This window comes from Paenibacillus sp. 203, assembly GCF_037027525.1.
In the GTDB taxonomy this organism is placed as follows: Bacteria; Bacillota; Bacilli; order Paenibacillales; family Paenibacillaceae; genus Paenibacillus; species Paenibacillus polymyxa_B.
In genome coordinates, this window is record NZ_JAXCHD010000003.1 from 1 (window position 1) to 57671 (window position 57671).

Annotated in this window: 53 protein-coding genes and 1 pseudogene (1 of these 54 running past the window's edge); 42 read left to right on the forward strand and 12 right to left on the reverse strand. The window is 45.6% G+C overall.

The annotated features are described in order from the left end of the window. The 18 genes from WA407_RS06330 to spoVM all read left to right on the forward strand — a co-directional run. On the forward strand, window positions 1–191 hold a 191-nt coding region (locus tag WA407_RS06330), incomplete at its 5' end, for a transposase (RefSeq protein ID WP_336076997.1). A 233-nt stretch (window positions 192–424) separates the two neighbouring features. Next, window positions 425–1447, forward strand: coding sequence for a hypothetical protein (locus WA407_RS06335; RefSeq protein ID WP_235309504.1), 1023 nt, complete (start codon window positions 425–427; stop codon window positions 1445–1447). Window positions 1448–1594: 147 nt separating this feature from the next. Then, entirely contained in the window at window positions 1595–3481 is a 1887-nt protein-coding gene (locus WA407_RS06340) for a bifunctional homocysteine S-methyltransferase/methylenetetrahydrofolate reductase (RefSeq protein WP_235309505.1), read from the forward strand. Window positions 3482–3516: 35 nt separating this feature from the next. Continuing rightward, entirely contained in the window at window positions 3517–4404 is an 888-nt protein-coding gene (locus WA407_RS06345; protein WP_336076998.1) for a YicC/YloC family endoribonuclease, read from the forward strand. A 56-nt stretch (window positions 4405–4460) separates the two neighbouring features. After that, window positions 4461–4721 carry an extracellular matrix/biofilm regulator RemA gene (gene remA, locus WA407_RS06350; protein WP_005548256.1) on the forward strand — a complete coding sequence of 87 codons (261 nt, stop codon included), beginning with the start codon at window positions 4461–4463 and terminating at the stop codon, window positions 4719–4721. 14 nt (window positions 4722–4735) lie between these two features. Beyond that, entirely contained in the window at window positions 4736–5308 is a 573-nt protein-coding gene (gene gmk / locus WA407_RS06355; RefSeq protein ID WP_013310894.1) for a guanylate kinase, read from the forward strand. Window positions 5309–5430: 122 nt separating this feature from the next. Beyond that, window positions 5431–5634, forward strand: a complete 204-nt coding sequence (rpoZ, locus tag WA407_RS06360; protein ID WP_013310893.1) for a DNA-directed RNA polymerase subunit omega — start codon at window positions 5431–5433, stop codon at window positions 5632–5634. A 90-nt stretch (window positions 5635–5724) separates the two neighbouring features. After that, complete coding sequence (gene coaBC, locus WA407_RS06365; protein ID WP_235309506.1) at window positions 5725–7029, forward strand: bifunctional phosphopantothenoylcysteine decarboxylase/phosphopantothenate--cysteine ligase CoaBC; 1305 nt, start codon at window positions 5725–5727, stop codon at window positions 7027–7029. Further along, the gene (gene priA / locus WA407_RS06370) at window positions 7029–9605 is read left to right on the forward strand and encodes a primosomal protein N' (protein ID WP_028540561.1); all 2577 of its coding nucleotides are present in this window, start codon (window positions 7029–7031) and stop codon (window positions 9603–9605) included. The genes coaBC and priA overlap by 1 nt, the downstream gene beginning before the upstream one ends. 132 nt (window positions 9606–9737) lie before the next feature. Further along, window positions 9738–10235 (forward strand): peptide deformylase, encoded by a 498-nt coding sequence (gene def, locus WA407_RS06375; protein WP_061829023.1) that lies wholly within the window; start codon window positions 9738–9740, stop codon window positions 10233–10235. Between the two features lie 6 nt (window positions 10236–10241). Beyond that, window positions 10242–11201, forward strand: a complete 960-nt coding sequence (fmt, locus tag WA407_RS06380) for a methionyl-tRNA formyltransferase (RefSeq protein ID WP_336077001.1) — start codon at window positions 10242–10244, stop codon at window positions 11199–11201. Then, on the forward strand, window positions 11198–12613 hold the full coding sequence (gene rsmB / locus WA407_RS06385) for a 16S rRNA (cytosine(967)-C(5))-methyltransferase RsmB (RefSeq protein ID WP_336077002.1): 1416 nt from the start codon (window positions 11198–11200) through the stop codon (window positions 12611–12613). Before fmt ends, rsmB begins: the two co-directional genes overlap by 4 nt. 187 nt (window positions 12614–12800) lie before the next feature. Continuing rightward, window positions 12801–13841, forward strand: a complete 1041-nt coding sequence (gene rlmN / locus WA407_RS06390) for a 23S rRNA (adenine(2503)-C(2))-methyltransferase RlmN (protein WP_013310887.1) — start codon at window positions 12801–12803, stop codon at window positions 13839–13841. A 6-nt stretch (window positions 13842–13847) separates the two neighbouring features. Beyond that, window positions 13848–14624 carry a Stp1/IreP family PP2C-type Ser/Thr phosphatase gene (locus WA407_RS06395; protein ID WP_061829026.1) on the forward strand — a complete coding sequence of 259 codons (777 nt, stop codon included), beginning with the start codon at window positions 13848–13850 and terminating at the stop codon, window positions 14622–14624. Next, window positions 14621–16900, forward strand: coding sequence for a Stk1 family PASTA domain-containing Ser/Thr kinase (gene pknB / locus WA407_RS06400; protein WP_336077003.1), 2280 nt, complete (start codon window positions 14621–14623; stop codon window positions 16898–16900). Before WA407_RS06395 ends, pknB begins: the two co-directional genes overlap by 4 nt. Before the next feature lie 73 nt (window positions 16901–16973). Beyond that, window positions 16974–17891: a ribosome small subunit-dependent GTPase A gene (rsgA, locus tag WA407_RS06405; protein WP_061829028.1), complete on the forward strand. Its 918-nt coding sequence runs from the start codon at window positions 16974–16976 to the stop codon at window positions 17889–17891. 4 nt (window positions 17892–17895) lie between these two features. Beyond that, window positions 17896–18564 (forward strand): ribulose-phosphate 3-epimerase, encoded by a 669-nt coding sequence (rpe, locus tag WA407_RS06410; protein WP_336077004.1) that lies wholly within the window; start codon window positions 17896–17898, stop codon window positions 18562–18564. A gap of 389 nt (window positions 18565–18953) precedes the next feature. Then, window positions 18954–19034, forward strand: coding sequence for a stage V sporulation protein SpoVM (gene spoVM, locus WA407_RS06415; protein WP_010345573.1), 81 nt, complete (start codon window positions 18954–18956; stop codon window positions 19032–19034). Window positions 19035–19257: 223 nt separating this feature from the next. Here spoVM and rpmB read toward each other — a convergent pair whose 3' ends face one another. Then, entirely contained in the window at window positions 19258–19446 is a 189-nt protein-coding gene (gene rpmB, locus WA407_RS06420) for a 50S ribosomal protein L28 (protein WP_013310881.1), read from the reverse strand. A 508-nt stretch (window positions 19447–19954) separates the two neighbouring features. Here rpmB and WA407_RS06425 point away from each other — a divergent pair. The 4 genes from WA407_RS06425 (at window position 19955) to WA407_RS06440 (ending at window position 25107) form a co-directional block, all read left to right on the forward strand. After that, complete coding sequence (locus tag WA407_RS06425; RefSeq protein ID WP_254328365.1) at window positions 19955–21739, forward strand: DAK2 domain-containing protein; 1785 nt, start codon at window positions 19955–19957, stop codon at window positions 21737–21739. A gap of 49 nt (window positions 21740–21788) precedes the next feature. Beyond that, a complete protein-coding gene (locus WA407_RS06430; protein WP_336077006.1) occupies window positions 21789–22658 on the forward strand; it encodes a DegV family protein in 870 nt (289 codons plus the stop codon). A 1-nt stretch (window position 22659) separates the two neighbouring features. Further along, entirely contained in the window at window positions 22660–24708 is a 2049-nt protein-coding gene (recG, locus tag WA407_RS06435; RefSeq protein WP_336077201.1) for an ATP-dependent DNA helicase RecG, read from the forward strand. A gap of 111 nt (window positions 24709–24819) precedes the next feature. Then, a complete protein-coding gene (locus WA407_RS06440; RefSeq protein WP_061829033.1) occupies window positions 24820–25107 on the forward strand; it encodes a stage VI sporulation protein F in 288 nt (95 codons plus the stop codon). 154 nt (window positions 25108–25261) lie between these two features. On the opposite strand, the gene WA407_RS06445 is transcribed toward WA407_RS06440, so the two are convergent. Next, window positions 25262–26530: a DNA polymerase IV gene (locus WA407_RS06445; protein WP_336077007.1), complete on the reverse strand. Its 1269-nt coding sequence runs from the start codon at window positions 26528–26530 to the stop codon at window positions 25262–25264. A gap of 216 nt (window positions 26531–26746) precedes the next feature. Here WA407_RS06445 and WA407_RS06450 point away from each other — a divergent pair, with 216 nt between their 5' ends. Then, window positions 26747–29272: a transglycosylase domain-containing protein gene (locus WA407_RS06450; protein WP_336077008.1), complete on the forward strand. Its 2526-nt coding sequence runs from the start codon at window positions 26747–26749 to the stop codon at window positions 29270–29272. 14 nt (window positions 29273–29286) lie between these two features. Here WA407_RS06450 and WA407_RS06455 read toward each other — a convergent pair whose 3' ends face one another. From WA407_RS06455 to WA407_RS06475, 5 genes are all read right to left on the reverse strand, one after another. After that, the gene (locus WA407_RS06455) at window positions 29287–30408 is read right to left on the reverse strand and encodes a Ger(x)C family spore germination protein (RefSeq protein WP_250268751.1); all 1122 of its coding nucleotides are present in this window, start codon (window positions 30406–30408) and stop codon (window positions 29287–29289) included. Beyond that, window positions 30405–31472: a GerAB/ArcD/ProY family transporter gene (locus tag WA407_RS06460; protein WP_336077202.1), complete on the reverse strand. Its 1068-nt coding sequence runs from the start codon at window positions 31470–31472 to the stop codon at window positions 30405–30407. The genes WA407_RS06455 and WA407_RS06460 overlap by 4 nt, the downstream gene beginning before the upstream one ends. Window positions 31473–31487: 15 nt before the next feature. Continuing rightward, complete coding sequence (locus tag WA407_RS06465; RefSeq protein ID WP_442952025.1) at window positions 31488–32264, reverse strand: spore germination protein; 777 nt, start codon at window positions 32262–32264, stop codon at window positions 31488–31490. Then, window positions 32261–32956 carry a spore germination protein gene (locus tag WA407_RS06470; RefSeq protein ID WP_336077009.1) on the reverse strand — a complete coding sequence of 232 codons (696 nt, stop codon included), beginning with the start codon at window positions 32954–32956 and terminating at the stop codon, window positions 32261–32263. Before WA407_RS06470 ends, WA407_RS06465 begins: the two co-directional genes overlap by 4 nt. 216 nt (window positions 32957–33172) lie before the next feature. After that, window positions 33173–33574 (reverse strand): hypothetical protein, encoded by a 402-nt coding sequence (locus WA407_RS06475; protein ID WP_336077010.1) that lies wholly within the window; start codon window positions 33572–33574, stop codon window positions 33173–33175. 302 nt (window positions 33575–33876) lie between these two features. Between WA407_RS06475 and WA407_RS06480 the strand changes: the two genes are divergently transcribed. Together WA407_RS06480 and WA407_RS06485 are read left to right on the forward strand one after the other, a co-directional pair. Next, window positions 33877–34767 (forward strand): DMT family transporter, encoded by an 891-nt coding sequence (locus WA407_RS06480; protein WP_336077011.1) that lies wholly within the window; start codon window positions 33877–33879, stop codon window positions 34765–34767. Between the two features lie 460 nt (window positions 34768–35227). Next, entirely contained in the window at window positions 35228–35932 is a 705-nt protein-coding gene (locus WA407_RS06485) for a YitT family protein (protein WP_235309516.1), read from the forward strand. A gap of 66 nt (window positions 35933–35998) precedes the next feature. On the opposite strand, the gene WA407_RS06490 is transcribed toward WA407_RS06485, so the two are convergent. After that, complete coding sequence (locus WA407_RS06490; protein ID WP_336077012.1) at window positions 35999–36448, reverse strand: DUF2188 domain-containing protein; 450 nt, start codon at window positions 36446–36448, stop codon at window positions 35999–36001. Between the two features lie 151 nt (window positions 36449–36599). Between WA407_RS06490 and WA407_RS06495 the strand changes: the two genes are divergently transcribed. Beyond that, entirely contained in the window at window positions 36600–37403 is an 804-nt protein-coding gene (locus tag WA407_RS06495; RefSeq protein WP_268820095.1) for a lipid II flippase Amj family protein, read from the forward strand. A 104-nt stretch (window positions 37404–37507) separates the two neighbouring features. Here the strand turns inward: WA407_RS06495 and msrA are convergent, their stop codons facing one another. Both msrA and WA407_RS06505 read right to left on the reverse strand, forming a co-directional pair. Continuing rightward, window positions 37508–38479, reverse strand: a complete 972-nt coding sequence (msrA, locus tag WA407_RS06500; protein ID WP_235309519.1) for a peptide-methionine (S)-S-oxide reductase MsrA — start codon at window positions 38477–38479, stop codon at window positions 37508–37510. A 180-nt stretch (window positions 38480–38659) separates the two neighbouring features. After that, the gene (locus tag WA407_RS06505) at window positions 38660–39277 is read right to left on the reverse strand and encodes a TVP38/TMEM64 family protein (protein ID WP_336077013.1); all 618 of its coding nucleotides are present in this window, start codon (window positions 39275–39277) and stop codon (window positions 38660–38662) included. 353 nt (window positions 39278–39630) lie between these two features. Here WA407_RS06505 and WA407_RS06510 point away from each other — a divergent pair, with 353 nt between their 5' ends. The 5 genes from WA407_RS06510 to WA407_RS06530 all read left to right on the forward strand — a co-directional run bounded on the left by WA407_RS06510 (window position 39631) and on the right by WA407_RS06530 (window position 43992). Next, window positions 39631–40320 (forward strand): TerC family protein, encoded by a 690-nt coding sequence (locus WA407_RS06510; RefSeq protein ID WP_025722249.1) that lies wholly within the window; start codon window positions 39631–39633, stop codon window positions 40318–40320. 154 nt (window positions 40321–40474) lie between these two features. Next, on the forward strand, window positions 40475–41419 hold the full coding sequence (locus tag WA407_RS06515; protein ID WP_235309521.1) for a Gfo/Idh/MocA family protein: 945 nt from the start codon (window positions 40475–40477) through the stop codon (window positions 41417–41419). A gap of 72 nt (window positions 41420–41491) precedes the next feature. Further along, entirely contained in the window at window positions 41492–41812 is a 321-nt protein-coding gene (locus tag WA407_RS06520; RefSeq protein WP_061829046.1) for a hypothetical protein, read from the forward strand. A gap of 97 nt (window positions 41813–41909) precedes the next feature. Continuing rightward, window positions 41910–42188, forward strand: a complete 279-nt coding sequence (locus WA407_RS06525; protein ID WP_254349974.1) for a hypothetical protein — start codon at window positions 41910–41912, stop codon at window positions 42186–42188. 319 nt (window positions 42189–42507) lie between these two features. Further along, window positions 42508–43992, forward strand: a complete 1485-nt coding sequence (locus WA407_RS06530; protein ID WP_336077015.1) for an alpha-N-arabinofuranosidase — start codon at window positions 42508–42510, stop codon at window positions 43990–43992. Between the two features lie 83 nt (window positions 43993–44075). On the opposite strand, the gene WA407_RS06535 is transcribed toward WA407_RS06530, so the two are convergent. Further along, window positions 44076–44894: an AraC family transcriptional regulator gene (locus WA407_RS06535; protein ID WP_061829048.1), complete on the reverse strand. Its 819-nt coding sequence runs from the start codon at window positions 44892–44894 to the stop codon at window positions 44076–44078. Window positions 44895–45060: 166 nt separating this feature from the next. Here WA407_RS06535 and WA407_RS06540 point away from each other — a divergent pair. The 8 genes and pseudogenes from WA407_RS06540 to WA407_RS06575 form a co-directional block, all read left to right on the forward strand. Next, window positions 45061–45354 (forward strand): annotated as a pseudogene (locus WA407_RS06540) (Gfo/Idh/MocA family protein); the annotation flags it as partial. A 2-nt stretch (window positions 45355–45356) separates the two neighbouring features. Next, window positions 45357–45527, forward strand: coding sequence for a hypothetical protein (locus tag WA407_RS06545; RefSeq protein WP_336077017.1), 171 nt, complete (start codon window positions 45357–45359; stop codon window positions 45525–45527). Between the two features lie 18 nt (window positions 45528–45545). Then, window positions 45546–46313 (forward strand): sugar phosphate isomerase/epimerase family protein, encoded by a 768-nt coding sequence (locus WA407_RS06550; RefSeq protein WP_235309528.1) that lies wholly within the window; start codon window positions 45546–45548, stop codon window positions 46311–46313. Further along, window positions 46306–47388 carry a Gfo/Idh/MocA family protein gene (locus tag WA407_RS06555; RefSeq protein ID WP_235309529.1) on the forward strand — a complete coding sequence of 361 codons (1083 nt, stop codon included), beginning with the start codon at window positions 46306–46308 and terminating at the stop codon, window positions 47386–47388. The genes WA407_RS06550 and WA407_RS06555 overlap by 8 nt, the downstream gene beginning before the upstream one ends. Window positions 47389–47465: 77 nt before the next feature. Further along, on the forward strand, window positions 47466–48434 hold the full coding sequence (locus tag WA407_RS06560; protein WP_061829051.1) for a sugar phosphate isomerase/epimerase family protein: 969 nt from the start codon (window positions 47466–47468) through the stop codon (window positions 48432–48434). Window positions 48435–48454: 20 nt separating this feature from the next. After that, the gene (locus tag WA407_RS06565) at window positions 48455–49186 is read left to right on the forward strand and encodes a ThuA domain-containing protein (RefSeq protein ID WP_322171439.1); all 732 of its coding nucleotides are present in this window, start codon (window positions 48455–48457) and stop codon (window positions 49184–49186) included. 246 nt (window positions 49187–49432) lie between these two features. Then, window positions 49433–49777 (forward strand): winged helix-turn-helix transcriptional regulator, encoded by a 345-nt coding sequence (locus WA407_RS06570; protein ID WP_071641521.1) that lies wholly within the window; start codon window positions 49433–49435, stop codon window positions 49775–49777. Between the two features lie 741 nt (window positions 49778–50518). Next, window positions 50519–51286: a DODA-type extradiol aromatic ring-opening family dioxygenase gene (locus tag WA407_RS06575; RefSeq protein WP_235309531.1), complete on the forward strand. Its 768-nt coding sequence runs from the start codon at window positions 50519–50521 to the stop codon at window positions 51284–51286. Window positions 51287–51425: 139 nt separating this feature from the next. Here WA407_RS06575 and WA407_RS06580 read toward each other — a convergent pair whose 3' ends face one another. Continuing rightward, the gene (locus WA407_RS06580) at window positions 51426–52142 is read right to left on the reverse strand and encodes a Crp/Fnr family transcriptional regulator (RefSeq protein ID WP_013310849.1); all 717 of its coding nucleotides are present in this window, start codon (window positions 52140–52142) and stop codon (window positions 51426–51428) included. Between the two features lie 258 nt (window positions 52143–52400). Between WA407_RS06580 and adhE the strand changes: the two genes are divergently transcribed. From adhE to pflA, 3 genes are all read left to right on the forward strand, one after another. Continuing rightward, complete coding sequence (gene adhE / locus WA407_RS06585; protein WP_235309532.1) at window positions 52401–55013, forward strand: bifunctional acetaldehyde-CoA/alcohol dehydrogenase; 2613 nt, start codon at window positions 52401–52403, stop codon at window positions 55011–55013. Between the two features lie 328 nt (window positions 55014–55341). Further along, window positions 55342–57603: a formate C-acetyltransferase gene (gene pflB, locus WA407_RS06590; RefSeq protein WP_061829055.1), complete on the forward strand. Its 2262-nt coding sequence runs from the start codon at window positions 55342–55344 to the stop codon at window positions 57601–57603. 51 nt (window positions 57604–57654) lie between these two features. Beyond that, on the forward strand, window positions 57655–57671 hold the 5' end (the start) of the coding sequence (gene pflA, locus WA407_RS06595) for a pyruvate formate-lyase-activating protein (protein ID WP_235309533.1). 742 nt of this gene lie beyond the right edge of the window; the window shows 17 of its 759 coding nt (coding positions 1–17); its start codon is at window positions 57655–57657; its stop codon lies beyond the right edge, outside the window.

Sequence of the window (57671 nt, forward strand, 5' to 3'; positions counted from 1 at the left end):
GGAAACGGCTGTACCGCAAACGAAAAGAGACGATTGAGCGAAGCTTCGCGGATGCCAAAGAGCTCCATGGGTTTCGCTATTGCCGTTTGCGCGGTCTACCAAACGTCAGGGAACAAGCCCTTATGACTGCAGCCGTGCAGAACATGAAGAAGATGGCGATCCACCTGGATCGCCTGGAGAAACAGGGGTAACCCCCCTGTTTCTCCAGAGACCAGAGCCTTATGATGTAAAGAAAAAGAAACCCACGTCTCAAAAAGACGGGGTTTCTCGACAATCTGAGAAGACCTTAGAGGTCTTCTTTTTTTGGACTTACATGCCCCTGTATACAAGGAATACGATGAAGAAGGCAATATTCTGTCTTTTTTTGGCGCCTGAACGATGTATAATATAGAAAATGAAAAAAACAATAAGGAGGCCGTTCATAGTGCGGAAATTTCGTTGGATTTCAGCAGTTGCAGTCCTCATATTTGTAGCCACCGCGCTTCCGGTTCAGGCGGCGACCATTCCTGCTGCCGCGGAAACGACGGACAAGCAGGTTGGCTCGCTAACTCCGACAGTGGTAAGCCGTTTAGAAAAAGCGGTGCAAGAACTCATTGGTTCAAAGACAGCATTTCAATTTGACGATGTGACAGATATGGGGAAAACCTGGATTGTAGAGGGCGAACTGGAAGACGGAACTGCTACGTTGCAGACAGAATATAATAAAGAAAAAAACAGAGTGGATTCTACAACCATACGATATAAAATAAGCAGCTTGGGAAAGGCGATGAACGCGCCACTCAAGACGAAAGTGCTAAACAGCGCCAAAGCGTTTGACAGCAAGCGTCCTCTGCAATTTGAAGCATTTTGGCGGGTCAAATCCCCTTATCAGTCCAACAAGCCTTCAAATTACTGGGTGTTTTGGGGTGCAGGAGAACAAGCTTCCTCGTTGTATGTGGATGTGGATCGAGGTAACGCTATTACCATCAACGCGGACTATGCCCTGAAGCAGGTGGACCCTGTGTTACTGAACCGTGCAATGAACACATTTAAGCGTGTGAGTGGTCAGCGAATCAAGGTACAGCACGCTTCACGGTACAAGGACGAGACGAAGGGACTTTCATACTGGTCGTTTGAGGATGCAAACGAGGCGAGTGAGGTCAAAATTAGCGCGGTAACCGGTAAAGTGCTGGCCGTATCCACCTATGGGGTAGACTGGAACGATGACGCAGATTTCAAAAAAACATTTGCAAGCCCGAAGTATACTGCCTCAGAAGCTTTGAAGCTAGTCAAGCCCAAGGCTCAGATGTTGTTTAATATCAATTTGACCGGCTATAAAGTGAAAGTTCAAGGGAATCAATATACGTTCTCCAAGCAGCAAAAGGGAACGGATTCTATTGTGGCTAAAGTGAATAAAAAAGGGACTTTTTACGCTTACTCTCTCCATTCTTCCGATGGGAAAATGTAGTAGAAAATAGAAAAGATAAATGAAGCCGCTTCACTCCTGATATCATATTGTCGGGGAGTGGGGCGGCTTTTTTTGTTTTTGGCTTATGTTTGTAGTCTCTTTATGTTACATTAGTATGAAAATAAAGAGCGGGGTGGAGCAGAGGACATGAAACCGGATTTGCGTACTGTGCTGAATCGTGAAATTATTGTCGGAGACGGCGCAATGGGGACTTTTTTATACCAGCTAGGATTTCCAGTAAATACATCTTTCGAAGAACTGAACATCACTTCGCCTGACGTTATATCAGACGTGCATGGTCAATATTTAAGTGCAGGAGCTCGATTGCTGGAGACTAATACATTTTCTGCAAATGATTATAAGTTAGCCCGGTTTGGATTGGAATCTAAGGTAGAAGAGATCAATCGTGCCGGTGTGAGAATTGCCAGAGCTGCGGCCGGACCTGAACATTATGTGGTAGGTGCGGTGGGTTCCATATGTGGGGGCAAACGGCTTAACATATCAAAGCTGGAGCTGGCAAGAAACTATGATCAGCAAATTGATGCCCTTCTCTCCGAAGGAGTCGACGGCATTTTGTGCGAAACGTTTTATTCACTGGATGAAATACGCATTGCGCTTCACAGTGTACGTAAATACAGTGACATTCCGGTAATTTGTCAGTTTGCAGTTGATCAGGTTGGTCGTACCCAGGATGGTTTTTTAGTGGCGGAAGCTTTTTCGGTGCTGCGTAATGAGGGGGCAGACATCCTTGGATTTAACTGTCACTCGGGTCCGCAGGGAATTATGAGTGTAATGGAGCAGCTGGACGGCCCTTTGTCTGTACCGCTGTCCGTATATCCGAATGCAGGACTAGCAGATTATGTGGACGGTCACTATGTATACGGTGCATCACCTGAATATTTTGGAGAATGTGCCAAGTCCTTTGTAGACCTGGGGACGAGGCTGCTCGGTGGTTGCTGCGGAACTACACCGGACCATATTGCAGCTATCTCCAAAGCCTTGAACCGTTTGCAACCGCCTCCGCTGGCTTCAAAAGAAGCTTTGTCGAAAGAGTCCTTTCAAGTGGCAGAGCAGATTGCAGATGAAGAGGAACGAGGAAATGGCAGACATACCAGCGAGCCCAATATTGTGGATCTGGTTAAGGAACGACATACGGTCATTGTAGAACTGGATCCTCCGCGCGATCTGGACATTACAAGGTTTATGCAAGGTGCTCATGCATTGAAGAAAGCAGGGGCCGACGCGCTTACACTAGCTGACAACTCGCTTGCAGTCACTCGCATGAGCAACATGGCGCTTGGACATTTGGTCAGTATTGAAACAGGCTTGCGCCCATTAATTCATATAGCATGTCGTGATCGCAATCTGATTGGTACTCAATCCCACATGATGGGTTTTGACGCGCTCGGTATTGACCATGTACTGGCGGTTACTGGAGATCCGGCGCGGTTCGGTGATTTGCCAGGCGCCAGTTCGGTGTATGATATGACCTCTTTTGAAATCATACGCATGATCAAACAATTAAATGATGGTGTCGCATTTTCCGGTAAACCACTGAAGCAGAAAGCTAATTTTGTGGTAGGTGCCGCATTTAATCCTAATGTCAAGCATTTGGGTAAAGCCGTACAGCGGTTGGAGAAGAAAATTGCCTCCGGAGCCGATTATGTTATGACTCAGCCCGTATACGACCACGAGTTGATTGCAGCCATCGCGGAAGCGACACGACATTTGGAAGTACCGATTTTTATCGGTATTATGCCGCTGGCTAGTGGGCGCAATGCAGAATACTTGCACAATGAAGTACCGGGGATTCAGTTATCCGATGAGGTACGTGCACGTATGTCTGGTCTTGAGGGTCCGGAAGGACGAGCAATGGGCGTGTCTATTGCCAAGGAGTTACTCGATACGGCAATGGAACATTTTAATGGAATCTATTTTATGACTCCATTTATGTTCTATGAAATGACAGCTGAACTGACTTCTTACGTATGGCAAAAATCAGGCCGTGCACAGGCCCCCTTGTTTCGACTATAATAATCAATTACAATAGTATAATGGATGTGATGCCGATGTCATTGAGTATGACCGGATACGGTCAAGCCATCCTTCATTATGAGGGCTATAAAGTGCGCTTGGAATTGAAATCGGTGAATCACCGCTATTGCGAAGTGATGATGAGAATTCCGCGCGAATGGACTCGATACGAAGATGGCTTGAGAAGAACGGTTCAACAGCAGATTAAACGCGGTCGTATCGATGTCTTCATCCACAGGGAACGCGATGAAGAACAGATGCCCGCCGCGCGGTTGAATGACACTGTGGTGCAGGCTTACCTGCATGCAGCGGAGCAGCTGGCGGATCGTTATGGAGTGAAAGGAACGTTAGGGATAAGCGATATTCTTGCTTTGCCTGACGTTCTGGGTGAGCCTGGAGAGGCTTGCCATGGAGATGAAGAGGACTGGGAAGAGCAACTACAGCGGGCTTTGAATGAAGCTTTGCAAGGTTTACTGGAGATGAGAAGACGAGAAGGCGGGCATTTGGCGCAAGATGTGGAATCCCGTATTTTACGTCTGGAATCTCTGCATCATGAAATGACGGTGCTGGCTCCTCATGTTGTGAGCGACTACCGTAACAGGCTGAAACACAGGCTTAAAGAGCTTCAGGACGGTTCATTTACGCTTGATGAACATAAGTTCGGAATGGAGATTGCGTTATTCGCGGATCGCAGCAATATTGACGAGGAACTTACCCGGCTTCAAAGTCACTTTGGACAGTGCAGGGGATTGCTGCTGTCAGACGAGCCGGCCGGTCGCAAATTAGATTTTTTAATCCAGGAAATGAACAGGGAAGTCAACACGATCGGCTCCAAGGCTAATCATCTCACATTGGTTAATTTGGTCGTTGAGATGAAAGCAGAGCTCGAGAAAATTCGTGAGCAGGCTGCAAATATTGAGTAGCTACCTGGTAGCGGCACGGCTGCAAGAGTCACATGTATAGGGGGAAAGACCTGAATATGGCAATCAAATTGATCAATATTGGTTTCGGCAATATCGTGTCGGCCAACCGAATTATCTCCATCGTCAGTCCGGAGTCTGCTCCGATCAAGCGGATTATACAGGAAGCCAGGGACCGTCATATGCTAATTGATGCTACCTATGGCCGCCGGACGCGGGCTGTTATTATTACAGACAGTGATCATGTAATCCTGTCTGCGGTGCAGCCGGAGACGGTCGCTCATCGCCTATCCACTAAAGATGATGACAATGACGAATAAAAATGGAGTGTACTATGGCTAAGGGATTATTATTTGTAATATCCGGACCTTCGGGTGTCGGTAAAGGGACGGTAGGCAACGCATTGCGTGACAAGCTACCAGAGATAACATACTCCGTTTCTGCTACAACTCGAACACCTCGTTCAGGCGAACAGGATGGAGTGACCTATTTTTTTAAAACGCGTGAAGAATTTTTGGGTATGATTGAACGAGATGAAATGCTGGAGTATGCTGAGTATGTAGGGAACTATTATGGTACTCCACGTGATTTTGTAGATCAGACCCTTGCGCAGGGAAAAGATATTTTTCTGGAGATTGAAGTTCAGGGAGCGCTAAAGGTTAAAGAAAAATTTCCAGAAGGCATATTCATTTTTCTGCTTCCGCCTTCGCTAGACGAATTAAAGGATAGAATCCGGGGACGGGGCACAGAAACTCAAGCGACCATAGACCACCGTATGTCGGTAGCTGTGGATGAAATGAATTTGTTGCGTCACTATGATTATGCGGTCGTCAATGATGAGATTGATTTCGCTTGTAAACGAATAGAATCCATTATTATCGCCGAACATTGTAAGGTTCATCCTTAAACGAGGGCTTTACATATGCCAAGCGTACTTAAAGAGAAATAATACTGTATAAGCTGAGCTTGAAGGTGTACACTGGAGTTCAGCTTATACAGTCCCAAAACTACATGAAGAGGTGTCTATTCGTGCTGTATCCTTCCATTGATGAAATGATGAAAAAGGCAGATAGTAAGTATTCGTTGGTTGTAGCGGCTTCACGTCGTGCCAGACAGTTGCGCGAGGGTGAAAAGACGACTCTCAAGAATCCTAAATCCCACAAACAGGTTGGAGTGGCGTTGGAAGAGATTTACGCGGATCATCTGCGTCTTGAAAGCGGCGAAGACGAGTAAGAATTATACACAACTATTATAACCGGGCGCAATGCCAATTCCTTTGACAACCGCAAGGTTGTTATTTTTTTAGGTCAGGGGGAGTTAACGATGTTGAAGGGAAAAGTTATTATTCTTGGTATAACTGGCGGAATTGCTGCTTACAAAGGGGCAGCGTTGTGTAGTAGGTTGACGCAAAAGGGCGCCGATGTTCATGTGATTATGACGGCCTCTGCCAAGGAGTTTATTACCGAACTTACGCTGCAGTCGCTCTCTCGTAATCCGGTGTACAGTGACACATTTGATGAAAGAGAGCCATCAGTCGTATCCCATATTCATCTGGCGGATGCGGCTGATTTGGTGCTTGTTGCTCCTGCAACTGCGAATATTATCGGGAAAATGGCGCATGGTCTTGCTGATGATATGCTGTCTACAACGTTGTTGGCTACAACAGCGCCTATTATGGTGGCACCTGCGATGAATGTACATATGTACACTCATCCCGCAGTCATGCAAAATATGGAGACGCTTGTATCACGTGGCGTGAAGATGATTGAGCCTGGTGAAGGATTACTGGCTTGCGGTTACGTTGGCAAAGGACGTTTGGAAGAGCCGGACACAATTGTGCAAACCATAGAGCGTTTTTTTGATCAGCAAGCTCAGGAACAAAAAACCACCATCAAGTCTGAACCACGATGGTTTGGTGACGAATCTATCGAGGCTCAAGTGCCTGAGTCACTTGTGAATGAGAATGAATCGGTGCTTTCAGGCAAAAAAGTCATTGTAACGGCTGGAGGCACGATCGAGCGAATTGATCCAGTACGTTATATCACAAATGATTCATCTGGCAAAATGGGCTTTGCCATTGCAAAAGTGGCTCAGGAGATGGGTGCAGAGGTGCACTTGATTGTCGCCAATACCAGCGCGGAACCGCCTACTGGTATTATGATTGAAAGAGTCCAGTCAGCTGAAGATATGTACGACGCTGTATTAAAGCAATGGGAAACGAGCGATATGGTCGTTATGGCTGCTGCAGTTGCAGATTATCGACCACGTGAGATTGCACAGACCAAGATCAAGAAAAAAGATAGTGTATTTACGCTAGAGCTAGTGAAGAACGTCGATATTTTAGAATCACTCGGACGGAGTAAGAAACATCAATTTTTAATTGGCTTTGCAGCTGAAACCGAACATTTGGAGACGTATGCGATAGATAAATTAGAACGTAAAAATTGTGATTTGATCGCGGCAAACGATGTAACTGTGAATGGTGCTGGTTTTGGCGTCGATACGAATGCTGTTCAAATTTATGACCGAAGCGGGATCGTAGAGCGTATTCCTGTACAGTCAAAGGAAGAAGTTGCGCGTAAGTTGCTTACTATAGCCGCGGGACGCATGGGTGGGGTGCTGCATTAATGGAGACGGGCAATTTAGTTGCCAAGGTCATTGTCGATGTACCTGCCAAGGATACGGACCGCACCTTCGATTATCTGATACCAGACTCAATGAGACCTTGGATTGAGCCGGGTAGTCGGGTAGCTGTGCCATTTGGCAAACGGACGGTGCAGGCTTTTGTCATCTCGGTAGTCCCAGCTGATGATCCACCGAAATACAGAATGAGAGCGATCCAGGAGCTGCTGGATTTGGTACCACCCTTATCTGCCGACCTAGTCGAACTGGGCAAATGGATGAGCGAACGTTATGCTTGTAATCAAATTATGGCACTGCAAGTGATGATTCCTACCGCGCTCAAGGGCAAAGCAGAACGTTATATCTCAATTGCGGAACAGCATGAGTTAACGCATCCACAACGTACTATACAACCGAATCAGGGCGATGAACTCGAATGGGCACTTCTGACCGACGATGGTATGAGTGATCCGACGGAGCGTCGGATCGTTAGCTTCATTCAGGAGAAGGAGCAAGTCCCATTGCAGCAACTCAGTCGACGTTTCCCTGAGGAAGCGGAAGTTATTAAATCACTGTTACGCCGGGGTGTGCTTCAGGAAAGTCAAGTTATCAAAGACAAACTTGGCAAAAAGACCATGAAATCCGTTGATCTGGCTATCGGCATAGACGAGGCATCAACGGCGCTGGAGCAATTTTCTGCCAAAGCGCAGCGTCAGCGGGAGGTACTTGCTTTTTTGCTGGAACGTAGCGAGTTTCTGCCTCTATCGCTGAAGGAAGTCATGACCTCACTGAGTGTCTCAGCTGCAACGGTTAAGGCGCTGGAAGATAAGGGCTATGTGTTGCTGGAGGATGTCGAAGTGTTCCGCGACCCCTACCGGGGCAGACACTTCAAGCCTACAGAGCCACTCCCTCTCACAGCAGAGCAGCAGTCGGTATATGAACGGATTATTCGCCAGCTGGACACACGTGAGCAAGGAGCTTATTTGTTGCATGGAGTCACAGGGAGCGGTAAGACGGAAATCTATCTACAGACGATTCAGCGTTGTATCGAGCAGAATCGGCAGGCCATTGTGCTGGTACCTGAAATATCGTTAACCCCACAAATGGTTGAGCGTTTTAAAGGCCGGTTTGGCGATCAGGTAGCAGTGATGCACAGTAGGTTGTCCGGGGGGGAACGGTACGATGAGTGGCGCAAAATACGCGAAGGCCGTGTGAAAGTGGCGATTGGTGCTCGCTCGGCAGTATTTGCGCCTTTTCGTGAGTTAGGTCTTATTATAATGGATGAGGAGCACGAAACGTCCTATAAGCAGGAAGAGACACCTAAATACCATGCGCGTGATGTCGCCATTCGCAGAGCCCATCAGCATGGGGCTGTTGTTATTCTCGGTTCGGCTACACCGTCGCTGGAAAGCTACTATGCGGCTCGCTCACAAAGCAACGACGAGTTTGCGCCGTTGCTGCTTGAAATGCCAACTCGCGCACTGGGGAACACGTTACCCGAAGTACATATCATGGATATGCGTGAGGAACTGCGTGCTGGCAACCGCTCTATGTTCAGCCGTGCGTTGCATAATGGAATTGCAGAGCGGTTAGAGCGTAAGGAGCAGACGGTACTACTATTGAATCGGCGTGGACACTCCACGTTCGTCATGTGCCGTAGCTGTGGCTATGTCGCGGGTTGTCCGCATTGTGATATTTCGCTTACGTATCATCAGCGGTCGAACAATTTACGTTGCCATTACTGTGGCTATTCCGAGCCCGTGCCTCAGACTTGCCCTGAGTGCGGTAGTGAGCATATTCGCTATTTCGGTACAGGTACCCAGCGAGTGGAAGAAGAGCTGGCGAAGCTATTCCCCGGTATACGTGTTGTTCGAATGGATGTTGATACAACAACAGAAAAAAATGCCCACGAAAAGCTCCTCAAGCAATTTCGTGATAAAAAAGCGGACGTGCTGCTCGGTACTCAAATGGTTGCCAAAGGCCTGGACTTTCCCGATGTGACACTGGTTGGTGTCATTACTGCGGATTCGGCTCTCAATTTACCGGATTTTCGGGCTGCGGAAAAGACTTTTCAGCTGTTAACACAAGTAGCTGGACGTGCTGGGAGACATCAATTGCCAGGGGAAGTATTTGTACAATCCTATACTCCAGAGCATTATTCGGTGATTCACGCAAGTCGCCATGATTATGCTTCTTTTGTGAGGGAAGAATTGAAACACCGCCGCAATTTGCACTATCCACCATATTGTCGTCTTATTTTGGTGACCTTTTCTCATGAACAACTCCCGGTGCTGGTCCGGCTGGCTGAGAATTATTCAGCAACACTACAGGGACGGGCCAGACAACGGGGATGGTTCGGGAATATGGATCGTCTTACATCTGATGTACTCGACATTTTGGGACCAGTAGCTTCACCCATTTCGAGAATCAAGAATAGATACCGATTTCAATGTATGATAAAATGGCGTGGAAATATCGATGCAATTAGTTTGGCTCAGCAAGTAGCTGATGAAATGGCCGAATCCGCACAGGCACAAAAGTTGCTGATTAGTCTGGATGTTGATCCGCAAATGCTTATGTAGAGTGTTGCCACAAAAGTTATTAGCACAATTAATGCGGACAAGCCGTCCGTACATAGGATAATGTAGCAGTCGCGTTTGTGATGAATACAGTTAGGCCTAAATGAAGCATAAAGAGGAAGGTGTTCTGTTGTCATGTCAATTAGAATTATAGTGTTGGAGCCGGATGACGTATTGCACAAAGTAGCAAAGGAAGTCACTAAAATTACGCCTAACGTGCAAAAGCTGCTCGACGATATGGCAGATACGATGTATGAAGCGGAGGGAGTAGGTCTTGCTGCTCCGCAAGTAGGTATTTTGAAGCGTCTCATCGTTGTAGATGCTGGAGATGAGCATGGTTTGATTAAAATGATCAATCCAGAGATCGTGGCCGAAGAAGGGGAGGAATTGGGTCCTGAAGGTTGCCTGAGTATACCAGGGTTGAACGGGGATGTGCGTCGTGCCGAGAAGGTTACAGTCAAGGGACTGGACCGCGAGGGTAAAACCATTACCGTTACAGCGACAGGGTTGCTTTCTCGTGCTTTTCAGCATGAAATTGACCATTTAAATGGAATTTTGTTCACAGATATTGCAGAAAAAGTATATGAGGTTGCGCTGGAACAGCCAGGACCGAACCGTCAGATAGGAGAGTGAGGTTCGATGAGTCAAGACATTCGTATTATCTTTATGGGTACGCCTGAGTTTGCAGTGCCATCGCTGAACATGTTACTGGATAACGGTTATAACGTGGTTGGTGTGATTACACAGCCCGATAAGCCACAGGGACGAAAAAAAATATTGACGCCTACACCAGTCAAGGAAGCGGCAGAAAAACGAGGATTACCTGTACTGCAACCGACCCGCCTGCGCCAGCCAGAAGCGGTGGCTCAGGTGGCAGAGCTGCGTCCTGATCTGATCGTAACCGCAGCCTATGGGCAAATTTTGCCTAAGTCCGTACTAGACCTGCCTCGGTTCGGCTGTCTGAATGTGCATGGTTCGTTACTTCCCCGTTATCGGGGAGGTGCACCGATCCAGCGTGCGATTATTAATGGTGAAACTGTGACGGGTGTGACGCTGATGTATATGGCGGAAGGACTGGACACTGGCGATATGATATCGCGAGTTGAGGTTGCTATAGAGCCGGAGGATACCTCTGGTACTATTTTTGAGAAGCTAAGCGTAGCTGGAGCAAAGCTTTTGCAGGACGAGCTGCCTAAGTTGCTGGCAGGCCAATCAGACCGTACGCCGCAAAACGAGGACGAGGCAACTTATGCCCCGAACCTGAACCGCGAGGATGAGCGTATTTCGTGGAGTGACAATGCTCAGCAGATATACAACCGGATTCGCGGCCTGGTTCCTTTTTCCGGTGCGTTTACGCTTTGGGAGGAAAATGTTTTTAAAATTTGGGCTGCTGAGCAGCCTTTCATAAACAGTGAAGTGAGTGCCTCAAATGTTCCAGCACCCGGAACGGTTCTTCAATTGACTGCTCGTGGTATTGAGGTGCAGACAGGCGGAGGAACTCTTTGGCTAACTCAGGTTCAACCGGCTGGCAAAAAGGTTATGGATGCCGGAACCTTTGCACGCGGCGGACAGATGAAGCCAGGCACGGTGCTCGGATGAGCGGGAGTCACTCCCGCAAGGGAGGCCAAGGCAAGGGAATGGGTGCCAGATCCGGCAAGACTCGCAATCAGACGGCGCGGGAAGTTGCACTTGATGTGTTGACCGGGGTGGAGCAAGAGGGTGCATATAGCAATCTTGAGCTAAATCGTCGGCTTCAGCAGGCAGGTTTATCTGCAAGTGACGCTGGTTTGGCGACGGAACTTGTATATGGTACAATCGCACGCCGAAATACACTAGATTATTTCCTGAATAAATTTGTTCAAAAAGGAACGGCCAAGCTTCAGGCTTGGGTACGTTCGTTGCTGCGGATGAGTGTGTATCAGGTGGTGTATCTGGATCGAGTTCCGGATCATGCAGTCGTTAGTGAAGCGGTGACCATTGCCAAGCGTCGTGGGCATCAGGGGATTTCCGGTATGGTCAACGGCGTGCTCCGCAGCATGTTGCGTGAGCCGGACAAGCTGCGTATTCCTGACGATTTGTCACCAGAGGAACGGATTTCATTAGAACATTCCCATCCACAGTGGCTGGTTAAGCGCTGGATTAAGCAATACGGTGCAGATACTGCTGAGGCTATCTGTCAGGCTAATAATGAGCCCCCTGCGGTCAGCGTACGGGTGAATACGACAATGACCAGCCGTGATCAGCTGCTGGACGAGATGCGCTCAAAAGGGCTTGATGCCGTTCCTTCCGCAGTTAGTCCCTATGGGATTGTTGTTCGGAGCGGTGGAAATATGGCGCTTACCTCGTGGTATACGGACGGCTTGCTGTCCGTACAGGATGAAAGCTCCATGCTCGTTGCCGAAGCAGTCGCTCCTGAGCCTGGCATGCTGGTACTGGATTGCTGTGCCGCTCCAGGTGGCAAAACAGCTCATATGGCTGAGCTGATGAAGGATCAAGGCCGGATCGTTGCGAATGATCTGCATGCCCATAAGCATCAATTAATCCGTGAACAGGCTAATCGACTTGGCCTGGATGCTGTAGAAACAGTCACTGGTGATGCGCTAGAACTGAAAGAACGCTATGCTCCAGCTTCTTTTGACCGTATTTTACTGGATGCGCCATGCTCTGGCTTTGGAGTAATTCGTCGTAAACCGGACCTGCGTTGGAGCAAAACTGCGCAGGATGTTCGCGACATTACACAGCTTCAACATGAGTTGCTGGATAGTGTGGCGGGATTGTTGAAACCAGGTGGTATTCTGGTATACAGCACATGCACGATTGAACCGGACGAAAATGAAGGACAATTGACTCAGTTTTTAAGCGAACATCCAGAGTATGAATTGGCAGAGGGTCATTCCTTCCCGGACGTGAGCCACGAAAAGGATAGTATACAGGGAGGCTCGGTACAGCTGTTACCGCAGCATTTCCACAGCGACGGATTTTATATTGCGCGCCTGCGTCGGGTGAAATAGCGCGGAAGAGAATTCCAGGCAGCTGTCCACCAGTGTTTCCACATTCCGCCGGAACATTTCCGGCGGTTTTTTGCATGAAGACGAAAAATTTTTACCCCCTTAGGGATTTGTGCTAAAATAGGAAGAATGAAAAATACGATCTGCGAACAAACAGAACTTAATGAAGAAGGAACGGGTGCAAACATTGATGAAACCTTTTATATATGATTTAACTCTGGAGGAGCTTCAGGACTGGGCCAAGAACAATGGTGAGCCTGCTTTTCGTGGAGGACAAATTTTTGACTGGCTGTATGTGAAGCGGGTCAATGATTTCAGCGAGATGACGAATTTGTCCAAGGCGCTGAGAGAGAAGCTTGAGGAGCAATTTAGTTTTGTGACGCTTAGTGAAATTACAAAGTTGGAATCAAAGGACGGTACAGTAAAATTCCTGTTCGGTTTGCACGATGATCATGCCATTGAAACGGTCATTATGAGACACAATTACGGAAACAGTATTTGTGTAACGACTCAAGTGGGTTGCCGGATTGGTTGTACTTTCTGCGCTTCGACGCTTGGAGGCCTCAAACGGAACCTGACGGCTGGTGAAATTACTGCACAGGTGGTGCAAGCTCAGAAAATTTTGGATAAAACCAATGAACGAGTGAGCAGCATCGTGATTATGGGCTCAGGCGAACCTTTTGAAAACTATGAAGCGACCATGACGTTTTTACGTACAATGGTTCATGAAAAAGGTCTGAACATTGGTCAACGTCATATCACGGTGTCGACTAGCGGTATTGTACCGAATATTTATAAATTTGCCGACGAGGATACCCAGATTAATCTGGCAATATCCATTCATGCGCCTAATGATGCGCTTCGTTCGAAGCTGATGCCTGTAAATCGGCGTTATCCCTTTAAAGATGTTATGGATTCTCTACGTTACTATCTTGCTAAGACGGGGCGGAGAATTTCGTTTGAATATGCCCTGATTGGCGGGGTAAACGATCAGGCAGAACATGCTGAAGAGCTAGCGGATGTGTTAAAGGACATGCTGTGTCACGTCAATTTGATTCCAGTCAATCATGTGCCTGAGCGCAAGTATGTGCGCACATCACGCAGCGATATTTTTAATTTCCAACGTATTCTTGCCGAAAAAGGCGTCAATGTGACGATCCGGCGTGAACAGGGTCACGATATTGCCGCTGCTTGCGGTCAGTTGCGTGCAAAGCATATGGAGTTGGGGTGAAACCATTTGATCAAAACAGTTCATGTCAGCCATGTCGGACGTGTACGTTCGGTGAATGAGGATTCTGCCTGGATCAGGCACTTGGAGCAAGGCTATATTCTTGGGATTGTTGCCGATGGTATGGGGGGGCATTTGGCCGGTGATACGGCCAGCCGCCTTGCGGTAGAGACACTTGCCGCTGATTTGGCGACGCTGGAGAGCGGATTATCCGCACATTCTTTGACGGCGGCGCTCAGCGACGCTATTTTGCATGCCAATGAAGTCATCTTCCAGACGGCTGCACGCGACGAAAAGTATCATAATATGGGAACGACAGTTGTTGCGGTTTTACTAAACGACGCATCCGGAATTATCGGACATATCGGTGACAGTCGCGCCTATGTCGTGTCTAAAGGAGCGGTACGTCAGCTTACAGAAGACCATACTTTGGTTAATGAGCTGTTCAAAAACGGTCAGATCAGTAAGGAAGAACGAGAGAACCATCCTCGTCGCAATGTACTGACACGGGCGCTGGGCACTGATTCCGAGGTGAAAGTGGATATTGACTCCATTATGCTGGAAAAAGGCGATGTACTATTACTGTGCAGCGACGGATTAAGCAATCTGGTAACGGAAGAACAAATCAGTAAAGTAGTAGGTGCCGCAGAGAATCCTTTGGAGGAGCGTGCGGATCGTCTGCTACATCTGGCGCTGCTTGCCGGAGGAGACGATAACATTACTGTGGCTTTGTTTGAATTGCCCGACGACACGGTTTCATTGAGTGAAAAGGGGTGTGACGCATGATCGGGCACCTGCTAGGGGGAAGATACGAAATTATTGAGCGCATCGGTGGCGGCGGTATGGCGCTGGTGTATAAGGCTCAAGACATTTTGCTGAATCGCAATGTCGCAGTTAAAGTATTGCGTCAGCAATTTGTTCATGATGAGGAATTTATTCGCCGGTTTCGGCGTGAGGCGCAGTCTGCGGCCTCGCTTTCGCATTCGAACGTGGTCAGTATTTATGATGTAGGCCAAGAGGATGAAATCCATTATATTGTAATGGAGTGCATCGAAGGTAAAAATTTGAATGAGATTATTAAAGAACGTGCTCCATTGCAAGTGGATGAAGCAGTACGGATTGCTTCCCAGATTTGTGATGCGCTGGAGCATGCCCATCAAAATCAGATTATTCACCGAGACATTAAGCCTCATAATATATTAATTGGACGTAATGGACGGGTTAAGGTAACCGATTTTGGGATTGCTAGAGCCGTTACGTCAACGACCATTACCCAGACGGGTTCTGTTGTAGGTTCTGTTCATTATTTTTCACCTGAGCATGCAAAGGGTGTCGTCACCGGCGAAAAATCGGACTTATATTCTTTAGGTATTGTCTTATATCAAATGCTGACGGCGCAGCTCCCTTTCCTGGGAGAAAGTCCAATTAGTGTAGCGCTCAAGCATTTGCAAGAGGAATTTGAGGAACCGCGTAAAATTAATCCGTTGATTCCGCAAAGTGTGGAAAATGTCATTTTAAAATCCATGCGCAAAAATCCAGAAGAGCGTTATCAATCGGCAGACGAAATGCTAAAAGATTTGGAAACCTGTTTGCTGCCGGGACGGCGTAATGAATCCAAACTGGAATTTACACATTTGGATGATGAGGATCAAACACGGGTTATTCCGGCTATTAAGCCTCAACAATTAGGGATGTCTTCTAGCGGGGATGATGTACCTGCTCAATCGCGTGAGTCTGAACAGCTTCCGAGCAAGCAATCGTCCAAGAAAAATAGAAAAAAAGCGATCTTGTGGGTAACACTAGTGTTGGTGTTACTTCTGTGCATGGGCGGAGTGGTGTACTATGTGCAAAGTGTACTGGTCGTGCCTGAGGTAAAAGTACCAGGTGTATTGACACAAACAGAAGACCAAGCGAAGGTTAATCTCAGTAAAGCGGGATTACTCATTGAGGAGCCAATCCAGCATGAATACAAAGAGGGAATCGCGCCTGGAGTTGTATTTTATCAAAGCTATCCTGCAGATTCTTTAGTCAAGGAAGGAACTAAGATTAGTCTGAAAGTCGGGATTGCCAAGCCGCTCACCCCGATGCCGGATGTCAAAGGCCAAAGCTACGAAAATGCTGTTAAGCTGCTGACCGCCCAGCAAATTAAGGAGACGCAGATTCAGCAAAATGAGCAGTTCAGTGATCAGGCCGCAGGGACCGTCCTTAGTCAGACACCCGCTGCAAATGAGCCATTTGATAAGGATTCAGTCCAGGTTGTGCTCACAGTCAGCAAGGGCGCTGACACTGTGAAAATGCCAAGTCTCGTAGGCAAGACGCAGAATCAAGCGGAAAATGAGGTCAAAAAGGCAGGGCTGAAGGTTGGCTCGATTAAAGAAGAATTTAGCTATGAGCAGGAAAAAGGAAGAGTAACCAAACAATGGCCATCAGAGGCAGGCAGTGAGTTGCCGCCAAATACGGAAATTACGATTTATGTAAGCACGGGTTACCCGCCAGAAGCGATTACGCTACCATTTAATGTGCCTGTTGCGCCCAAGGAAGAGGGTAAAAACAGCAAAATTCGTATTACTTATACGGATGCGCGTGGAGAAAATCAGGAATGGGGAAGCCGTACAATTAATACGACACAGGTGTTCACTATCAACCTGCTAATGGCTCCGAACAAAGACAGTGTTGTCTCAGTATTTAGAGATGGTGACTTTATTGATACGTATCCCGTCTCTTATATTGAGGCAAAAAATGGAACAGTGACGATGCCTCAAATTGCTCCGCCTGCCGGAGCTTCACCAACGGATACACCTGATGGTACTTCCTCGCAGAATGGAAGTGGAAACGGCGAGGAAGGTGATAGCGGGGGATCTTCTAATGATAGTGGTAATAGTGGGGGCGACTCGAACAATCAGGAGGGCACAGGAGGTAATGGTGACCCTTCCGCCTTTGTTCCTGGAACGAATTCCACGGGGGGTACGCGCAGTGAGTTGGCGGTTAGTCATAAAAACAACCCAGGCCACGCTTCCCACAAAAAGAAGGAAAAAGTGATTGAGGCTGTTCAGCATCAGTAAATTTGCAATAGGAAGATGCTCAACCTGTTATACGCAATGAAACTTGAACATTATGAAGGAGGACATCTTACACATGCCTGAAGGTCTGATCGTCAAGGCGCTTAGCGGATATTATTATGTCTCCAGCCTGGATCAGGATGGGCGTCCGGTATCCGGCGAAGCTACGGTACAATGCAGAGCACGCGGCATTTTTAAGAAAAAAGAGATTACGCCTCTTGTCGGTGATCGGGTCGTTTACGAACTGACTGAAAACGGGGAAGGTATGGTCAAGGAGATTAGAAAGCGTACGACGGAGCTAATTCGTCCTCCAGTAGCTAATACCACGCTTGCCGTGCTGCTGTTTTCCTTGCGTGAGCCGGATTTAAACCTGCCTTTGCTGGATAAATTTTTAGTCCACATTGAGCACGCCGGGCTGGATACGATTATCTGTCTGACTAAGCGCGATTTGTATGAGGGCAGCCCTTCAGAGGATGACACCGTGCTGGCCGTTCAGGAAATATACCAGAAGATCGGTTATGAGGTGCTGGTAACCAGTGCCCATACCGGAGAAGGGACGGCTGAGCTTAAGAAGCTATTGGCTGGTCAAATCAGCGTGTTTTCCGGGCAATCAGGTGTAGGAAAGTCTTCTATGCTTAATGCTCTAGAGCCTGGGTTAACGCTGGAGACGAGCGCCATAAGCAATAAGCTGGGCCGAGGAAAACATACGACTCGTCATGTGGAGCTGATTCCTCTAGACAACGGAGGATTTGTAGCAGATACACCGGGGTTTAGCCAGCTGGATTTTCTGGAGCTGGGTGTAGATGAGCTATCTCCTTGTTTTCGTGAATTCCAGCAGTATGCGGAAGGATGTAAATTTCGGGGTTGTACCCATATTCACGAGCCTGGTTGTAAAGTAAGAGAGGCCCTGGAAGAAGGACATATTTCACAGGGGCGGTATGATAGCTATTTGCAGTTCTATCAGGAATTAAAAGAAAAAAAGCGGAGGTACTGAGTATATGTTAAAAATAGCACCGTCGATTTTATCCGCTGATTTTGCTCGCTTGGGCAGTGAAGTTGCGGAAGCTGAGGCAGGAGGGGCAGACTGGATTCATGTGGACGTAATGGATGGACATTTTGTATCCAATATTACACTGGGCCCACCTATCGTTCAGGCTATTCGTCCGCACACGACTCTTCCCTTGGATGTTCATCTGATGATTGAGCATCCTGAACGCTATATTGGCGATTTCGTAAAAGCAGGAGCCGATATCATCACTGTTCATGCTGAGGCCTGTGTTCATTTGCATGGTGTCCTTCACTTGATCAAGCAGAAAGGCGCTCTGGCTGGAGTGGCTCTCAATCCGGGTACTTCACCATATGCGATCAAGGAAGTGCTGCCAAATGTAGATATGATTCTAGTGATGACGGTCAATCCTGGCTTTGGAGGTCAGTCCTTCATTCCAGAGACGTTAAATAAAATCAGACAAATCCGTGCTTGGTTGAACGAATTGGGTCGTCCAGACGTACATATCGAGGTAGACGGAGGTATTGCGGAGGAGACGGCACCAGCCGTATTTGAAGCGGGGGCTGACGTGCTGGTGGCTGGTAGTGCGGTATTCGGCAGAGCAGACCGCGCAGCGGCTATTGCTTCGATTCGGGACAGTGCAGCACGTTTGTCCAAGTGAAGCTGACCGAAGCATTGTGGATGACTGTAGCGAGTATGGCGACGGGATTGCTCCTTAGCTGTTTCTCGCTAGTGAAGGCTCCTTGGAATGCTGTTCTTTCACTTTTGGCTGTTCTAATTGTCCTGTTTTATTTTCGAAAAAATGAACGGCGTGGTTTACGAATAGGTTTTGTGGTGTGCAGCGTACTTTATTATATCCTGTTTATTTTCATACTCTCAGCATATCTCTATGTTCGCGGACTTGTCTGATGGTATAGCCTGGGATGGTTGTGCATAAATATGGTTACATGAGCGGGATTCTCATGTAGCCTTTTTTTGTGGGGCACAACCCTTGACAGGTTGCATAAACTACAGAGAACGGATGCAGGAGGATGATGGGGAGGGTGAGGCATGAAGTTTTACACAATCAAGCTGCCAAAATTTCTGGGTGGATTCGTTAAGGCCATTTTGAATACATTCCAGAAAAACTGAATTCAACGTAATGTAAACACAGGATGTAGGATGAAAGCTAGAGGTACACAGGGCACGCTTCCCGGGCATAACAGAAGGTAGCTCGGTAGTAAAAGATCGGAACGCACGGGAAGGTGCCTGACATTTTGTTTTCCTGAACCAGATGGATATTACTTTTCGAATAACCAAAAAAGCACCCGTTTAAAACGAGGTGCCTTTTGTTTATAACGATATTTTTTTACGACTACACGCGAGTCACTTTACCGGCTTTCAATGCACGAGTGCTGACATAAACGCGTTTCGGTTTACCGTTAACGAGAATGCGAACTTTTTGTACGTTGACGCCCCAAGTACGGCGATTACGGTTGTTAGCGTGAGATACGTGGTTACCGCTGCCAGGCTTTTTGCCTGTTACAGAACATTTACGAGACATGATTCCACCTCCTATTCTGAAAATAACCAAATTCCATATGGAACGGGTCTCTCTTCAGGCCGACTGGGTCAGCCGGACTTTGTAAGTCACTAACCTGAACAAAACAATACTTATATATAATATCATAGTCAAAAAAGCTCCGTCAACTGATTCAAAAACTTTATTTATTTCTCTTTCGCATTATAGTACAATATGGGATAGTTATTGCTGCGATTATTTTGTATTTAAATGGAATGTGAATTCTTATTCCAGTCATGCCGGCGGTTCAGAGGCGGGACTATAGTTATCATTCCAGCCGATGATTTATGTTGGGCAGTTGACTGGTTTTTCATTTTATATGACCTGTAGAAGAGCGACCAGACGTGAGTACAAGAGCTTATGAAAGTGTGACATTCGTATTCGTCGTCTGGCTTTAGTATAATTTAATTGAACCTGTAGGCACAGCTGGATAAGGTGTGGTGAAGGTTGATAGTAAAACAAGTGTATTAAGCTAGGAAGGGGAATTCTCTTGAGTAATCGTTCTTTGAATGGAACAGATTTTACCGCAATGGTTTTAGCCGGGGCGGAACAATTACAGCAGCATGCGGAACATGTCAATTCACTAAATGTATTCCCGGTGCCAGACGGTGATACGGGAACTAACATGAATTTGACGATGAGCGCGGGCGTAACGGAATTAAAGAGGGGGGATTCTTCCTCCATCGGTGTCATGTCCGGCATATTATCCAAAGGTTTGCTGATGGGAGCCCGCGGCAATTCAGGGGTTATCCTGTCTCAGTTGTTTCGTGGCTTCAGCCGTTACGCTGCCCCATACGAGGAATTGAATACCCTTCAGTTCGCATCGGCATTGCAGAGCGGGGTGGATGCGGCCTACAAGGCGGTGGTTAAGCCGGTGGAGGGTACAATTCTTACCGTGGCGAAGGAAGCGGCCAAGCATGCTGTATTTTTCTCGCGCCGGACGAACGACATCACGGAATTGATGGAAGAAGTGCTTGCCAAAGCGAAGGAAACGCTTGCCATGACGCAGGACATGCTCCCTGTACTGAAGCAAGTAGGAGTTGTAGATTCGGGTGGGCAAGGCCTTGTGTATATTTATGAAGGCTTTATGCAACATATTGGAAGCGGCTTGGTGACGTCTCCAACTGCAAAAAGTGATAATGTACGCCCGGTTTTTGCTCCTCACGTATCGGAGAGACCTACTGCTACTGCAGTTGTTCCTTCCCCAGATGCGCCGATTTCTGCGCAAGCGAAGCTCGAAACGGATAATATTGAATTTTTGTATGATATGGAGTTTTTTATTAATCGACAATTGGGCGAAGCGCAAGGTACCGATTTTGATGAAGAAGCCTTCCGGAAAGCGTTATCCGTAGATGGTGATTCTATTATCGTAATTTCAGACGATGATGTTATCAAGGTTCACGTGCATTCTAAGGCTCCTGGTGAAGTGCTGAATTTGGCACTGCGTTACGGAGAAATTACACAGATTCGTATTTTAAATATGCGCGAGCAGCATCGTGATTTGTTGTCTGCGGGTATGGATGTTGCTCCTGAGCCTGAGTGGTTTGCTGAAATACCAACAGAGCCTGCACGTGAGGAAGAGCCGTCTGAGCCCCCCGCTCATGAACTGGCATCCTTTGGTTTTATAGCTGTGGCTTCCGGTGAAGGAATTGCTGATATTTTCAGAAGTTTAGGCGTCGATGTTGTCCTTTCTGGCGGCCAGACAATGAATCCGAGCACAGAGGACTTCGTTAATGCGGCGCGCTCGATTGCGGCTCAACATATTTTTATTCTTCCGAATAATTCCAATATTATTTTGGCGGCAGAACAAGCGCGTGAACTGCTAGAGATGGAACGTATGGTGTCGGTTATTCCGAGCAAAACAATTCCTCAGGGCATTGCAGCAGCATTTGCCTTCCAGGAGGAGGAGGCTTTTGAGGTAAATCAGGACAATATGCGTGACGCAGTCACCCGGGTGAAGTCTGGCCAAGTGACCTACGCGGTACGGGATACGACGCTTGATGACCTGCATATTACAGCCGGGCACTACATCGGTATTCAGGATTCCAAAATTGTAGCGACCGAGGAACACTTAATGGCAACGTCCCGTCTTTTGCTAGCGAAAATGCTGGTGAATGGCGATGAGATTGTTACGATTCTCACAGGTTCAGACGCAAATCAAGAAGACACAGATCAGCTTGTTGCATGGCTTGAAGAAAATTATGCGGATGCTGAAGTAGAAGTTCATGAAGGTGGTCAGCCGATTTATCCTTATTTGTTCTCAGTGGAAACCTGATGTGCTTTAGCACGCCCATGGAAGTCCACAACAAAAGGAGGTCTGACTGATGAGCAGTACCATCATTTTGACGGATAGCACGGCTGATATTCCACAAGAATTAGCAGACCGTCTAGGTATAGTTGTTGTACCCTTGACAGTGATGTTCGGCAGCACAGCTTACCTGGACGGCATTGAGATGTCAGCGTCACAGTTTTACAGCGAACTAGTACGGGCTGATGAGCTGCCTACGACGTCACAGCCTTCACCAGCCCGTTTTTTGGAGACATACACGACGCTGTTGGAGCAATACCCCGAGAGCCAGGTTATCTCTATCCATTTATCCTCGGGTGTGAGCGGAACGTATCAGTCTGCTCTGCTGGGCAGATCCATGCTGGAGAAGCATGAACATAGAGTGACTGTGGTGGATTCCAAATCAGCTTCATACGGATACGGCATGCTAGTGGTTTATGCGGCAGAGCTGGCGGCTGCCGGACACTCCCCGACTGATATTGTTCGGGCTGTGGAACGTCGTGGGGAGCGCCGTTGTTTATATTTCCTGGTGGATACCCTGGAATACTTACAAAAAGGCGGACGTATTGGCAAGGCAGCGGCAATGGTTGGTACGTTGCTTAACATTAAGCCGATTCTTTCGATTGACAAAGAAGGTATTATTTATTCGGTTGATAAGGCGAGAGGGCATAAAAAAGCGACAGCACGAATTATTGAACTACTGGAGCGGGATTTAAAAGGCCAAAAAATTAATATTGCTGTGGGTCATACGGCAGATCGCTCAGCGGCAGAAGCGTTCGTGGCTCAGCTGGCAGAGCATTTTGAGCTGGGGGATCGAATATATACTGAACTTGGCGCTGTGATTGGGACCCATGTAGGGCCAGGAACGATTGGCATTTTTGTATGGCCGGCCGGAGATGAGAGGTAATATGCTGCAATTGGATCAAATACCTTTAAAACAAATACATGGCGTGAGTGCTCTCAAAGAGGGAGAGCTTCACGCTTTTGGCATTTCTAACATACAGGACATGCTGGAATATTATCCGTTTCGGTATGAAGATTACCGACTGCGCTCGCTAAGCGAAGTGAAGGACGGAGATAAGATTACGGTACATGCCAAAATTATGGGCATTCCGGTGCTTCAGCGTTACGGGCGCAAATCAAGGTTGACTTGTAAATTGATGGCCGAGGATTGGATGTTTACCGCGACATGGTTTAATCGGCATTTCATGAAGGAGCAGCTAACCTCTGGTCGTGAAATTGTGGTGACTGGTAAATGGGACCTCAAACGTATGCAGATGACTGTTGCAGATTCTGAGTTTCCTGATAAAGGAGTAGCCCGCTCGGGGACGCTTCAACCGGTGTACTCTATAGGCGGCAAGATTACGCAAAGCTGGATGCGAAAAACGATGAATCAGACGCTCCAGCAGTTTGGCGAAATGATCCCCGAAATATTGCCTGAGTTGCTTGTACGCAAATATAGTATGATGCCGCGCAAGCAGGCTATCGCGGGTATACACCAGCCTCAGGACAACCGCGAGGGGCAAGAGGCTCGTCGACGGATGGTGTATGAGGAGCTATTTTTATTTCAACTGAAAATGCAGGCATTCCGGGCGCTAAGTCGTGGTCGAGCGGACGGGGTGGTACATACGGTGGATAACGCCACGATTCGTGAATTTGTAAGGGCTTTGCCTTTTGAATTAACGGATGCACAGAAGAAGGTAGAGCTTGAAATACTGCACGATCTACGCTCACCTTATTGTATGAACCGTTTGCTTCAGGGAGATGTTGGGTCAGGTAAAACAGTTGTTGCTGCCATCGGTTTATTTGCCACAGTACGTTCGGGTTTTCAGGGAGCGCTGATGGTGCCAACCGAAATATTGGCCGAGCAGCATATGAGGTCGCTTCACAAGCTGTTTGAGCCCTTTGGAATCAGTGTGGGCCTACTGACTGGGAGTACAACCGGGAAGAAGCGTAAGGAGCTGCTAGCTGCTCTCCAAATGGGTCTGCTGGACATTGTAGTAGGCACCCATGCTCTCATTCAGGAAGATGTATATTTTCGCCAGCTTGGGCTTGTTGTAACGGATGAGCAGCATAGATTCGGAGTGAACCAGCGTAGTGTACTGCGTCGCAAAGGCTATAATCCCGATGTGCTGACGATGACGGCCACACCGATCCCTCGTACGCTGGCCATCACTGCGTTTGGCGATATGGATGTTTCTACGTTGTCAGAGCGGCCGAAGGGGCGTATTCCAATTTCCACCTATTGGGTGAAGCACGAACTGATGGATCGGGTACTTGGTTTTATTTCCCGCGAGGTAGATCAGGGACGGCAGGCTTATCTGATTTGTCCGTTGATTGAAGAGTCGGAGAAGCTGGACGTACAGAATGCCATTGATTTGCATATTCAAATGCAACAGGCTTTTCCACATTACCGCGTTGGGCTATTACATGGACGAATGACTCCCGCAGAAAAGGAAGAAGTTATGCGTTCTTTCTATGCGAATGAGGTTCAGTTGCTCGTTTCAACGACGGTTGTGGAGGTGGGGGTAGACGTCCCCAATGCGACTCTAATGATCATTATGGATGCGGATCGTTTTGGGCTGTCCCAGTTACATCAATTACGTGGACGTGTCGGACGGGGAGCACATGCCTCGTATTGTGTACTGATCGCTGATCCTAAGTCGGAGGTTGGTCAGGAGCGGATGAAGGTTATGACCGATACGGACGATGGTTTTGAGGTGGCTAGACGCGATCTGGATTTGAGAGGGCCGGGTGACTTTTTTGGCACCAAGCAGAGTGGGCTACCCGAGTTTCGTTTAGCAGATATGGTAGCGGATTTTGAGGTGCTGGAAAAGGCGCGTGAGGATGCAACTGATCTGATCAAGGATGCGTCCTTTTGGACATCTCCGCAGTATGAAGCACTGCGCGGTTATTTGCAAAAAGAGCAGATTTTCCAAGGGGATCTCATCGACTAATCCACCATGAATCAGGAGGTTGTTCTAAACGTTTTAAACAGATAGGCACAATGGACAGGCTGACCGTCATATATTTGGGAATGACCGAATGATATGGGAGGTGTGGCAACATTGAGCTATCAGCAATATGGAATCAGTCCGCAACTGGTGGAGCGGATTAAGTTGAAAATGAAAAATCGTGCGCTCAAGGATCGGGTTAAGCAGCAGATCGAAGGTGTGACTAAAGCGGACCTGCAAAATAAAGCTAAGGTGCGTCATCTTGTGAAGACTACTTCTGCTATTTTAAACGAGCGTTTGACGGCTGCGCAGGAGGAGCAATTGACCGCCTTCGTATTGGCACAAAAAATTGATCCGTCCAATACATTCCATCTAATCAAGCTGTGGGGAATGTTCCGTTGATTGCTATTTGAAGAGGTGCTTCGAAGCGCTCTCCATGTTTTTTTGTGAAGCACAGATAAAAAAAGGATTGCCTGATATCAGGCGATCCTTTTTGGTTTGTTTTAGCTAGTTCATTCCCCGGGCAATAGCTAGTGTGAGCTTATCATGAGATTTTTTATTTGTAATGACCGCCAATTTTGATAGACCGTTCCATGGCCTGCCCGGCATCTGTTAACGACGACGCGCGCATGATGATGGACTGACCGTACCGATCCTTTAAAGTGTCCGTCACCTTTTCCAAAGCACGGGATCGCTCCTGATCCTCAAAAAAATCCAGTTGATACAGTTGATCATCCACCAATCCGCTTAAAGTAACTCCTGCGCGCTTCACAGGCATATGATTCCAAAAAGTATAAAAGATTTTTTTAACGGTTTCATATACCTTTTGGGTATGGTTTGTAGGATCGGGTATCTTCATTTGTCGGGAGAATCCGGTTGGTGCCTCGTAGGGACTGCATATACAATGAACAGTCACAACCGAGCCCATATATCCTTTGCGGCGGGCGTCCCGACACACCTCCTCTGTTAGTTCAAGCAGGATGGTTTCCACTTCCGCAGGCTGGAGATAGTCTCGAGGAAGAGTCATCATATGACCGATGGATTTGGGAGGTGTATTAAATGTTTCCGGCTTGACCGGGCTGTGATCGATCCCGTTAGCAGTTCGCCATATTACCTCTGCCTGAATATCGGACTGCTTACCGAAATGAGACCGGAATTTGTCCTGTAGCCGAGGTAAGGGAGTACGTGCGATATCTCCAATGGTGTGTAGTCCAAGCTTCTCCAAATGCCGTTCCATTCGCGAACCGATGCCGAACATAAGACGTACTGGCTGGGGCCATAGCAACGCTGCAATATCGGATGCAGGCAACAAGAAAATGCCACTGTCATTTTTTTTAGCCCATATATCTGTTGCGATTTTAGCCAGCATTTTGTTGGAGCCGATACCAATTCGAATCCATACTCCTGTTTGTGCCAGTACCTTTTGCTGAATTTCACTTGCAATACTCACCGGATCCCCGAACAGGGAGAGGCTTCCGCTCATATCCAGAAACTGTTCATCAATGCTGAAAACCTCAACCAAATCCGTATATTCATTATAAATTTCTGTTATTTTTAATGAGACATCGATATAATGCTGCATACGCGGACGTACAATGATAAGGTCAGGACATTTTTTAACCGCTTCTCCCAGACGTTCTGCTGTAGATATACCGTATTTTTTGGCCAGCGGACACGCAGCTAAAATAATGCCTGAACGAAGTGCAGGGTCACCGGCCACAACGAGTGGCTTATGTTGGTATTTGGGATCATCTGCTTTTTCGATGCTGGTATAAAAACTTTGGCAGTCCGATAAGAATATGGTTCTATTTCTGCGCTCCTTCAAAAATCCGACCTCCTCTCCTGAAATGTGTGGATTATTCTTCCAAAATATTCTTGAATGTATACTCTTATAGTAGTATTATATACAGAACAAGTGTTCTTAATACAAATGTATTTTTTGGAACGTTACAGTTTACGGAAAACCTAACATGGCGTATCATAATATCTTGAGCAAAAACAAGTGGAAATGAATGAATATTGAGGGGAGAAAACCATTTTTATGAACCCAAAACGTCGACCATCATCTCAAAAACGCAGTAGGTGGCGTATTTTTGGCAGAGTTTTGCTGATTAATATCAAGTGGTTCTCGTTTGCGGGTGTACTTGGAGTGCTATTTGCTGGAGGTCTTATATCCGGTTATGTAGCGGCACTGGTTCATGATGAACCTGTACGATCACGTCAGTTGATATATGAAAAGGTAAATGAGAACGCTCTGACCAGCTTTGTATTTTTTAATGATCAGGTAACTCCGGTTGGAAGAATGCGCATGGAGGAGGATCGACAGCTCGTTGATCTGAAGGATGTCCCTCAGTCTATTGTGGATGCCCTCATTTCAACGGAAGACAGCCAATTTTATGAGCATCGTGGTGTGGATTTAAAGGGAACAGCTCGTGCTGTTAAGCAGAAGCTTTTGAATGAAAACCGCCAAACAGGCGGCAGCACACTGACGCAGCAGGTAGCCCGAAGGGTTTTTCTCAGTCTGGATAAGACGGACAGCCGCAAGGTGAAGGAAATGCTGCTGGCACTGCGTATGGAGCGTTTTATGGGTAAGGATAAAATATTAACGGCTTACTTAAACAAAATGCCCTTTGGTAATGGTTCCGCTGGTTACAATTTATATGGAATCAAGTCTGCTTCGTTAGGGATTTTCAATGTAAGTGATCTACATAAGCTTCATATTGCTCAGGCGGCTTATTTGGCAGGTCTTCCCCAACTGCCATCTGTTTATTCCGCTTTTGATGGTAAAGGGAACTTTGATGAAGAAGGCTTCAATAAAGCGATGGAGCGCCAGCGTGTCGTGTTGGGAAGAATGCTGGCAACAGGTAAACTTACGCTATCCGAATATAACGAGGCGCTTCAATTTGATGTGAAAGCCACTCTTGCGCCACATCGCGAAAAAAGTTATAACACATTCCCTTATTTAATGCTGGAGACAGAGCGAGAAGCCGCCCAATTGTTAGCGCTCCAGCAAAATCCGGATATCACGGCATCCGAGATTTCCAAGCCTGAGCATGCCGAGCTTCTTCAAAATACGCGAGAAGAGTTGCAACGGTCCGGATATCGAATTTATACAACGATAAATAAGAAAATTTATAACAATATGCGGCAGATTGCAGCCAATCCACAAAACTTTTCTCCATACAGTAAGAAGAAGGGATTAGAGCAGATTGCAGCAATCATGATTGATCATAAAACAGGGGCTATACTCGGTATGATCGAGGGCAGGGATTTTAATACCGAGCAAATGAACTATGCAACTCAAATGACACGTCAGCCCGGTTCTGCCATGAAGCCTATTGCTGCTTATTTACCTGCTTTGGAAAAGGGCTACACTCAGCCAGCCGGTCTTATTGATGATTCACAAATCATATTGAAGGACGGGCGTAAAGGTTATCATATTCCTAAAAATTATAACAGACGGTACGAGGGGCTTATGACAGCCCGTGAAGCACTCAATCGGTCAATCAATATCCCTGCACTGAGGCTGTTCTTATATGAAGTTAAAATTCCAAACGCTTGGAATTTTGTGCGTTCTCTTGGAATTACGACGATTCAGCCGCAGGATGAACATGCTCAGACAGGGGTTCTGGGTGGACTAAGCAAAGGGGTATCCGTCGAGGAACTGACCGCAGCATATGGAACGATTCCCAATATGGGTGTATATAATGCACCTCATCTGATTAGCAAAATTACGGATGCCAACGGGAAGATCATATATGAATTTAAACCGCAGACGAAGCGTGTATATTCGCAGCAAACCGCATTTTTGATGACGGATATGCTTAAAACTGTTATATCAGATCCGAGGGGAACTGGTAAACGCCTGCAAAATGCTTTTAAAAGCTACGGTGCCATTGATATCGCCGGTAAAACCGGTACAACACAAAACTTTGGTGATGTGTGGTTTATGGGGTACACACCTGACGTTACACTAGGCGTCTGGGCTGGTTACCGCCAACAGGTTAATACATTATCTCAAGAAGGCCATTCCAGAGCACAGTCAGTGTGGGCACTGATCATGAATGAGGCGGTCAAGGACCAGCCTGAACTTTTTAAGAATAAGCACTTTATACGGCCGGAAGGTGTTGTAAGAGTTACGGTTTCTAGCCTTACAGGTAAGCTGCCAGGGCGTTATTCCCGTCAATCGGGTCAACTTGTGACTGACTGGTTTAATCAAAAGTATGTGCCTACTGAAGTTGGAAGAGAACGGCTTCCGCGTTCTGCTAGACCAGTGGTCCCGTCCAAACCAGATATCAAGGAAAAAGAAGTCCCAGAGGTTGAGGTACCTGCAATAGATCAAGAGAAAATTCCACCAGAGGAAACGGATTCTGCTGTTCCTGAAGCAGACACAGAGATAGAAATGCCTGATGAGAATAACGATGTGCCATCAACAGATACTTCGCAACCTTCTGTTGAAAACGAACAGGGGACTCCTTCTGAATCGGAAAGCCAGAGTGAGACTCCCAAAACCCAATCTGATGAAGTTATTTATCCAGAAATAATATCTGATCAACCCAAAAACTAAACGACAGGAACGGCTTAGTTTAAAATGCCGTTCCCGACAATGTCTACAGTGACCTGCGGATGAAAACGGACATTGGGATATTCTTTATTCCAATCTACACTTTTCCATACTGCTGGATGATGAGCGATCAACTGTCTGCCTACGCCAAAGGCATCACATCCATTTTCCTGAAGTGTACGGATAATTTGTTCCGCATCCTGGGTCATGATTTCGGAAAGTTGACGGTTTAGACGCCGTACGTTAGCTTTATCTTGAAGATGATTACGTGCATATTCAACAATATCGACAGGCAATTTCAGGTTAAGCTCCACATCAATTTGTCCATCGCGCTGAACTTTCACTTTAAGGCTACGTTTGACATTCTGAATGTTAGCCTGATACGTAATAAAGTTTTGCACATCACCGACAGATCCTGGATGTATCCTTTTTACAAAGCGAGCTGTATTTTTCCACTTTCCAGTCATCAGGACATATAAAACACCTTGCTCATTACTTAGGCTTCCTGTGAATTTTTGTCCGTGAAATAAGGCAATTCCACGTGCTGCAATATCTTCTCCTTCTTTGGAAAGATAGGGAAGCACAAAATCTTGACCCGGATCAAGCATTGGGGGGAGCAATGTCTCCAGTGTCATTTCCGGGAACATACACATTTCCTCAAGGCTTCTGATTTTTTTGGTTATAAATTCGCCAATTAAGAGGTTACCTATGCCTTTTTGATCTATTATTTCTCCAGCTAATCCATCTACAATAGCTACCTTGACATGGGAAGTCGGATGGTCAGGCTCACGATACAGCACATCCAGATAGGGATATAGATCTTTTCGGGCCAAGCTTGTACCATACAGAATAACTCCGTATTTGAAAAAGCGGATATCCCCGGTTACTTTAGCCCGGATTTTGTCTGTGCTTTGCCGAACGGAATGACCGGTGCCTGAGTGAATTTCATTGGTGCTTTTACCTTGATTGCTTTGAGAATCGTCTACAACTTCTAGCGTTTGCAGCAACATGCCTTCAGGAGTGAGATCATAAGCCGATGCATTTGCCATTCGGGCATCCTTCAAATTGTCCTGATCCCAGCAGCCTGTTATAAAAATGAGTAGAGTTAGCATTCCAAGCGCTCTGCTCTTTTTTTTCATGTTTCAGGTCCCTCCTTTTTTTTGAAGAGATACGATAGGATCAGCAGCAGAAAAGGGAACACAATTAGGAAAATATAAGCAGAGTTATTAGCTATGGAACCAATAAGCTCGAAATCTTCTCTTCGTTGAGGCAAATAGGCAATACAACATGAGGCGAGCACAACAAAGGGAACCGCCTTTTTGTGACTCTTTTGCTTGAATAGATAGCTTATTCCGTAAGACGCCGCATAATAATAACCACTTATAGCACCAAAGATCGAAATGAGCCAAATCGGTAGAAAAATAAAATCGACCCGATCCATCGTTCCCAGTGGAATGGATCTGAGCAAATAAATGACTGGCTCCGGCATTAATTCAAGCTGTTGGGGGCTGAATGCGGTTGTACAGGTAAATACAGTAAAACAATACAATAGTACCACGATCGCGTTAGCTGCCAAAATTGACTTGAGCTTGCCTATACTTTTGCCCTCAACCATGGGAAAGACGACAAGAATGAACTCAAAACCAAACATCGCTAGGAGCGTTTCTTTTGAACCGACAATAATACGGGGCCATCCCGCCTCAGTCAGAGGTAGCAGATAAAGCGGGTTGGACTGCTTTATACCATAGCTAATTAACAGCATCATGGGAAAAATCAGAAATGAAATTAAAACAAGCACTCGAGCAATTGTTCTTAAATTTTCGCGAACCAGATATATGCTACTGAACAAAAACAGTGCAAGTATAGCCCAACGGGGAGTATATTGCAGCATCCAGCGATTGATGACGTCGTATGCGTTCACAAGAACGGAGGTACCCATAAGCAGATAGTAAGCGATGTAAGCCACAGTCAATGCTTTTCCAATCCAGCAACCAGTAATTTGGGTTAATATTTGATAAATCGAAGAGGAGGGAAAACGTCTTAGCAGAAGCCAGCACATCAAAATAATGAGTTGAATCAAAAGGCCGCCAATAATGACAGATATCCAACCCCCTCCTTTAGCTGAAAGGTGCATCTGATAGGGAAGTGACAAAATGTCTACGCCAATCTCAAACTTGATGATGAGAAAAAAAGTTGACCCGATGCAATGGTACTTTCTTTATTCACGTCGTTTCCAGCTCCTAGAGTCGTTCTGCTGCTTCAATTTTTGGGCTTGGGAATCATATGGTCGCTGATGAAATGTCCAAATCGGAAAGCGGATAAAAACATCTTTCATATCACTGAGCCGGAATGGTGCAAGAGGAGCAAAGTAGGGCGTACCGAAGGTCTCCAGCTTGCAAAGGTGGATAGTAAGAAAAAGCAAACCGAAAGCAATGCCAATGTATCCAAACAAGGCTGCAGCAATCATCATCGGAAAACGAAGGATACGAACCGCTGAGCTCATTTCATGAGAAGGCACTAAAAAAGAAGAAATGGCTGTTAACGAGACGACGATGATCATCGTATACGACACGAGACCAGCCCGAACGATAGCATCTCCGATGACGAGACCACCAACGATTCCAATAGTTTGGCCAACCCGACTGGGTAGACGGACCCCGGCTTCTCGTAGCACCTCAAAGATCAATTCAAGCAGCATAGCCTCCACAATCGCTGGGAATGGAACATTTTCCAGTGATTTTTTAATGGTATGCGCCAACTCTAGTGGCAAAATAGCTGGATGAAAAGCAATTGTCGCAATGTAAATAGCAGGCAGCGTAAAAGCGATCAAAAAGCTCATCATTCGAATCGTTCTTAGAAATGAACTAATAATCCAACGGCCGTGATAATCATCTGGACTTTGGTAAAATGCAAAAAAAGAGACGGGAGCTATTAGAGCAGTAGGGCTACCTTCAGCCAAAATCGCTATCCGTCCCTCCATTAGATTGGCGGTCACACGATCCGGTCGTTCCGTGCTGAGCTGTTGAGGGAAGAGGGAAAAAGGGTTGTCCTTAATAAACTCTTGAATAAAATAAAACCGGGGGAGAGCACCATATCGGAGGAGATCGCTTTAATTCTCGTTTTCACTGCTTCCACTAGCTCAGGATTAGCCAAGTCTTGAACATAGACAATAGCGATTTTAGTCCGGGTTTTAGATCCCACATAAAAGTAGCGTACAACCAGCGACGGTGTGACAATTTGTTTGCGAATCAGATTCAGATTGATGGATAACTGCTCAATGAATCCATTGTGCGGTCCGCGAATAACCCCTTCGTTTTCTGGTTCGTCCGTACTGCGAGCATACGTCTTTTCGGAAGAAAGGATAAAAAATTCTTCCGCCCCATTTATCATAAAAATGCAATATCCCTGAATAAGCGAATCAGTAGCATTTTGAAGGTCGGTGTCTTTTTGACTGCTTAAGGTGGTGAACATTTGATGAGAGACTGCATCGATTTTCTCATATAAGGCACTCAGAATATGAGTTTGAATCATCTCCTGATCTACGAGCGAATCAATATAGAGCAGCATACCGTCTTTGCCGTCAACGGAAATTGCCTGTTTTTTTAAATCATCCGTATAAAAAAGGGCTTGCTCAATAAAGGAAACATTTCTGTTTAATTCAACGGAAGCTGCGTCATGTCCAGCCAAGAGAGCCCTCCTTTTTGGATGAGATAGGCATAATGTGTGCCATATGGATTGAATTTATCCATGATCTGGTGACTTATCCATTCTTGAATCACCTTCACTTTGCGTAATGCAATAGTTTTATACTAGAATTTAGGTTGGAAATGGGAAATGGGTTGGTTATTTTGCGAGGAATGAAATTTAATCGTGCAAGAACTAGAGACTAGATTACAAGGGGGCTTACTCTTGCGTCGGATCAATTCCTAGATAGTGTCCCAGTTTCCGCCGGACCTCGCTGCGGGCAAAGGATGAAAGCATGAAAAATCGTCTTTGATAGCCGCGGCATATATACAAAACCTCTACGCCTTCATGATTTCGGATTTCGCTGTATATTTTAACCCCTAGTGTTTTCATTCGCGCCTTTGTCTCTGCTAATTGAACAGCTACACGCTGTTGTACTCCAGTCAGGCTACGAACATACAAATCAGGCATTTTTAGAGGGGAGGTATGTATAATACGAATGTCTCGTTCCAGCACATCCAGCACAAGAGTTAGAAGTACACAGATCTTGATCAGCCCTGCGTCTTCTTCAGAAGGCAAAGGAGCTTTATTCTTGTGGTTCAGTGTCTTTTGGCTTGGCATAAAAATCTCCTTTACTCCGAGTAAGAATACAATATATAATCATTATATAGAACGTGTGTTCTATTTATACCTCATCATAGGGATTTTTCCATGGCTAAGGCAATCCTCAATTATTGGAAAAGTGGTAGAGAGCGATACCCATGTGCCATTGTGTAAAGAATTCTTGAGTTTATCGCCAATGACAGTCAAACAGAGTTTATGTTAAGCTAATGGATAAAAACTTACATAAAAGGGGAGATCGTTCTGACTGCGGTCAGCCTCTATTATTTAACTTAAGAAAGTGGAGAAAGAAGGTATACATATTGTCACGTTCGTTATATGCAGCTTTATTATTGTTGAGCCTCATTTGGGGCGGTTCGTTTATGTTTATCAAGGTGTTGTTGCTACATCAAGTAGGACCGTGGACTATTGTATTTCTTAGATCCAGCTTTGGACTTATTTTTATCGTCTTATTAATGCTACTTATGCGCAGGCCGTTTAAAATTAAAAGCATTCCGTGGAAATCGGTTACTCTGGTAGCTTTGGTCAACATGGTTTTGCCATGGACATTGATCGGTTTTAGCGAGACCAAAATAGCTAGCAGCATGGCTTCTGTATTGAATGCCACCACGCCAATATGGACCATGTTGGTGGGGCTTGTTTTTTTCGGGGCTATTTTTCATCGGATGCAGTGGTTAGGAATGGGGCTCGCTTTTGTAGGAATTATTATTTTATTGGGTATTAATCCTGCATCTATTATTTCTGTTGATCCTGTGGGTTTTGGGTGTATGCTGCTTGCGACTCTCTGCTATGGATTTGGAACACAGCTCTCCAAACGTTTTCTCTCCAATCTTTCCATGTATCAGGCTACCTTTGCGACACTGTTTGGTGCGGTGGTAGGGGGTGGCATTATGATGGCAATTGTGGAGAGACCTGATTTGTCGATTGTTTCTGATCCAGGTGTATTGGGTTCCCTTATAGGGCTGGGAGTTTTGGGATCAGGAGTAGCATATATTTTGTTCAATTACATGATTTTGCGGGGGAGCGCGGAATTTGCTTCTTCGGTGACGTATTTTGTGCCAGTAAGTGCCATCGTATGGGGCTTTTTGCTCCTGAATGAACATATCGGCTGGAACGTTCTGACCGGGCTGGTCCTTATACTTGGAGGGGTGTTTATGGCCAACCAGCGTAGAACCGCCAAATTAAGTGGATAATCATCTAAACAGAAATAAAATACGCTTTGGGCTATATTAAATGTACATTCGCCAAACCTTCGGTATAATACGTTAATTCGCACATACAATAAAGCATGCTCACACATAAAATAAAATATGGTGCAGCAAAAAAGCAAGCTGTTTAGCAGGTGACAAGGTGTGGTATAATAAATTATAGAATTATATGTACCACAGAAATGTCGGAGTTTTATTCCACAAAAGAAAGGATCAGGATACCATGTGTCCCCGAAGGATACTTCCCCAAAGGACGATTTGGAAACGATTTGATCTGTCTTATACTTAGCTTTTCCGCGGAGTAACGTCAAGTTGCGAAAGCCAACTCTGCGGAAGAGGGGATTGTACATGCGAAGGACCAAGTCCTCCAGGCACATCTTATCCGGTAGCTTCCGTAAGAGTGGGTTCATCCACATCAAACTTACGAGAAACCGAGGGAGCCTGTATGAGGAAAACTTACGAATCTATCGTGAACAATGGAGCATTGAGACAGATTGCTGTCATGTTGCTCGGAACATGCATTTTAGCTTTTACGTACTATCATATTAATGCTCAAAATCATTTGTCAGAAGGCGGATTTGCAGGCTTGGCCCTGCTGGGACATTACGCGTTTGGCATATCTCCAGCATGGAGTATGTTGCTGCTTGATATTCCCGTCATATTGCTAGCATGGGTACTGAAGGGCAGAAGATTTATGCTGCTTGCGTTAATCGGAGCCGTCGCTTTTTCACTGTTTTATGCAGGATTTGAGAAGTATTCGACTCTGGTTATAGATCTGCATGGAAATCTGCTGATAGCTGCTCTACTTTGTGGGGTGCTTACAGGTTTGGGAGCCGGAATCGTATTGCGATTCGGTGGAGCAACCGGGGGCGATGATATCTTATCTCTGCTGATCAGTGAGTGGCGCGGGTGGAAAATCGGCAACGTGTTTATTGTCAGTGACATCATCGTATTGGGATTATCACTGTTGTATCTGCCTATGAAGGAAACAATGTTTACAATACTGGCTGTGTGGCTTGCCGGAAAAATAATTACATGGACGACCACGTTCCAACTGCACCGACCTGTGAAAAAGGTACTGCCAGCGGCTATTCCCGCTAAAAAGGTAGTTACCAAAACAGTGCCGGTCGTCCACAGCCTTCGTCAATAAGGAAAGGGTGTTACGTCAGGAGAGAAATCTTCTTTCGTAACACCCTTTCGCTGTATTCAGCTTCTATCAGGAAGGCTTTAAAGTAGAATGGATGCGTCCATTCCGGTCATGAATAATTGCAGAAATCTGTTGGCGTTCTACAAAACTTTGAGCCTCATCAATCGCCTCATTTTTGTGTTTAAAGGTTGAAATGGGCTGGTTGTGTCCCTCTTCTTTGATTGCCCAGCGATCCTCGTACGGCACCACATGAATGGGTTCCTTCTCATCGGAAGAAGCGGAATGATGGTCGTGTACATTTTCGCTTGAATGCTGTTTTTCATGTTTTTTAGGTTTCTCATCTTGCTCGGCTGGATGATTATCGTTCCATTCCTCGGCTTGGGAAGTGGCAATCGCAATCGTGCGTCCTTCTTCATAGCCGTCACGGAGTAGAGCGTTAGCAATATCAACGGCTTTTTCTCGCACCCGAGGTTCCAGGTTTTTCATGGATGGAGGGTAATCATGTTTGTTCCAAGGCATAGTTGCACACTCCTTATAGCGGATGATGTATTATGTATTACCCGTTGTCGGCTTAAACAAACGGAAATCAAAGAAATGAATATATTGTAAAATGTATCTTGAAAAAAAGCGTATAATGGTGTGCAGAATACGAGGAAAAGGAGTGAAGCATTTGCTTGCCTGGGGTTTTGTTTTTTTGCTGACTATCATCATTCATACTACAGATAGCTTGTCCTATGCTCTCCGGCTTGGTGGTTTGCGAGCGCGTCGGATTGGATTGGCGTTAACCGTTGCGGGAATGCTGCTGTTGGTTTCACGCACCTCTAACATGGCGCAGGGGCCTTTACTCGGAGGGATGGTCGATCAGGCTAAAGCTGCAGCACAAGGGGGCGGTACGGATATTAGACTGGAGCTATATATGCATGGGGTACTGCTGGCAGCAACCGTTGGAACCATGCTTGCTATATTACTGTATCCAACAGTGGTACGCATGTCAGCCAGATGGATTGTGCATTTGGAGCATACCGGATCTATTCCGGCCTTGATGCGTCATTTATTGCTGCGAAGTCGCTGGAAGCATGCAGGCTACTACATAAAGCGCCCTACCTGGTCCATGCTAACCTCACTGATTGGCGGAGCGATACCCAAGCGTCTAATTATTCTGAATATAACCGTTACTGCCATTTATACAACTGGAGTAGTATCTGCTTTATATGCATCATTCCTCTGGCCTGCTCAAGGTACAGCCATGTCAATGTCGTCAGGTCTAATCAATGGCGTCGCAACGGTATTACTGACCTTGTTAATTGATCCAAGATTGGCGGTTCTGTCGGAGAAAACGCTACGAGGGGAGCTACCCTTAACTCGGATGAACAGCATGTACGGGTGGATGATCATCTCGCGTTTGGCAGGTACTTTATTAGCTCAGCTATTACTAGTACCGCTAGCCATTTGGCTTGGATGGGTAATGAGTTAAATTGCTAGCTTACGTAATGATGTGCGGCCATATCCCAAAAAGGCTGGCCCGTGATCATCTATTAAAGATGGATCGCGGGTCAGCCCCAATGATTCTATGGCTACTTACTTTTCAAATAATGACTTATATGCTCCGTATCCTTCACGCTCCAAATCTTCTTGAGGCACAAAGCGGAGCGCGGCAGAATTGATGCAATAACGCAAACCATCTGGACCTGGGCCATCATCGAATACATGCCCTAAATGGGAGTCAGCTTCACGACTTCGCACCTCGGTACGGATCATAAAATGGCTGAGATCGGTTTTTTCTTTGACATTGTAGCTGCGCAGCGGACGGGTAAAGCTGGGCCAACCGCAACCTGCATCATATTTGTCCAATGAACTGAACAAGGGCTCTCCTGATACGATATCCACGTAAATGCCTTCACCCTCATGATCCCAAAACTCATTTTGAAAAGGGCGCTCGGTCGCGTTTTTTTGTGTTACTTCGTATTGAATAGGCGTCAGCCGATCTTTAAGATCGGATTTATCAATCTTGCCGGACCAATTTTGCTCGATAAAATCTTCACGTCCCGAACCTTTGCGGTAGCGTTTGTAATGAGCGGGGTTCTTCTTATGATAGTCCTGATGATATTCTTCTGCTTCATAAAAAGTGGCCGCAGGCAGAATCGGTGTAGCAATCGGCTTGTCGAAGCGGCCACTTTGAGTCAAAGCTTCTTTAGAAGCTTCTGCCTTGATTCGCTGCTCTTCATTATGATAGAAAATAGCCGTTTGGTAGGATGAACCTCTATCGTGAAACTGTCCACCTTCATCCGTCGGATCAATCTGCTGCCAGAAGAGCTCCAACAGTTTTTCATACGGGAATACTTGTGGGTCAAATGTAATCTGTACGGCTTCCACATGTCCCGTTGTTTCAGAACACACCTCTTCATAGGTAGGATTTTCGGTATGTCCCCCTGTGTATCCAGATCTAACCTTCAAAATACCGGGTAATTCCTCAAAAGGGGAAACCATGCACCAGAAGCAGCCACCTGCAAAAGTTGCTTTTTCTACCGTGTGTGGATTGTTGGTGCTCATATTTGTCACTCCAATCTGAGAATGTTTAATTAGTTGTTATTTAAATAGCTTACAATTAAATTATATACGAGATTTTTGCAAAATCCAACGAAAGGTCAGAAACCAATCCGTAGTGTAATTGGCTCTGTCCTCAAAAATCGCAATGAAACTTCCTACAGAGACGGTGGCAAACTCATCGCATTATGTTCTGTTGGCGCGTTGAAGCCTTTTTCGGTAGAGTATAAAGGCGCCGCCCATCAGCGCAGTATATAGCACCAAAATGAGCAAACCGGTGATTGGGTGTTCTGCTAAGGTGCCGCCAGCATAAGCATACACCGCAATTGCGGGAAGCTTGCCAATAGCTGTACCTAGGATAAAGCTCCAGAACGGAAACCCTGCTACTCCAGCGTATACATTTACCGCTGCTTGGGGGATGACTGGAATCAGGCGAGCCAGCAGAACAGCAGCAAAAGGTTCCCTCTCCATGACTCGATTGAAGCGCTCCAATGCGGGAACCCGCTTCAAATAGGCACGTCCTTTGTCACGGAACAGGGTACGTACTGCAGTGAAAACGACCAACGCAGCCAATGTAGTGCCAAGCCAGCAGATCAGAGCACCTTGCCAGGGGCCTGCGGCATAAGCAATGGAGGCGATAATCAGCTTGTAAGGCACAAACGGAATTAGCGCGAATAAAAATGCGAGTAGTAGCAGAACTGGAAAGGAGGTCTGCTTGTCCGCCCAAGCGAGCCAATCATATCTGTAGATAAACGCGATGCAAAGCAGCGAAACATAAGCCGCGACGAGTAGCCATTTTTTCATCTACATACCTCTTTCAATATCCCTGTTCGGCTTATCGCTTATACAGAAAAAAATAGGGTTCACATTCCCAATAATGTGTGCTATACTGCCACTAACAGAATAGTTCCCAAAGGGGAGTAGCTCAACGAGTAAAGTCGTCATTACGGGATTTTTAATCCCCGGCTTTATTGGCAACGTAATGTTGTAAGCGAGACCTTTGCCAGGATTTTAGGAATCCGGGTAAATGGTCTTTTTTTGATGTCAAATTTTGGGTCAAGCGCCGTTTCCGGATTCCGTGAAATGGCGCTTTTTTAGTATAAAGCGTTGAACTATGTACAGTATAACAAATAAATAAAAAAAGGTGGGAGAAACGTATGGATTTTTTGTCAATTGAGTTTTTAACCGCATTAGTATCCATCATTATCATTGATCTGGTGCTAGCTGGTGACAATGCGATCGTAATCGGTTTGGCGGCTCGCAATGTTGATAAGGCCAATCAAAAGAAGGTCATTATTTGGGGGACAGTCGGAGCGGTCATCATTCGGGTGATTGCTACAGTGCTGGTCACATATTTATTGCAAATTTATGGATTGCGTTTGATTGGGGGACTCGCACTTATCTATATTGCCTATAAGCTGCTGGTCGAAGAGAAAAAACATGAAATTTCAGCTACGAATCAAATGTGGGCAGCGATCCGCACGATTATTATCGCGGATACAATGATGGGCCTCGACAATGTACTTGCTGTTGCGGGAGCAGCTCATGGAAACATGTTGCTCGTTATATTGGGTCTGGCAATCTCCGTTCCAATCATGGTGTGGGGAAGTACGATTATCTTGAAGCTGACTGAACGTTACCCAGTAGTTATTACGATTGGGGCTGCTGTACTGGCTTATACTGCCGCCAAAATGGTGGTGGCGGAACCGCTGATTGCACACTGGTTTATGAACGGGGTCGTTAAATACGGATTTGAGGTTCTGGTTGTGGTTCTGGTTGTAGCCATTGGGATGCGTGTTAAAAAAATTAAAAGTGAAAAAACAAGAAAGCAAGCGCAGCACGCCTAAACTAACTTACATTAAGCTGAAGTTGAACGTTCCTGCCATAGAGGCTGTTCCGTTAGGTCCAACTGGACCCGGAGCAGTCTCTTTTCTTTGCTTGTCAGCAGACTTCCATGTAAACTAGACAACAGATGAATGAGTGATTAGAGGTGGAAACGAAATGGACAAGCAAACGAAGACAAGAGTAGCTATTGCAGGACTGGGTGGTATCGCTCGAAAAGTATACTTACCGTTACTGGCAGCACACCAAGGTGTAGATATTGTAGGTGTCATGAACCGTTCACAGGAGCCGGTGAGTTCCATTATGGAGCAATATAGGTTACCAAGAGGAACGACAGATGTGAAGGAGCTGCTAGCATGGGAACCGGAAGCTGTATTTATACATGCCGCGACCGAAGCTCATTTTGATCTGGTTATGGCGTGTATTGAAAAAGGAATTGCCGTGTATGTCGATAAACCGTTGTCCTATGATGTTCGTCAGAATCTGGAAATGACCGCTTTTGCGGAAGCGCAGGCCGTGCTGCTGGCGGTGGGCTTTAATCGACGTTTTGCCCCGCATTATGTAGCTGCTAAAGCATGGTTGGAGGAAGTAGGTGGATTTAGTCAATGTGCGGCCATTAAACACCGTACTGGATATGATCGAAGACCGGCGGCACAGACGGTTTATGATGATTTAATTCACATGCTTGATTTGCTTTTGTGGCTGGGTGGCGATGATTATGAGCTACTGCATAGTAGTCTGAATACGACGAGTGAAGGATATATGGATGCTGCGTTCGGGACCGTACGTTTGGGGAATGCTACCGGAAGCTACAGTATGAGTAGACAGGCAGGAGCTGACATAGAGAAGCTGGAGCTTCACGGGGCAGGACGGTCTGTTGAAGTAACAAATATGGAACAGGCTGTTTTTATGCAAAAAAATCATTCACCACTAACGCAAGCTTTTGGAAGCTGGGATACGATTTTGGAAAGACGGGGATTCACCGGAGTCGTAAATCATTTTCTGGAGCATATTCATCGTCCAGAGGAGTGTGCTGTACGGGCTGGAAAAGTATTGGATAGCCATATGCTGGCTGACGAGCTGATCAGCCGTTTGAGTAATTAATATGGAACGTCCGAACGTGATCTTAACAGTCCAGACAGACATCAAGAATTAGGTTGAAGGAGAAATGAATGAATGGAAGAAGATAACCGTGGTAAACAGCTAGAAGAAGCCATCATTGAAAATTATAAGCAAGAAGAAGATATGATGATCCTTGTGTTTGCGCAATGGTGTATCAATCACGGGTTGGAGCCAGAGGAACTATATAGTGAAGCATATCCGCATCAGGATAGCAACGAGCGTCTGCTACGAGTACGCAAGTTGACTGTATCGCGTGAAGAAGCGGGTGATATTCCGCTGGATACGGTATTAGGGGTACTGTCCATGTTCGGAAATGAGGACTTGGCGATGGTCGTATCTGAGGCGGCTGCGAGCCTTCCGTCTGAACGGAAATAGGGCTAGCCAGAATAGAGAATATACTGTTATCATTTATGGCATCATGGACTCAACTATATTTACTTAAGACATTGTTGATGGGGAGGGTAAGCTTACGATGGAAGGTATACCTGTGCCAAGTACCTGTAAAGGCTGTGAAAGAGATATCTCGATATCGGAAGAGCAAATTACCAGAATTCTAACCAACATGAGACCCAAAATGGAATGTGTAAATGATGAAGTGTACGAAGCCAGACTGTTGGCCTGCTCACAATGTGAAGAGTTAATGTCCGGGCATACGTGTGGTATCAGCGGAAGCATTGTTCGTGTACGTGCTTTGGCGGCAGCTCAAAATTGTCCCAGTTATCATGGTTCACGCTGGATAGGAACAGCCTAAATGATACAATGCTCAGGCTCGGCTGAACCTGGATTACGGGTTAAAATAGTCATACCTTGGTCTGCCTTAATGGCAGGCTTTTTGGTTTGATTGGACTTATCTTAACGATTGACAAAAAGTAGACAATAAAATATATTAAACACGTGAAATGTTTTTGTTTAATTATTAATATTTATATTAATGTTTACTAAAAGTAATGATGCGTAAAAATTATGATCGAAAGAAAATCGGTGGTATGAGTGATATTTAGGCCAAAATGAAAGCGCAAACATTTGTGCGGGTGTTCCAACAATCTTAATATTTTTGGGGAGGGTTTGTTGTGAAGGGTTCTGTTGTTGTTAATACCGATTGGAAACAAGGCATTATTAATAAAAACATTTATGGACAATTTGCTGAGCATCTTGGACGTTGCATTTATGAAGGCATATGGGTTGGAGAGGACTCACCGATTCCGAACACAAACGGAATTCGTAATGATGTAGTGGAAGCCCTGAAAAAGCTGAACATTCCTGTGCTGCGCTGGCCGGGAGGCTGTTTTGCCGATGAATATCATTGGAAAGATGGTATCGGGCCAAAAGAAAACCGTAAGAGAATGGTAAATACGCATTGGGGCGGTGTGGTTGAAAATAATCATTTTGGCACACATGAGTTTTTTCAATTGTGCGAACTGTTAGATGCAGAGCCTTATATTTGTGGAAATGTCGGCAGTGGTACAGTTCAGGAAATGTCGGAGTGGGTAGAGTACATGACCTTCGATGGAGAGTCCCCTATGGCTGCATGGCGTCAGGAAAACGGTCGTGAGAAACCATGGAAGCTCAAATATTTTGGAGTGGGTAACGAAAACTGGGGTTGTGGCGGTAACATGCGTCCAGAATATTATGCCGACCTGTATCGCCGCTATCAGACATATGTCCGTAACTATGGCGAGAACCGCATTTATCGGATTGCAGGTGGGGCGAATGTGGATGATTATCGTTGGACAGAAGTGTTGATGCGTGAAGCTGGGCATCTTATGGACGGTTTGAGCCTGCATAACTATACGATCCCGGGAAACTGGGAAGGGAAACGGCAAGCAGTCGGTTTTGATGAAGCGGAATGGTTCAAGACGATGAAAAAATCATTGCATATGGATGAATTGATTACTCGTCATTCAGCCATTATGGACCAATATGATCCTGACAAAAGGGTCGGACTGATCGTCGATGAATGGGGAACCTGGTTCCTGACTGAACCGGGGACCAATCCAGGCTTCCTGTATCAGCAAAATACGATGCGCGATGCACTGGTAGCTGGGCTGCACCTACACATTTTCCATAATCACCATGACCGAATACAGATGACGAATATTGCTCAAATGGTTAATGTATTGCAAGCCATGGTTCTGACTGAAGGCCCTGCTATGCTGTTGACGCCGACATACCATGTATTTGAAATGTTTAAGGTGCATCAGGATGCGCAAGCACTGGCTGTTCATGTAAAGGTAGGCGATTATGAATATGACGGAGATTCCATCCCACAAGTTAGCGTGTCCGCCTCCAAGGCGCAGGACGACAATATTCATATTAGCTTTTGCAACGTCCATCCGGGCGAGTCGGCAAACTTGAATTTGGAGCTAAGAGGACTGGAAGAAATTAAAAAGATCAGCGGTGTTGTCCTTGCCAGCGACGATATGCAGGCACATAATACGTTTGATCAGCCAGAGCGTGTGAAAAAGGAAGCTTTCACATCCTATCAGCTGCAAGGTCAGCATTTGGATGTTACACTGCCACCAATGTCGGTAGTGATGCTGACAATTGCTCCGTAAAAAAAACGGTCGTGGTATGTAAGCAGTATTCACTATTATTGGTTATGAACAAAGAGAGCGTTCAGGTGAACGCTCTCTTTGTCCTACAATTGCTCACGGTGAATCACCCTGAATTCTTTGGGCGACATACCGAAGCGGGAACGAAATACACGGTGAAAATACGTGTAATTTGCAAATCCTGACGATTCGGCGGCTTGTTCCAGTGACATGGGACTGAAAATGATTCGTTCTCTCGCCATGTTAAGCCTGATGTCCAGCGTGTACTGCATAATGCTCGTGTCGAATGTTTCCTTAAACAGATGTACTGCTCGGGATACGCTGATACCGACGTGTGAAGACACGTCATCCAGTTTGAAGTTAGAGGATGCGTTTTCTTCAATATAATTTTTAATCTGATACGCAAGATAGTTATGATGAGTAGCGATAGGATGATCGGATAGCATACGGTCAAACTCCAAACATAAAATGCGTATGTAATAACTTGATATTTCCGGGTAAGGATTAGAAATACGTCGTTGCTCCATCACAAGCTGACGAAATAGGCCAAGCAGGGCTTCTGTGAGCTGAACCTTAATTCTGTTGGGTCGTTTATGATGGTTCCACCACTCATCTACCCAGGAACCACCGAAAAAAATGTGATAATCTCCACTTTCCACGACCTGCTCTCCCATGGGGTTCAACTCACTATGAATATCCAGTTCATAAGGCTCGGTAGGATTGAATAGCAGTAGGTCACCCGCCTCAATCCGTGTCATTTCCCCGTTAATGCGGGCCTGGCAGCGTCCATCTGTTTGCAAACGGAATAAATAATTTTTGATCCCATCAGGCTGGTTCGAATAAAAGGGCTTTCGATGGAAAGAATAGCCTGCGGTAAGAACCTGACAAGGCTCGACGATAGACATGATGATGACTCCTTTGGGCATATGGCTGTTTCAAATATTGACCAGATTGTTCATGTTTTAATCATATTATTCATTTTAAACGAAACAGAAATAGAATACTATGTGAACTGTAAAGCTTACATGTTAGATGAGAAAGTATATGTTGGAGGCCAAGGAGTGTGACGACGTGGAACGAATGAAGGCCGGGATTATCGGATGCGGTACTATTAGCTCGGTATATCTTGAAAATCTCCAAAAGAGCCCACTTATTGAAGTGGTGGCCGTCGCTGATTTACAGGATGAGAGGGCCAAGGAGAGGGCCGATGAATTCAACATTGAAAACGTATACAAAGTGGATGAATTGCTTCGTCAGCCTGAGATTGAGCTTGTATTTAATCTGACCGTGCCTGGCAGCCATGCACGGACAGATGTGGCGAAACTAGAGGCAGGCAAGCATGTGTACAGTGAAAAGCCTTTGGCGCATTGAAATTCACGGACCATCGTGCCAATGCTGAACTGGCCTACCATGTGTTAGAAGCCATGTATGCTTTTCAGCGCTCACCATTGGATGGCAATCACATTACGATGGAAAGTACGTTCAAACCGGACGAGGATTTGTATTATGGAACAGATATAATGGAAAATCCATCCTAATTAAAGAGGTGAAGGGGAATGGCTAAAGTAGGATTGCAATTGTACACAGTAAGGGAAGAGCTTGAACAGGATTTTGAAGGTACATTGCGCAAGGTAGCTGAGCTTGGCTATAAAGGGGTAGAATTTCATACCTTTTTCGGACGCAATGCCAAGGATGTCAGAGCGCTTTTGGATGAGCTGAATCTGGAAGTTGTCGGAACTCATATACAATATTCTCGTTTGCTGGATCATTTGGATGAGGAGATTGCATACCACAAAGAATTAGGAAATAAATACCTAATCGTTCCTTATTTAACCGAAGAACAGCGACAGTGGGATGAACTTTTTGCTAATTTGGATCGTATTGGTGAAAAAGTGAAAGAACAGGGCTTGATACTGGCTTATCATAATCATGATTTTGAATTGACAGAAAAAATCAATGATCGCCCGGTATTCGATGCTTTATATGATGCGGTTTCCGATGATTTGTTACAGGTCGAAATGGATACTTGTTGGGTATACTATGGGGGCTATGATCCAGTGGAATACATCGGACGTTATAATGGACGCCTGCCTATCATTCACTTAAAGGATATGGCACGTGACGAGCAACAAAAAGCAGTGACTGTAGAGCTTGGCAAAGGTGAAGTGCAGCTTCAGGCCATTACAGACGCCGCTATTCAGGCAGGTGTGGATTGGATCGTCGTAGAACAGGATTTCTGCTCAAACCCTCCAATCGAAAGCATTGAAACCAGCATTAAGTGGCTCCAACAATACGCAGCTCAGGGAGGAAATATTCATGTCTAAAACACTCAAAATCGGGATTATTGGTTGTGGAGGAATTGCCAACGGCAAACACTTGCCGAGTCTTGCCAAGCAGAAACGTGCAGAAATCGTCGCATTCTGTGACATCATTCAGGAGCGCGCTGAAGAGGCAGCAGAAAAGTTTGGAGTTGAAGACTCGCAAGTTTATAGCGATTACCGTAAGCTGTTAGAAAATAAAGACATTGAAGTCGTACATGTATGTACACCCAACGACTCGCACTCGGAAATTACCGTAGCGGCGCTTGAGGCAGGTAAGCATGTGCTGTGTGAAAAACCGATGGCTAAAACTGCAGAGCAGGCACGGGAAATGCTCGATGCGGCCAACCGTACAGGTAAGAAGCTGTCTATTGCGTATCAAAACCGTTATCGTGATGATAGTTTGTATCTGAAGCAATTGGTCGAACAAGGAGAGCTTGGAGACATTTATCTGGGCAAAGCCATTGCTCTACGCCGTCGCGCGGTTCCAACCTGGGGAGTATTCTTGGATGAAGAGAAGCAGGGCGGTGGCCCCCTTATTGATATTGGCACGCATGCACTCGACCTGACACTCTGGCTGATGGATAATTACAAGCCTAAAAGCGTACTAGGTTCAACCTTCCATAAGCTAGGGGATCGTAAAGATGCAGCAAATGCCTTTGGACCTTGGAATCCTGAGGAATTTAAGGTAGAGGACTCAGCTTTTGGTTTTATTACGATGCAAAATGGAGCTACGATTGTACTAGAGTCCAGCTGGGCATTGAATGTTGTAGAGTTTGGCGAAGCGAAGACGCTGTTATGCGGTACCGAAGGCGGAGCCGATATGCAGGATGGATTGCGCATTAACGGGGAAAAGAACAGCCGCTTGTTTGATACGAAAATAGATCTGGATGCAGGCGGTGTTGCCTTTTACTCTGGAGAAACGGAAAATGAAGCAGACCGCGAAGCCCGTCTGTGGATCGAATCTATTCTGGACGACAAAGAACCTCTTGTGAAGCCGGAACAGGCACTGGTTGTTACTGAAATTTTGGAAGCTATCTATGAATCGGCTCGTACGGGGAAAGCTGTCTATTTTGACTAAGCCCGTAATTATCCCGAATAGACCATCATTATAATGAAAGCAGCTTTTTTCACATATGATACAGGGAGGGATTTCTTTTGAAACTTGGAGTATTTATGGTGTTGTTTGGAGGACGTTCGCTGGAGGAGGCGCTGGATTATGTGGCTTCTCAAGGATTGGATGCTGTAGAAATCGGTACAGGCGGCAACCCTGGGGATAAGCATTGTAAGCCGGATGAGTTGCTGGAGAATGATACAGCGCTCAAAAATTTCAAAAAGGCAGTAGAGTCCCGCGGACTAACGATTAGTGCGCTTAGCTGTCACGGCAATCCTCTCCATCCGCAAAAGCATTTGGCCCAGGCTGATCATGATACGTTTCTTAAAACCGTTCGATTGGCAGAAAAGCTGGAAGTTCCAGTTGTGAACACTTTCTCTGGCTGTCCGGGTGATCATGAGGATGCGAAATATCCAAACTGGCCTGTGGCTCCGTGGCCTAATGATTTTCAGGAAGTGTTGAAGTGGCAATGGGAGAATAAAATTATTCCTTACTGGACCGAGACGGGGAAATTTGCAGCAGATCATCATGTTAAAATTGGGCTGGAGCTACACGGGGGCTTCTCCGTTCATACACCAGCGACCTTGCTTCGTTTGCGTGAAGCTGCGGGAGAGGTCATTGGTGCTAATCTGGATCCGAGCCATATGTGGTGGCAGGGAATTGACCCAGTGCAGGCGGTTCAAATTTTGGGCCGAGAGGGAGCCATTCACCATTTTCATGCGAAGGATACGACGATTGATCCGATCAATGTAAATAAATATGGACTTACCGATATGCAGGAATATACGAAAATGCTAGATCGTGCTTGGCAGTTCCGAACTGTGGGCTATGGGCATGATGTGAAAACCTGGGCAGATATTATCAGTGCCCTGCGTCTGGTGGGATACGATTATGTAGTGAGTATTGAGCATGAAGATGGTCTGATGTCCGTGGAGGAAGGCTTTACTAAGGCTGTCCACAATCTTCGCCAGGTACTAATTGAAGAACCGCTGAGCGAGATGTGGTGGGTCTAACCTAATAGGGGGAAATGTTGATGATTAACGTCACCATTTGGAATGAATTTTTGAACGAAAAGTTGAATGATGAAGCCAAACAGATATATCCTGACGGGATACACAAAGCGTTGGCTGACGGCCTGGCAGGAGAGGGATTTGCCATTCGAACAGCTACTCTGCGTGATGATGCCGAGCATGGTTTGGGAGAAGATATTCTGAATTCCACAGATGTGCTGCTGTGGTGGGGGCATAAAGCCCACGATCAGGTGAGCGATGAAGTTACGGCGCGTGTTGTCAAGCGAGTGCAGGAAGGAATGGGGTTGATCGTGCTGCACTCAGGCCATTTTTCCAAGCCATTCAAAGCCCTAATGGGCACTAGCTGTGACCTGAAATGGAGGGTGGCAGGTGAACAGGAGATTATTTGGTCGGTGAATCCGTCACATCCCATTGCAGAAGGCATAGATGCCAAAATTTTGTTGAAGCAGGAAGAGATGTATGGCGAGTTCTTTGATATTCCTACGCCGGATGAACTGGTATTTGTTAGTAACTTTGAAGGCGGCGAAGTATTTAGAACCGGATGTACCTTCCGCCGAGGTAGCGGTAAGATATTCTATTTCCGCCCAGGTCATGAGACCTATCCGACTTATTACCAGCCTGATATTTTGAAAGTTATCGCCAACAGCATTCGTTGGACTTCTCCGACAAGTATTAACAAACCAATATATGGTAGAAGCGAACCTGTAAGGCCTCTCGGTGGAGTGTTGGTATAATGACAATCATCACATATGGATGAGCTGTATAATGAACAGATTGATAGGCGGAACCTCTTGGGATTCCGCCTTTTTGTATTTAACGATTTAGACATATACCTGCTGTGTTGGTTTGTTGTATAATCAGTTTTGGTCATGGCAACTTTATCGGCGCAGGTATTTAATTTAAGAAGAAAGTGTTTTCTTTCGGGATAAAGTATGCTAAAATGATATATACTAACAAAAGGAAAGCTTTATCAAACCGAAATGCAAAAGAAGGTGAAAAATTTGGAGAGTCAACCGCAATGTGCAAAAATGTGTCCGCGTTTTGAAACCGCCTTTTCATGTTTGGGCAAGCGTTGGAATGGATTAATTATTCAATCCATGATGAGCGGTCCTAAGCGGTTTAAGGATATTTCCAATCTGATTCCCACAATGAGTGACAAAATGTTATCAGAGCGGATGAAAGATTTGGAAAATGAAGGAATTCTTACACGTCATGTATATCCGGAAACTCCTGTCCGCATTGAATACGAGCTAACAACCAAGGGCCGTGCACTTCAGCCGGTTATGGAACAGATTCAATTTTGGGCTGAGGAATGGATTAGATGAGCACCAAACTAAATAAGCGTTTCTCATAGCAAAACAGCCTTTTCCTAGGAAAAAGGCTGTTTTTTTATTTTGTGTATAGGACTACTTATCCATATCACAGAAATGATGTGCATAGGTAGCACGGCTTAATAGCCTTTGACGCGCCCTGCAACTGAGAATAATGCTGCTGTTGCACGGCGGGGCACACGGGTTTGAATATCCAGCGCGGCCGAACGGAATGTACCCAGACAGGAATGGCAAAGTCTTCCTGCATAAATAGGGGAACGGCAGGACTCACAAGGATAATCGAGCTGACTGTATGTGGAGGGAAACTTGCCTGCTCTTACCCAGTCTGTGAGTAATTCTATAGGTGTGCCGGTTACATCACTGAGCTGGCGGGTATGAGTAGAAGGATGCTTCCATAGATAGTTAGAACAGCGGTCTAAGAATATATTTTCTTCCTGAATACAAGTACTACACAGGTTTCTAAGGTTCTGACGAAAAACGGAACCACATTTTGGGCAATTAGAAGTATGTATCTCCATAGAAACCAGTCCTTTGTATCGAAGTGTAGTGAAATTTTAAAATTTATTAGTTACATATTACTATGACCTTATACCTATATCAATCTTTATTTATGGAATCACTGATCTAAGTGTATGTTGGAGTCTGTGTTGACATAACTCTGTTACTTATGTACTATTACTTACATAAAGTTACTTAATGAATAAAATAAATTATTGATGACAAGGGGATCTTTATATGATGCCATCTTTATTTTTGGCCCACGGCTCACCGATGCTTGCTATTGAACAGACGGACTATACTTCATTTTTAGAGCAACTGGGGAAAAGTATTCGTCCTAAAGCGGTTGTTATCTTTACTGCTCATTGGGAAGCGCAAACGTTGACGATCAGTTCGATGGATGACGTGTACGATACCATTTATGATTTTGGTGGTTTCCCACCGGAACTGTACGCGGTGAAATATCCAGCACATGGCTCTGTCGAACTGGCCAATAAGCTGAAAAAATTATATGAACAAAAGGGTATTGACGTACAAACTGATCGGGTGAGGGGACTGGATCATGGATCCTGGACATTGTTGCATCGTATGTATCCTGAGGCAGACATTCCGGTAGTTCAGATCTCTGTAAATCCATATCTCTCGCCCAAAGCACAATATGTCATTGGTGAAGTGCTACGTGGACTGGGAGAACAGGATATTCTGGTCATTGGCAGTGGCGTGACTGTTCATAATCTGCGTATCGTCAAATGGGGAGAAACGAAAACAGAACCTTGGGCTATAGATTTTGATGATTGGATTATTGAAAAAGTGCAAAATAGAGATATAGAGGCTTTGGATCACTATGAAAGTGAAGCACCGTATGCTCGTCAGGCCGTACCAAGAGCAGAGCACTTTGTACCGTTGTTTATTGCGATGGGGAGTGGAAATCCTGCAAACAAAGCCAAGGTCATCCATAGAAGCTATGAGATGGGGAATTTAAGTTATCTATGCTTACAGTTTTAGAAAGTTTGTTGCCAGAAGAAGGACTATTGTTAAAATGCTTCGCTACTGCTCCTGTATAAGTAGGGGAGTGGAAATAAATTAGGGAGTGTTATAAGCTATAATGGCTTATAACACTCCCTTTTACATAAATAACGATTCATTATATCCGGCAAATCTCACGAGGGCACAATTCACAATGACACACGCCTTGCAGCATTTCCAAATCCTTGACAACAATCATGCCGTTATCGTATTCTACTGCATTTTTCTTACGTAGATCACTAAGCATCCGGTTTACGCTTTCCCGAGTCGCACCGATCATATTAGATAAGTCAGTATGAGTAATTTTCTTATGAATCAGGATATGTTCGCCGTGAGGCTCACCATAGGTATTGCATAGACGGATGAGTGTTGAACATAAAGCACCTGGCTTGCCGTACATCATCAAATCGCGGAACTTAGTCTGAGTAATACGGTGATGCGAACCCATCCATTTCATAAAGTCAATCGCAAAATCACAATGCTGGCAAATAAGCAGTTCCAAATCTGTATGATCGATTACGCCAATATCACTATCTTCCAGAACCTCAGCAGAAAAGGAATGCTTAGTACCGAAAAATGGATCAGCTTGACCAACAAGATCGCCGCTTTGATACATATATAGAATAAGTTCCTTACCTTCATCCGTTGTTTTGGTTACTTTCACGCGTCCGCGCTTAATATAAAACAGCTTATCCGCTGTATCTCCTTCCCAGAACAGATGCGAGCTTTCAGGCATAACTCGATCTTTCATCATCACTTGCAACCGGTTGAAGCTGGCCTCCGAGAAGCAACAGGTGTTGCCGCGGGCTTCCATTACATTTGTAGGGTTTCTCATCGTCCATTTCCCCTTTGTATCCTATGTTTTTTATCTGCAACTTGATCAATTCAAATTCATTATATACCTGCGCAATGCGTTTTTGGGGCAAGAAGAGGGGGTAAAAGTGGCAGAATTCCAAACTTTGTGATTTAATTCACTTCATAAAATAAAATTTTAAATAGATTGTGAAAAAAATCACAATATATCTTGAAAAGCTGTGTTACGATCAGTGCGTGAACAAGAGATAGTACACGAGATAACAGGAGGATGAGGGAAATGGCTGTTAAAAACGAGGTTATCCAAAAAGAGCAAAGCGCAGAGCAGTATATTCAAACGCTGATTGACCGGGGGAACCGGGCACAGCAAGCTTTCATGAGTATGAATCAGGAACAGATTGACGAAATCGTACAAGCCATGGCACTCGCAGGGATGGATAAACACATGTACCTGGCGAAGATGGCTGTTGAAGAAACAGGACGCGGTGTGTACGAGGACAAAATCACCAAAAACATGTTTGCAACAGAATATATCTATCATAGTATCAAAAATGAAAAAACCGTCGGTGTCATTGAGGACAATGATTTTGACAGTTTTCAAAAGATAGCAGAGCCAGTCGGCATTATCATGGGGATCACTCCAGTGACAAACCCGACTTCGACTACGATGTTCAAAGCGCTGATTGCCATTAAAACACGTAACCCAATCATTTTCGGTTTCCATCCATCTGCTCAATCGTGTAGTGCGGAAGCAGCCCGCGTCTTGCTCGAAGCAGCTGTTAAACATGGTGCTCCAGCTGATTGTATTCAATGGATTGAAGCACCTTCGATGGATAAGACCAATGTACTGATGAACCACCCTGATGTGGCGCTGATTTTGGCAACTGGTGGATCAGGCATGGTTAAGGCGGCATATAGCTGCGGTAAACCTGCTCTGGGTGTAGGCCCAGGTAACGTGCCTTGCTTTATTGAAAAAACAGCAGACATCAAGCAGGCTGTGAACGATCTCATCCTCTCTAAATCTTTCGACAACGGTATGATTTGTGCTTCCGAGCAAGCGGTTATTATCGAAGAGCCAATCTTCGAACAAGTGAAAAAATTGATGATCGCTAACGGCTGCTATTTTGTAAATAAAGAAGAAGCAGCTAAGCTCACTCAAGGAGCTATGAATGTCGAGAAATGTGCAGTGAACCCAGCAATCGTGGGGCAGTCTGCTGTGAAAATTGCTGAAATGAGTGGTATCACAGTACCAGCAGGAACTAAAATTTTGGTCGCTGAGATTGAAGGGGTAGGAACAAAATTCCCATTGTCTGCGGAAAAATTGAGTCCTGTATTGGCTTGCTATAAAGTAAAAAATGCGGAACAAGGTATTCAACGTGCTGCTGAAGTCGTGGAATTCGGGGGCATGGGCCACTCGTCCGCTATTCATTCGAACGATGAGGACGTTATCGCTCGCTTCGCAAACCGTCTGCAAACAGGACGTATCATTGTAAATGCACCTTCCACACATGGTGCGATTGGCGACATTTACAACACCAACCTTCCTTCGTTGACACTCGGTTGCGGTTCGTATGGTCGTAACTCGACTTCGTCGAACGTATCGGCAGTCAATTTGATTAATGTGAAAAGGGTGGCGAAACGGACGGTGAATATGCAATGGTTCAAAGTACCTTCCAAAATCTATTTTGAGAAAAACTCGACACAGTATCTTGCTAAAATGCCTGATATCACACGTGTAGCCATTATCACAGACCCTATGATGGTACAACTGGGATATGTAGATCGTGTTATTCATTATCTGCATCAACGCCAAACACCAGTAGCTATCGAAGTGTTCTCTGAAGTAGAGCCAGATCCATCGACAGTTACGGTAGAACGTGGTACTGAAATGATGAGACGTTTCCAACCGGATTGCATCATCGCACTGGGCGGCGGTTCCCCAATGGATGCTGCTAAAGGCATGTGGATGTTCTATGAATATCCAGATACTGATTTCAATAATTTAAAACAAAAATTCATGGATATCCGTAAACGAATTTACAAGTACCCACGTCTGGGCCAAAAAGCACAATTTGTAGCTATCCCTACAACCTCGGGTACAGGTTCCGAAGTTACATCGTTCGCAGTAATTACGGACAAAAACCTGGGCGACACGAAGTACCCACTGGCTGACTATGAGTTGACTCCTGATGTGGCAATTATTGACCCAGTGTTTGTATATTCGCTACCTAAAACAGCTGTAGCGGACACAGGTATGGATGTTCTGACACATGCTATCGAGGCTTACGTGTCCGTAATGGCTAATGACTACACAGATGGTCTGGCAATTAAAGCCATTCAATTGGTATTCCAATACCTAGAACAATCGGCTCTGACTGGTGATAAGCTGGCTCGTGAAAAAATGCATAATGCTTCTACACTTGCTGGTATGGCATTTGCTAATGCATTCTTGGGCATTAACCACAGTCTTGCACATAAATGGGGTGGACAATACCATACAGCGCATGGTCGCACGAATGCCATTTTATTGCCGCACGTCATTCGCTATAATGCGAAAAAACCGACAAAATTTGCTTCGTTCCCTAAATATTCGCACTTTGTTGCGGATGAGCGTTATGCAGAAATCGCGCGCATACTGGGACTGCCTGCACGCACCACCGAAGAAGGGGTTAACAGCTTGATCGAAGCGATCCGTAAAATGAATAAAACACTTGGTATCGAGGAATCGTTCCAACAAATCGGTTTCGATGCAAAGGATTTCGAATCACGTGTAGACTATCTGGCTGACCGCGCATTTGAAGATCAATGTACAACTGCGAATCCGAAGTTGCCGCTGGTTACTGAGTTGGCTGATGTCTATCGCAATGCCTTCTACGGACGTTTTGACCAATAATATAATAGGTACGAAGAGGCTTGTGAAAAAGCATTTTCTCGTTCAATACCGATGCAGGCTCTCTATATAGAGGGCCTGTTGGTTTGGGAAGGGAGGTGAACGGCAAGGCTAAGGATATAGGCGTGAAGCTAGGGAAAATAAAGTGACAAAAATCACTCATATTGTGATTTTTGTCACATACTACACTCTATCATTATTCTACAATAAGGGTGTAAGAAAGGTCCCGACACTGAGCGTAAGGCATCGGTGAAAAGGCCGGGCTCAAGAAATAGCTTTATCGTGAAAAAAATCACAAGTCCGGAAGACCAAACAATTTGGAGGGATTTACATGTCGGTGATTGAGAGAGAATTACAAGAGCAACAATCTGGCTGGAGAGGTTTTAAAAAAGGCAAATGGACTAAAGAAGTCAACGTCAACGATTTTATTGAAACTAATATCTTACCTTATGTTGGCAATGAAGAATTTTTGGTTGGTCCTACCGCCAACACAACTGCATTGTGGGATATTGTATCCGATCTTACTAAAAAAGAGTTGGCAAACGGCGGCGTGCTTGATGTAGACGTGAATACGCCATCCACTATTATTTCACATAAACCGGGTTATCTAGACCGGGATAAAGAGCAAATTGTCGGTGTACAAACAGATGCTCCATTCAAACGCTCTTTGCAGCCGTTTGGTGGAATTCGGATGATGATCGACGCTTGTAAAGCCTATGGTTTTGAAGTACCAGAAAGTATCATTGATATCTTCACTCATATTCGTAAAACTCACAACCAAGGTGTATTTGACGCTTATACAGATGAAATGAGAGCAGCCCGTAAAGCTGGTATCATTACTGGTCTGCCAGATGCATACGGTCGTGGTCGTATTATCGGTGACTATCGTCGTGTAGCTTTGTATGGTGTAGCCTTCTTGATCCAAGATAAAAAGCTGCAATTGAAAAGCCTTGAAGTTGATTCCATGGAAGAAGACGTAATTCGTCTTCGTGAGGAAATTTCCGAACAAATTCGTGCTTTGAATGAACTGAAACAAATGGCTGCTGAGCACGGTTTTGATATTTCCAAACCTGCTAACAATGCGAAAGAAGCTTTCCAATGGGTATATTTTGGATATCTTGCAGCAATCAAAGAACAAAATGGTGCAGCAATGTCCTTAGGACGTGTATCTTCCTTCCTTGATATTTACTCTCAACGTGATATGGAAGAGGGCACAATGACAGAAGAACAAGCTCAAGAACTAGTCGATCATTTTGTTATGAAATTGCGTATTGTTAAGTTCTTGCGCACACCTGACTATAATGAACTATTCAGTGGAGATCCAACTTGGGTTACTGAGTCCATTGGTGGTATGTCCGTAACTGGAGAAACTCGGGTAACTAAAAACAGCTTCCGTTTCCTGCACACCCTCTACAATCTGGGACCTGCACCGGAGCCGAACCTGACTGTACTGTGGTCGGAAAAATTGCCTGAAGGCTTCAAAAAGTATTGTGCGAAAGTTTCTATTGAAACTAGCTCCATTCAGTACGAAAATGACGATCTGATGCGTCCAATTTATGGAGACGATTATGGTATTGCTTGTTGTGTATCGGCAATGAAAATCGGTAAGCAAATGCAATTCTTTGGTGCTCGTGCCAACTTGGCTAAAGCTCTGCTGTATGCAATTAACGGTGGTAAAGATGAAAAATCTGGCGTTCAAGTAGGGCCTGAATTCCCAGCCATTACAGGTGAAGTTCTGGATTATGAAGAAGTGTTGAGCCGCTTCAAACCTATGATGGAATGGTTGGCAAAACTGTACATGAACACTTTGAATGTTATTCACTACATGCATGATAAATATAGTTACGAACGCATTGAAATGGCGTTGCATGATCGTGATATTCTCCGTACCATGGCTTGTGGTATTGCGGGTCTGTCAGTTGCTACCGACTCCTTGAGTGCCATTAAATTTGCAAAAGTTAAACCAATCCGTAACGAAAAAGGGATTGCCGTTGACTTTGAAATCGAAGGCGAATATCCTTGCTATGGTAACAACGATGACCGTGTAGATAACATCGCTGTGGAACTGGTAGAAAGCTTCATGAGTATGATTCGCAAGCATAAAGCTTATCGTAATGCGGTTCCTACTCAATCTGTACTGACTATTACTTCAAACGTGGTGTACGGTAAGAAAACAGGTACAACACCAGATGGACGTAAAGCAGGCGAACCGTTTGCACCAGGGGCAAACCCAATGCACGGCCGTGATAAAAAAGGTGCTTTGGCATCTCTGAGTTCCGTAGCCAAATTGCCTTATGAACACAGTCTGGATGGTATCTCGAACACCTTCTCCATCGTGCCTAAAGCACTGGGTAAAGAAGAAGAAACACGCAAAACAAACCTTGTTTCGATGATGGATGGCTACTTTGGAAGCCACGCACATCATCTGAATGTCAATGTGTTTGCTCGCGAACAACTGTTGGATGCAATGGAGCACCCAGAAAACTATCCACAGCTTACGATTCGTGTTTCCGGCTATGCCGTTAACTTTATCAAGCTGACTCGTGAACAACAATTGGATGTTATTAACCGTACTTTCCACGGTACAATGTAAATAAGTATTACAATGACGCACGCATAGCGGATGCGGGAAGGATGATGCAACATGTTGAAAGGTCACAT

Bases quoted from the DNA above. Each gene is read 5' to 3' on its own strand.
- rsgA (WP_061829028.1), top strand. From the start codon at position 16,974: ATGCCTGAAGGTCTGATCGTCAAGGCGCTTAGCGGATATTATTATGTC.
- WA407_RS06550 (WP_235309528.1), top strand. From the start codon at position 45,546: ATGGCTAAAGTAGGATTGCAATTGTACACAGTAAGGGAAGAGCTTGAA.
- WA407_RS06555 (WP_235309529.1), top strand. From the start codon at position 46,306: ATGTCTAAAACACTCAAAATCGGGATTATTGGTTGTGGAGGAATTGCC.
- rpmB (WP_013310881.1), bottom strand. From the start codon at position 19,446: ATGTCTCGTAAATGTTCTGTAACAGGCAAAAAGCCTGGCAGCGGTAAC.
- WA407_RS06580 (WP_013310849.1), bottom strand. From the start codon at position 52,142: ATGAGAAACCCTACAAATGTAATGGAAGCCCGCGGCAACACCTGTTGC.
- rsmB (WP_336077002.1), top strand. From the start codon at position 11,198: ATGAGCGGGAGTCACTCCCGCAAGGGAGGCCAAGGCAAGGGAATGGGT.
- WA407_RS06345 (WP_336076998.1), top strand. From the start codon at position 3,517: ATGTCATTGAGTATGACCGGATACGGTCAAGCCATCCTTCATTATGAG.
- recG (WP_336077201.1), top strand. From the start codon at position 22,660: ATGCTGCAATTGGATCAAATACCTTTAAAACAAATACATGGCGTGAGT.
- WA407_RS06570 (WP_071641521.1), top strand. From the start codon at position 49,433: ATGCAAAAGAAGGTGAAAAATTTGGAGAGTCAACCGCAATGTGCAAAA.
- rlmN (WP_013310887.1), top strand. From the start codon at position 12,801: ATGAAACCTTTTATATATGATTTAACTCTGGAGGAGCTTCAGGACTGG.
- msrA (WP_235309519.1), bottom strand. From the start codon at position 38,479: ATGAGCACCAACAATCCACACACGGTAGAAAAAGCAACTTTTGCAGGT.
- WA407_RS06340 (WP_235309505.1), top strand. From the start codon at position 1,595: ATGAAACCGGATTTGCGTACTGTGCTGAATCGTGAAATTATTGTCGGA.
- rpe (WP_336077004.1), top strand. From the start codon at position 17,896: ATGTTAAAAATAGCACCGTCGATTTTATCCGCTGATTTTGCTCGCTTG.
- WA407_RS06505 (WP_336077013.1), bottom strand. From the start codon at position 39,277: ATGAAAAAATGGCTACTCGTCGCGGCTTATGTTTCGCTGCTTTGCATC.
- WA407_RS06520 (WP_061829046.1), top strand. From the start codon at position 41,492: ATGGAAGAAGATAACCGTGGTAAACAGCTAGAAGAAGCCATCATTGAA.
- WA407_RS06485 (WP_235309516.1), top strand. From the start codon at position 35,228: ATGAGGAAAACTTACGAATCTATCGTGAACAATGGAGCATTGAGACAG.
- WA407_RS06450 (WP_336077008.1), top strand. From the start codon at position 26,747: ATGAACCCAAAACGTCGACCATCATCTCAAAAACGCAGTAGGTGGCGT.
- WA407_RS06535 (WP_061829048.1), bottom strand. From the start codon at position 44,894: ATGTCTATCGTCGAGCCTTGTCAGGTTCTTACCGCAGGCTATTCTTTC.
- spoVM (WP_010345573.1), top strand. From the start codon at position 18,954: ATGAAGTTTTACACAATCAAGCTGCCAAAATTTCTGGGTGGATTCGTT.
- def (WP_061829023.1), top strand. From the start codon at position 9,738: ATGTCAATTAGAATTATAGTGTTGGAGCCGGATGACGTATTGCACAAA.
- pflB (WP_061829055.1), top strand. From the start codon at position 55,342: ATGTCGGTGATTGAGAGAGAATTACAAGAGCAACAATCTGGCTGGAGA.
- WA407_RS06575 (WP_235309531.1), top strand. From the start codon at position 50,519: ATGATGCCATCTTTATTTTTGGCCCACGGCTCACCGATGCTTGCTATT.
- pknB (WP_336077003.1), top strand. From the start codon at position 14,621: ATGATCGGGCACCTGCTAGGGGGAAGATACGAAATTATTGAGCGCATC.
- WA407_RS06515 (WP_235309521.1), top strand. From the start codon at position 40,475: ATGGACAAGCAAACGAAGACAAGAGTAGCTATTGCAGGACTGGGTGGT.
- priA (WP_028540561.1), top strand. From the start codon at position 7,029: ATGGAGACGGGCAATTTAGTTGCCAAGGTCATTGTCGATGTACCTGCC.
- WA407_RS06565 (WP_322171439.1), top strand. From the start codon at position 48,455: ATGATTAACGTCACCATTTGGAATGAATTTTTGAACGAAAAGTTGAAT.
- WA407_RS06455 (WP_250268751.1), bottom strand. From the start codon at position 30,408: ATGAAAAAAAAGAGCAGAGCGCTTGGAATGCTAACTCTACTCATTTTT.
- WA407_RS06430 (WP_336077006.1), top strand. From the start codon at position 21,789: ATGAGCAGTACCATCATTTTGACGGATAGCACGGCTGATATTCCACAA.
- gmk (WP_013310894.1), top strand. From the start codon at position 4,736: ATGGCTAAGGGATTATTATTTGTAATATCCGGACCTTCGGGTGTCGGT.
- WA407_RS06475 (WP_336077010.1), bottom strand. From the start codon at position 33,574: ATGCCAAGCCAAAAGACACTGAACCACAAGAATAAAGCTCCTTTGCCT.
- coaBC (WP_235309506.1), top strand. From the start codon at position 5,725: ATGTTGAAGGGAAAAGTTATTATTCTTGGTATAACTGGCGGAATTGCT.
- WA407_RS06510 (WP_025722249.1), top strand. From the start codon at position 39,631: ATGGATTTTTTGTCAATTGAGTTTTTAACCGCATTAGTATCCATCATT.
- fmt (WP_336077001.1), top strand. From the start codon at position 10,242: ATGAGTCAAGACATTCGTATTATCTTTATGGGTACGCCTGAGTTTGCA.
- WA407_RS06490 (WP_336077012.1), bottom strand. From the start codon at position 36,448: ATGCCTTGGAACAAACATGATTACCCTCCATCCATGAAAAACCTGGAA.
- remA (WP_005548256.1), top strand. From the start codon at position 4,461: ATGGCAATCAAATTGATCAATATTGGTTTCGGCAATATCGTGTCGGCC.
- WA407_RS06525 (WP_254349974.1), top strand. From the start codon at position 41,910: ATGGAAGGTATACCTGTGCCAAGTACCTGTAAAGGCTGTGAAAGAGAT.
- adhE (WP_235309532.1), top strand. From the start codon at position 52,401: ATGGCTGTTAAAAACGAGGTTATCCAAAAAGAGCAAAGCGCAGAGCAG.